Here is a 56,492-nt window from a genome sequence, read left to right on the forward strand (position 1 = left end):
ACACGTCGGTGAAGCTGACGGCGGTCGACTTGAAGCCAGTCGTGTTCAGGTTGGCGACATTGTTGCTGATCGTCTGCAGCCCGCGCGAATAGGCATTCATGCCGCTCAGGCCGATATAGATTGCTCCAAGCATGCGGTGCTCCTCAGCGAACCTGTGAAATGTTGGCGATGGAAAGATTGGAGATCGTATCGCCACTTGCGGTCTTGATCGTCACGAGCGGCTGGCCCGTGCTGAAAGACACCGACTGAACCGTGCCGGAGATGGTTGAGGCGTTGGCGGTCACGTCGACCGTGCGGCCGAGCAGGCTGGTCGCCTGCGTTGCGGCCTGCGCTGCCAGCAGGCTCGTCATCTGGTCATTGAGTGTCTGGGATTGCTGGAGCTGGGAGAACTGCGCCAGTTGCGACACGAACTGATAATTGTCGATCGGCTTCAGCGGATCCTGATAGGTCAACTGCGTCAGGATGATGCGCAGCAGCGACTGGAAGTCGAGCCCGAAGGCGTTCTGGGCGCTCGTGCCGCCTGCGCTGACGGGAGACAGGGCCATCGGTTCTAGCTCCTCTGAAATGGCGGAGCGACGGGCAGGAGCTGTCCGTTCATCCGCACGTCGGTGATGTTCGTGCCGAATTCGGCGGCAATGGATCTGATGCGTCGGCGCACATGCTCACGCAGCGCATTGCCGCCGCCATGGGCGAAGAGAGATATGCTGATACTGCCGGTTGCTGGGTCAAAGGCGATGCTGAACGGAAGATGCTCTGCCGTGCGTCCCGTCGGCCGCGACCGCGCGGTGACCGCTGCTCCGTCACCGTCGCTGACATCCGGACCTTGCATGGCCGAACGCGTGGGCGATTGTGGAGCGACGTCGATGACCAGAGGTGCGGTCGCAACGGGCCGTTCGCGATGCACGATGTTCGACGGCGCGGTGGTCGCTGCTACTGCCACGGACGCTTGCCTGGAATCGAATGATGGCAGCGGTTCGCCTGCGCGCTCCCAGACCGCCATTTGCGCCGACCTGGCGTCGTCCACTTGCGGGGACGCCTCGGCAGGCGCCGACGCGAGGGCCTCGCTGCCGGGACGGCGAACCGCGTGCAGGCCGAACATGCCGAACTCGCTGAAACCAAATGCACGAGTGTCGGATTTCGCATCGACCAGCCGCGAAAACGCGTCGCCGGCGGGATCGTTCGAACCTGCGTGTGCCTGCGTCGCCCGTGCCACGGGAACCGGCCGGGATGATGATATCGCATCGGTCATTCCGCGCGCTCCGCGGCGCGGCGCTCGCCAACCGCCAGAAGCCAGCGCTCTTCGGCCGCACGAATCTCGCGCCTGCGCGCACGCTTCGCTTCTACGCAGGCGACGTCGCTGCGCGCGGATGCCAGTCGAGATGCGGCAAGCGCGCTGGCTTCGACGTCCTGAGCCTCGTTCAGCGCAGATTGCGCGGTGCTAAGGGCTGCCTCGGATGTCAAAATCTCCGCGCCACGGGCGGATGCCATCAGCGGATCGAACCGGCCAGCCGCCATTCCGGCCATCCAAGCCTCCATGGCGGAGCCAAGGACATCGTCGGCACGGACCAACTCTCCCTTTCGGACGTCGCACATGGTCCGCGCGGCATTGACCGCGCGCTCGGCGGCACGGCGTTGCAGATCGCGAACGGTGGCGATCAGGCCAAGGCTGCGGGCATGTGACGATCTAGCCATGGTGCGCGCCGCTCCGCTCCAATTCGACCAAAGCTGTCAGGCTTGCATCGAGTGGTGCTGCCTCTTCCTGTCGCTGCCTGAGAAAAGCGAGTTGCGCCGGGCGCGCGGCAATCGCGCGATCGATGCAGCGATCGGTTCCGGTCGTATAAATGCCGCTCTCGATCATCGTTCGTGAGTTTTCATAGGTCGAGAGATCGGCCGTCAGTGCGGTTGCCGCGCGGCGCTGCTCCGCGGTCATGAGGCCGGATGCGAGGCGGCTTATGCTGCGTGGCACGTCGATCGCGGGAAAATGCCCCTGTTCTGCCAGGCTCCGCGAAAGCAGGATGTGGCCGTCGAGCAGCGACTTCATCATCTCGCAAACCGGGTCGTCCAGTTCGTCGGTCTCGGCGAGGACGGTCATGATCGCGGTGATCGCACCGCGCTGGGCAACGGCGCCGCACCGTTCGACGAGGCGCGGAATGGCGGCGAAAACGCTGGGGGTGTAGGCCCGAACCGTCGGCGGCTCGCCAGCGGCCAGGCCGATCTCGCGCAGCGCCATCGCCAATCGTGTCACGGAATCGATGAACAGCAGGACATGGTCGCCACGATCCCGCCAGTGCTCCGCCTGGGCGAGCGCGACTTGCGGAGCACGCGCGCGCATCGCCGCGGACTGGTCGGACGTCGCGGCAACGAGCGTTGCTCGTGCGCGGATGCTGGCGGGAAGCTCTCGCGACCAGAGCGCCTCCACTTCCCTGCCGCGTTCGCCGACAAGGCACAGGATGATCCGGTCTGCCCGTGCCTGCCGGGCAATCTGGTTGATCAGGCTGGTCTTGCCGACGCCGCTCGCGGCGAACAGCCCGATCCGCTGGCCGACGCCCAGGGTCAGCAGCGCGTCGATTGCGCGAATGCCGGTCTCGAGCGGCTGCGGCGACGTCACCCGGGCCATGGTATCCGCGGGCGAGCCGGCCACCGGCCTGAGTTCCGTCGCGGCAATCGCCTTGCCTCCATCGATCGGTTGACCGAGCGCGTCGATGGCGCGTCCCATCAGCTCGGGGCCGACGGGGACGCGTGCGCCGGTCGGGAGCGCCGTAACCGTGGCACCGGCGAAGGTCGGCGGACGATCCTCGAAAGGAGACAGGATGATGGCATCACGGTCGATGCGGGTGACCTCGGCGACCACCGGGTGCGTGCCAGGGCCGCATTCGATCGTGCAAAGCGCGCCAAGCGGCACAGCCGGTCCATCCGCCTCGATGAACGTCGGCATGATGCGACGAACATGGCCGGTGCGGGCGACGAGGTCCGCCGTTCGGATGCGCTCGATCAGCGCCTCAGCCGGCATCATAGCGCTCCTCGGGCAAGAGAAGCGCTGCCAGGCGGCCGAACTGAGTTTCGATGCCAGCATCGATCGCGCCCAGCGTCTGCACGATCCGGCAATGGCCATGCGGCGCCTGTCCAAGCACGTCGATTTGAACAGATTCAGCGACTTGATCGCGAATACTGGCTATTGCGTCGGCATCGGGGAAGTCCTCGCGAGAGACCTCGATCCTCAGGATGGACGTGCGCTCGAGCCGGGCGACCTGCGTCTCGATGATCCGGGACAGCAGGTCGGCGCGTTCACGATCTTCATCAAGCAGTCGGCCCAGCGCTTCGAACGCGATGACGCGCGCGAGGTCGAGCGCATTGGCGGATCGCTCCTGACGACGCGCCAGTGCTGCGGCGATCGCGCGCTCAAGCGCTGCGAGCCGCTTGGCGTCGCTGTGCTCAGCCTCTTTCCGCCCCTCGATGCGCCCCGCACGCTCGCCATCCGCGTAGGCGCGATCGCGCGCCGCCCGCAAATTTTCGTTCTCGGCCACGAACTTTTCCGCGCGGCGGATCGTCTGCGCCAGTTCCTCCTCGAGCGCCGCGATCTTTGGATCGGGCGCGTGGATTGCGTTTGCGGCTTTGTTTTCCGTCCGCAACGGCGCCAGCGGCCGAGCCACTGCCGCGGCGCCATCGATGGCCTTGATCACAGCGCTCAATGTCGTGGCCTCCGCGCGGGTACGAAATCAAAGAGGCGTCGGAGGAGCGAGGGGCCTCTGCTGTCGATCTCCGCCTCGGGCGTCCAATCGGCGACGCAAGAGGCGAAGGTGTCACGGGCCAGCGGCGTTAGTTGCTCCGCCATCGCGCCGCCGACCCGCGCTTCGATCCAGTCGGGCAACGCAGGCCCGACGGTCCCGAGCGGCGCGCGGCCGCGATAGGTGTCGAGCAGCTCACGCAACTGCCGTCGCTGGTTCTGGTCGAGAAGTGCGAGGACCGCTTCGACATCGTCGTCATCCCGATCGGCGAGATCAGCCACAAGACGTCGGAGTGAGCGGTCATCGCCGGGCATTGGCCGTGTCCTGTCGATCCAGCGCATCGCGCAGGCGATCGGCGAATGCCAATCGCTGTTCGTCATCCAAGGGCGCCCGCACGGCACGGCGACGGCGCGCTGCGATGAGCAGCAAGATGCCGAGCACTAACGCACTACCACCCCACCAGAGCGCGCCGTCCGGAATGCTGTCGGATGCGCCGGCACCGGCGGGCGTGGGGGGCGCTACCGGGCGAGGCGCCGGGCCGGAGGGTTGGGGAAGGGCTGAAGGTACCACCGACGTCACCACGACATCGCCATCCACAAAGCCGATCGCGTCGGCGACAACCTGCTGTACAGCCGGTGGGGCGGCGTCGCCGCCTGAGAACTGCAGGTCCACCCGCACGGCGACCGTTCGAAGTGCGTCGTTGGCGACGCCCTCGTCGGGCGCCAACGGTGCCAAGACCCTTACTGTAACGGGCCGGGCGGGGAAGGCAGCCTCGATGGCGGCGCGGATCCGATCCGCATAGCCATGTTCCCAGGCGCTCATCGGTTGCGTACCGGTGAGCACGGACACAGTCGGCGCACCGCCGCTGATGACCCGTCCCATGCCGTCGATCACAGCGACATTGCCCGCCTCGAGATCGGGAACTGCTCCCGCGACGAGGCGCTGGATGCCGGCGACGGTTGGCCCATCCACTTGCATGCCCACGCGCGGAATGACCGTCACCGACGCCTTGGACGGCGTGCGCTGCTCGCGGAACAAGGCGCGCTCCCCCAGGGTCAGATGGAGGCGGGCGGTGTCAATGGATTGCAGCGTCATGATCGTGCGGGCAAGCTCGCCCTGAAGCGCGCGCTGATAATTGATCCGCTGGGCGAACTCCGTGAGACCCATGTCGGATTCATTGAATATTTCGAAGCCAACCGTTCCTTTCAGTGGAAGATCGGCGCCCATCACCGCGATCCGTGTGGGCGCAACACGATCCTCCGGAACGAGAATGGTCGAACCATCGTCATCCAGCTGGTACGGCGTCTTGGTGCGATCGAGTTCGGCGATGATCGTCGCGGCGTCGGCCGTTTTCAGATCCGTGAACAGAGGCCGATAGGGGTTGCGCCAGAGGACGAACCACGCGGCCGCAGCCAGCAACGCGACGAGCGCGAGCAGGACCCCCGCCACGCCAAGCCGGCGGTCGTGTGGGAGGGCGCGGAAGCGGTCGAGAGTCGTGATTGCCATTCGCCGCGCTTAGATCTGCATGTCCATGACGCGGCGATAGCCATCGAGCAGACGATCGCGAACCTGGAGCATGAGCTCGAGCGACAGCTTGGCCTGCTCAAGGGCGTAGGTCACCTGATGGACCGGGATCGAATCGTCGAGGGCGAAGGCAGCGGTCAATCGATCCGCCTCGACCATCTTGCGATCGGTGGCAGTGATGCCGTCGAGAAGCATGTCGGCGAACGAGGCGCCTCCGGTCACCGGGACCGGCAGCGGCATGGCCGCCCCGGCGATCGGAAGACCGCCGACGATCGGCGGGATCGGTGTCACGCTCATGACGACCGCCCCAGCTCGAGCGCCTTGCTGTACATCTGGCGCGCCGCGCCCATCGCGACGATGTTCGCTTCATAGGCGCGCGCCGTCTTGACCATCAGGACCATCTCGGCGGCGTGGTCGAGACCGGGATAGGTGACGAAGCCGTCAGCATCGGCATCCGGGTGACCCGGTTCGTGAACCTTGCGCGGTGGCGTATCGACTTCGGCCACGCCCTGGACGGCAACGCCGGCGAGCTGGTTGAACGCAACTTCGCCGTCGACGAGCGCGGCAAAGGAGCGCGCGGGGCCGGAGAGGAGGCGCAACGGGTGCCAGGCCGGGCGATCGGCCGCCACGCTGCTGTTCGCGTTCGCCAAATTTTGCGCGATGATCTCGAGGCGTCGCCACTCGACTTCGAGCGCGCTGCGGCTGATCTCAAGAGCCTGCATGGTCAGAGCGATCCTCGTGCCGCGAGCGATTGCATCTGGAGCTGCCGACTGAGCACTTCGACGAGCGCCGTGTACCGCGCCGCCGTCGACGATGCGGTCGCCAGCTCAAGGTCGAGCCGCAGGTCCGTGCCGAATCCGCGATCCGCCATGGTTTCAATGCGTGGCATCACCGATGCCGCCGCCGCCGGGCCACCGGCAGCGGCCTGTGAAAGTTCGGCTTCGAACGATACGCGCATCGGCCGATAACCAGGCGTAGACGCATTCGCGATGTTGTTTGCGGTCACGACGGCGCGCGCGGAAAGCCCGTCGAGCGCCTTGATCAGCAAGACCGAGGAAAGTTGGTCCACGCAGCTCCTCCGACTATTGGACGATGATATCGGCATGAAGGGCGCCAGCCGACTTCAATGCCTGAAGAATGGCGATCATGCCCCGTGTATCGACCTTGACGCGCGCCAGACCCTCGACGAGGTCGGCGACCGTCGTGTTCGGAAACCGGACGACCGCGTCCTTGCCCTCATCCACATCGAGCCGCGTGTTGGTGACGATGAGGCTGCCGACACCCGGTGCGTAGCCGGCGATGCCGTACGGCTGCGACGCCTGATTATCGATGCTGACGGAGATACGGATATCGCCCTGCGAGATGGCGACGCTGGAAATGCGGACGCCGCCGCCGGCGACAACGGTGCCCGAGCGTTCGTTGACGACGACGCGGGCAAGGCTGTCGGGCTCGACCCAGAGCCCCTCGATTCGCGCAACGATCTGATTGACGTCGCCGCCAAGCGCATCGCCATCGATCGAGACCGCGTCGGCACCGCGGACGCGCGCCACCCCATGTCCCAGTGCGGCATTGATGCCGGTGGCGATCCGATCGGCCGTGGTGAAGTCGGCGTCGCGCAGCAGAAAGACGATCTTGCCGTCGGGACCGAGGAGGCGGGCCTGCACACCCGCTTCGACAGTGGCGCCGCTCGCAATCGAGACCGTGGTGGTCTGGTTGCGCTGCCGCAGGTTGAAATTGCTTTCGAAGCGGTAGCCGGCCGCAACCACCGGCCCTTGCGCGAGTGCGTAAGGGCGTTGGTCGGGGCCGAGCAACGGCGTCATCAGCAGCGTGCCGCCGGCCAGGCTCCGCGCGTCGCCGATCGAGGAGATGGTGATGTCGATCCGGTCGCCGCTGTTGGCAGCAGGCGGCAGCGTTGCCGTGACGATAACGGCCGCCACATTGCGGCTCTGGATCTGCTCGGGCGACACGTTCGTGCCCAGCCGACCGAGCACGTTTCGGAGTGCCTGACGGGTCACCTCGCTGCGCGGCGAGTCACCCGATCCGCCGAGGCCGGTGACGATGCCATAGCCGACCAGCGCATTGTCGCGCCAACCGCTGAATCGCCCGAGATCCTTGATCCGCACCTGCTCCGCGGCGGCGGTCCCGGACCAGATCAGCAAAAGGGCGGCCAGCGCGGCCCCGGCGAATGGCGGCATGCGCATCCTACAATCCCAGGAAATTGAAGATTTTGGCGAGGATACCAGGCCGGGCGCTGCTCGAAACGAAGCCCTTCCCATCATAATCGATTTCGGCGTCGGCGATGCGGCTCGAAATGATCGCGTTCGCCGGGGAGATATCGACCCGGCGAACGCGCCCGCGCAGCCGGATGACCGTGTTCTCGCCATTGATCTTGAGCGACTGACGACCGGCGATGCGCAGGTCCCCATTGGGCAGCACCTCCTCGACGGTCACGCTAAGCTGCGCCACCATGCGACCGCTGCGGCCGGTCTGTCCGCCGGATTCGAAAGCTCCGCCCAAGCCGAGCTGACCCCGCTCGCTGAAGGCCGATCCGGCGACGATCTGACCATCGACGTCGCTGCGCCTGCGCGAGTCATTCTGCGCGGCGTTCTGGGCACTCGCATTTTCGTAGACGATGACGGTTAGCGTATCGCCCGTCGCTGTCGCGACGCGATCACCCGCGAGGGCCGGCCAATCTCCGGGCTTGTACAGCGTGTCTGCCCGCGCGCCGAACGGCGTCATAATGAGCCCGCCTGCCATCAATGCCAGAAGCGGTTTCACGGCGCGCCCTTCACGACAAAGGTCGAGCCGTCGTGGCTTCTGACGAGCAATGGCTGCGTTGCGCGCGTCGGTCTGACGACCAGGACGTCCCGCTGGACGCGAACCGGCCCGATCAGAACCTCAACGGTGATTGGGTCACCCGGACGGTGCAGCGCAAGCATGTCTCGCGGAGGCGCTGCCACCACTTCGTGCGCAGCGATATCCCGTTGCGCCCTGACGACACCCGACGTGGCATCGAACCAGAAAGCCCTCTCGATCACCGCGGGACAGGTCGTGGGCGCGAGATCCGCCTCTACCGGGAAGCCGCCACCCGCGAGTGAGCGTACGACCTCGACGCAGCGGTCTGTGGGTGGTGCGCCGGTCATTGCTCCTGCGAGCGCGGCGACTGCCAGAATGTTCCCCCCCACGATCATCGTCAGCGTCGCAGACTGTTCGCGATTGCCATAAGCTGGTCACCTGCCTGAACGATCTGCGCGCTGGCTGCATAGGCGCGCTGCATCAGCAGCAGCGACACCATCTCGTTCGAGAGCTCGACATTCGAGGATTCAAGGCTGCCCTGGATTAGCAGGGCCGCGCCATCCTCGCCCGGTGCAGCGACCCGCAGATCAGCGTCCAGTGCGACACGATAATAGCCGCCCTCGTCGCGCAGCAGGGCTGACGGATCCCGCACCATCGCGAGGTCGATGCGACCGATCTCACGCGGCGACTGCTCGTCGCCGAAATTGGCGATGACACTGCCGTCGCGGCCGATCTGGAGCGCCGTCGCGTCGTCAGGAACACTGATCATCGCCTTGAGCGGGATACCCTCGACCGTTGCGAGATAGCCATCGCGATCGACCTTGAGCGTGCCTCCGCGCCACAACAAGGTCTCGTTGCCCGGGCCTGCAAGTTCGATGAAGCCATCGCCGCTCAATGCGATATCCAGCGCGCCGCCCGTCGGTTTCAGATCGCCCTGCTCGAAGACCGGCGCAACCGACGTTGCTGCGACGCCAGAAACGGACGGTGAGCGCAGTTTGACCTGGGTGTCCGGATCGACAGCGTCCGCGCGCGCGGTCATCGAGGGCGCATCCACCAGTTCCGTGAAGCGCACCGCGGATCGCTTGAAGGCGGTCGTGTTGATGTTGGACAGATTGTGAGAGACGATCGCCAGCGCACGCTCATGCGCATTGAGGCCGACCGCTCCGACGTAAAATGCACCGTTCATGTTCAGGCCTGCCCGAATGCCGTGATCGCGCGTCCCATGAGGTCATCATAGGTGCTGGCGATGCGTTGACCCGCCTCGGCTCTTCTCAGCGCCGCCATCATCGCGACCATCTCCGTGCCGGTCGAGACGTTGGACGCCTCGATCATCCGCTGGTGGACCATGGGACGATCGACCGCGATCGCCTCGACATCCTCGGGCGCGGTGAACGCGCCGTCCCCGATCGGCCGCAGCCGCGAGCGATCGACGAAATCGATGACGCCAAGTCGCCCCACCGGAGCACCGCCCTCGAGCAAAATTCCGTCGCTGGTGATCTCGATCTGTCCGGAACCAACCCGGATCTCGGCCCCGGTCATATCCGTTACGGCGCGTCCGCTGGCCGTCAATCTGCCGTCTGCATCGCGTGAAAACTGGCCGTTGCGGGTATAAAGCGTTTGGTCATTCGACCGCAGCATGAAATAGCCGTCACCCGCAAGCGCGACGTCGAGCATCGACTCCGTAGAAACGAGTGCCCCCTTCGAATGGTCGATCCGTTCGAAGGATTCTTCGGTCGAATTGTCTGTCTGTCGGGAGTCCAGCAGACGCGCGAAATCGATCCTTCGCTTGAAACCCGGAGTCGTCCCGTTGGCGATATTGTGGCCGACAATCTCCGCGCTTCGTTCAGCGCGGGAGAGTATGACCCCCGCTATATCGATTAATGCCCCCATAAATCTGTTGTTTACGCGAGGATATTTCCATTCGCAAGCAGCCATCGCCACGATTGGTCGCATTCTGAAACGCGGAAAAGCACTATTCGCTGGAGATGACCGCGAACGACTGCAGATCGATCGTATGCGGAATTTCGTTGACCGACAGGACGGCAAGCCTTGGAACGCTTCGGCGCGTAAACGTCTTGAGATGGCGGCGAATATCGGGACCGCACAGAAGCACCGGCGCCAGTCCCTGGCTGGTCATCGCGTCGGCGTTGGCAGCCAGCTTGCGAACCAGCTGCTCGGCAAGGCGCGGTTCGATGACGAACATGCCATTGCCGTCACTGCGCCGGATGCTGTCGGAAATCTGCGATTCGATCCGCGGGTTGAGGCTCAGCACCGACAGCGCGTCATTGTGCCCACGCAGGCTGTGACAGATGCTGTGCGAGAGGCGCTGGCGCACCAACTCGTTGAGTTCCGCCGGATCCTTTGTTCCGCGTCCGACGTCGGCGAGACTCTCGATGATCAGGTCGATGTTGCGGATCGGAACTTCTTCCGCGAGGAGCGCCTGCAGAACGCGCTGGATATCCGATACCGACATGATGGCCGGAATCATCTCCTCGATCAGCCCCGGCTGCCGCGAGCGCACGCCCTCAAGCATCGCGACGACATCGGCGCGCGACAGCAATGTCGGCATTTCGACTCGCACCACCTCGCCGAGATGGGTCATCAGCGCGGTGATCGGGTCGACCAATGTGTAGCCGCTGCCGCGCGCCTCATCGCGACTGTCATCGTCGATCCATGTTGCGGGAAGGCCGAAGGCAGGATCGCGTGCTTCGATCCCGGCGAGTGGTCTGGCATCGGTCGATGTTCCGCGGATCGCCAGCGTCTTCTCCGGATAGAGGTGGCCCGAGGCATGGCGCGCGCCGAACAGCGCAATTTCATAATCGTTTGGCGCCAGTGATGCGCCGTCGTGGAACGTGACGGCGGGAAAGGTAAAACCCGTGGATTTCTCCTGCTGGACCCTCAGTGCCGCGATGCGTTCGCTCAACACCGCCTTGTAGCTTTGCCAATGGGCGCTCAAATCGCGGCCGAGAAGTATTTCGATCGGTGGCGGCGCGCGCATGTCGCCCTGCTCGGTGGCTTCCTGCTCGCCTTCATCGAAGAGCGCGGTTTCGGCGGCTTCCGTCCGCCGGCGCAGCGTGAACCACAACGCCGCCATCAGCGCCATCAGGATCAGGATCGGCCATTTCGGCATTCCTGGAAGGGCGAGCAGGATGAGCAGCGCGGTGATCACGATGAGCGGAATCTTGGGCACCGAGGTCAGCTGCCGCAGCACCTCGGTGCTGAGTTGTCGGTCCGACGCGGAACGCGTCACGATAATGCCGGTCGCGACCGATATGATCAGCGCCGGCACCTGCGTGACGATGCCATCGCCGATCGTCAGCAAGGTGAAGGTCTGAAGTGCCTTATACCAGCCGAGCCCGAGCTGGGCGACGCCGATGATCCAGCCGGCGAAGATGTTGATCAGCAGGATGATGATACCGGCGATGGCGTCGCCCTTCACGAATTTGCTGGCGCCGTCCATCGCGCCGTAGAAGGACGCTTCCTTCTCGAGATTGGCACGCCGGCGCTTGGCTTCGTTCTGGTCGATCAGCCCCATGTTGAGATCGGCGTCGATGCTCATCTGCTGGCCGGGGACGGAGTCGAGCACGAAGCGTGCGGCCACTTCCGAGACGCGTTGCGCGCCCGACGTTACGACGATGTACTGCACCACGACGAGAATGAAGAACACCACCAGGCCGACGATGAAACTGCCCTGCACCGCGAAGCTGCCGATCGAATCGATGACATCGCCCGCGTGCGCCTGGGTCAGGATCAGCCGCGTCGCCGCGACGTTGAGCGAAAGCCGAAACAATGTCCCGACCAGCAGCAGGGAGGGGAAGGTGGAGAATTCAACGGGCTTCTCGACGTAGAAGGTCAGCAGCAGGATCGTGAGCGCGAGCGCGAAGTTCATGATGATGAACATGTCCAGCATTGCCGGCGGAATCGGCGCGAACAGGATCATCAGGATCGCGAGCACGGCCCCCACGAGAAACAGGTCTTGGTTCTTGCCGACGGCGGTCGCGAACATCGAGTGGCTCTTCTCTGGTCAGTGCTGCGTGGCAGGCAAAGCGCGGTAATGCGCGGCAACCGGGCGGTAGAGATCTTCGGGGATCATGCGGTCGAGCGCGCCCCGGCGGAAAAGGGCTCTCGCAAGTACGGGATCCTCGATGATTATCACCCCATGGAGGAAGGCGAGCCGACGCAGCCGCAGAGCGATGGCATTGCTACCCCGTGCCACGATCAATGGCGCCGTATCCCGGTTGCGATCGTAGCGCAGCGCGACGGCATAGTGGATCGGGTTCACGACGAGCATATCGGCACCCCGGATCCCACGCAGACTCTGGCTGAGCTTGACGAACTCGGCGTGCAATTGCTTCCGCCGTTGCTTGAGCCGCGGCTCGCCTTCGCGTTCGCGATGCTCGCGGCGCACTTCGCGTCGGCTCATCCGCATCTTCTTTGTGAAATCGCGGCGGACGATCAACTGATCGAAGACGACGAACAGCAGCGCGATGAGCGTGAACCACGCCAGGAGGCGCAGCCCCGTATGATGGAGCTCGGCCGCGAGGTGGAACGCGTCCGGCATCGCAAGGACGTGCATCCGCACCTGATCGATCACCATCCATGCGACGGTCGCATAAACGGCAAGCTTCACGACATTCTTGGCGGTTTCGATCAGCATCCGCATGGAGAAGATGCGCTTCAGACCCTTCGCCGGGTTCAGCTTGCTGAAATCGGGCTTGAGCGGCTTGGCCGAGAACACCACCCCTGTCTGGATCAACTCGAGCAGCAACGCGACGCCAAAGACGCTGGCGGCCAGCGTCAGAACCGGACCCATCACATCGACGGCGGTGCCGGAGATGGTATGAAGGATCGCGCCCCGGTCGGGCGAGCTCGTTCCGACGAATGCCTCGCGCATCGCCCGCGCCATTGCCTCGACGAAGCGTTCGCCCGACAGCCAGAACACAAGCAATCCGGCCGCGAGCGTGGCGAAGAAGCCGAGATCCATGCCGCGCGCAACCTGACCCTGCTCGCGCGCCTTGCGCAGCTTGTGCTGGCTTGGCAGCTCGGACTTGTCCTGTTCTGATTCCTCGCCGCTCATGCAAGCCTCGGTATCGCTTCGAGCATCATCGCGACGAACCGGACGAACAGGCTACCGCCGACCGCGAATGTCGCCGGCAGTGTGAGGAGCAGCAGGATCGTCTTGACCTGGAAGCCGAGCACCAGGACATTCATCTGCGGGACGGTTCGCGAGAGGAGCGAGATCGCAAGGTCGGCAATGAACATGACGAGGATGACCGCTCCGCCGATGCCAAACGCGGCGGTAGCTGCAGCGCCGAGCAGCGCACCGGCGGCGGCCGGTGAATAGGTCATCGCATAGGCGCCCAGGGGAACGGCATCGAGCGACGCGGCGAGGATCCGCAGCAGGTCATGATGGCCGTCGAGCGCGAAGAAGATGGCGCCGACCGTGTAAACGAAGAGGGTTCCGACCAGTGGCGTTTGGCCTCGGGTCGTCGGATCGATCAGCAGCGAGAGGCCGAAGCCGGCCTGGATGTCGATCGTGCGGCCGATGATGTAGAGGCCCGAGAAGGAGAGGTGGAGCGCGGTTGCGAAAAGGCCGCCCAGGATGAGCTCACGGGCGGCTGCTGCGGCGATTGCGCCCGATTGCAAACTTGTGGGAATGAGTTCCGGGCGGCCCGAAATGAGACAGGCGGCCAGTCCCATTCCGAACAGCGCGCGCGGGAGCGCCGGAACCCGGATGAGCGCAAAAGGTGGAGCGAATGACAGGGCAGGGGCGACGCGCAGGCTCATCAGCATGCACCCGACGATCCAGTCCGTCAGTTCCGTCGACGGCATGAGATCAGCCCGCGACCTCGGGTATCTTCAGCAGAACCGAGATCGCAAACTGCCGTACGTGCTCGAGCATCCAGGGCCCGAGCAGAATCAGTACGGCCGCGGAGGCTGCGAGCTTGGGCACATAGCTGAGGGTCATCTCCTGCAACTGCGTGGCGACCTGCAGGACGCTGATGGCGAGGCCGATGATTAGGGCGGCAGCCAGGATCGGGCCTGCCACGATCAGACTCGTCCACAGCAGCGCGTTCATCAGATCAAGAGCCTGATCAGCATTCATGCGTTTGAGAGTCCCCCAACTCAGGCCGGCCATATGCGACCGAAAAAGCCAGAAATCAATCGTTAGCTGAACGACCGCGGGTCAGGAACGGAGTGTTCTCTCTTTGAAGCGTCCCGGGTTTTCCGGATGCTCTGAGCTGTGAGAAGGAGCGTCCGGTATGAGCAAGCTGGAAAACAAAATGTCGCCTTAGGTCCGTGATCGAGTGGTGTTATTGGTTGGCGAGCATTGTGCTGATTGCGGCTCGGAGTGTGAGGCGATGAATTCGATTGACTCGAAGATCTTCGTCATCGTCCAACCTGGAGCGCACGAACAAGCCGGCACGGCAGTCACATGACAACTCGCCTTCATTGGCCCCTGTTGCCGCGCTGGGTTCACCATCGGTAAGTGTGTTGTCCGTCGACTCGGCCGCGCGGACCGGGCTGCCGCCTACCCCGCAAGCACACCGCACATCGTACAGCCGCGCGTCAGTCGATCCATAGAGCGGCTGTTCCTTGAACCGGCGCGCGAGCAACGCAACCGAATTCTTGTTGAAGTCGAGCAACGATCCTTCCAGCCCGATGACCGGCTTCTGCGTTCCGGCCGCCAATCGTTAGGCAAGGTCGGGGAGGAGCGGCGCCGCGATCGTTGGCTCAGATCGGCTGAGTTCTTCGCCCGGGAAGCATCCGCATGGCGACGGGCTACCAAACGCGCCGCCCGAGTGCAGTCGGCCAACCTTGGCATCGAAGGCGGTGAGTGGTCTCCTCCTGCATCGCCGACCTGCACGAACTCGCCTTGCGGGGCCAGGCAGGACGGTACGCTCGCCAACAGTTTGCCTCCAACGCCCTCAAGGATGAGAACCTCCCGGAAAGGCACCACCGACACGGCACGGAGGCTTGCCTGACTTCTTTACGCGCAGTGCGATGGTGGTTCGCGCTTGTTGTTCGCGCGCCTGATAGGGACGGGCTTCTGGCGATTGTTCGCCATTGGGCCACCGAAAGATTTGGCGACGAACGCGGTTTGCCAAGGTGATATCTTGCCGACGCCAGGGTTCGCGCCGCCAAACCGCGCCCGAAACCCTATAAACCAACCGATGCCAGCCGCCTCTACCTGCTGGTCACGCCCGGCGGTGGCAAGCTGTGGCGCTGGAACTACGAGTATGATGGCAAACAGAAGGATATGGCCTTCGGAGCTTATCCGCGCGTCTCGCTGGCGGACGCCCGTGAAAAGCGCGACGAAGCCTGGTCCATGCTGTGCGACGGACGGGATCCCAATGTCGCGAAGCGTCCGAAGGTCGAGGCGAACATCGAGGCCTCACGCCAGACGTTCGAGCGGGTGGCTCGCGAGTGGCACGGAAATGCGAAGGCTCAGTGGGCAGCGATCCATGCCAGCGACATCATCCGCAGCCTCGAGCGCGATGTTTTTCCAAGGATCGGCTCCCTGCCGATCGCGCAACTCACCCCGCCGCTTATCCTCGGCGTCCTGCGGGAGATCGTCGCCACCGGCCATATTCTCTCGTTCGCACGCACCGTGATCCGAAATCCCGACAGAAAAAGGCCAGCCGTTCGGCGGGCGAACGGCTGGCCGAGAAAGCTACGCCCGGAGAAGGGAGATCAGAAGGCGTAGCGTACTCCGAAGTTGAACTGGCGGCCGCTGTGCGTCAGCACGCTCAGGCGATTGGTCTCGTCGACGAACTGGTCGTTCTCCTCGTCGGTGAGGTTGATCGCCTCGATGCTCAGCTTGAGCTTCTCGGTGAGGTTGTAGCTGACCTGCGCGTCGAGGTTGATGGTACGGTTGGTGCCGTTGAAGGCATTGCCCTCGGTGCCCGGCACTGCGGTGAGATACTTCGAGCGGTAGGCCACCGAGCCGCGGATCTGGAAGCGCTTGGTTTCGTAATAGAGCGTGCCGTTGGCGGCGTGCTTGGAAAGGCCGACCAGCGGCGCGGTGACCGAGGAACTGCCGTCCGCCGCGGTCAGATATTCGATGTTCGAGGTGACGTAGGTGTAGTTCGCCAGGACGCCGAAATTGGCGAGCAAGCCCGGCAGGAAGCTGAAGGGCTGCTGGACGTTGACCTCGAAGCCCTTGAGGATGCCGCCCGACGAATTGACCGGCTGGTTGACGATGAAGATATCGCTGGGCGAGGCGGTGGTGCCGTTCAGCAGCGAATCCGGCAGGCCTAGGCTGGCATAGGGCACGCCCACGCTCAGCGACTGGACGAAGGTGCCGATATCCTTTCGGAAGCCCGAAACCGCATAGATCGCGCCCGGCGTGGGGTACCATTCGATCGACACGTCGAGATTCTTCGACGAGATCGGCTGAAGGTCAGGATTGCCGGAGCTGAAGCTGCGATTGCCGCCCGAGACGTTGAGGTTGCCGCCGGGGCTGAGCGACGAGATGCCGGCGCGCGCCAGCGTCTTGGCGGCGGCGAAGCGCACTTGCAGATCGTCGGTGATGTTGCCGACGAGGTTGAGCGAGGGCAGCCAGCGGTCATAGCTGCGATCCGCCTGGACGAGGTTGATCGCGGTGCCCTGGCTGGCATAGCCGGTCGAGACCTGGTCGGTGTTGACGTAGCGCAGGCCGATATCGCCGCGGATCGGCACGCCGAACGTGTCGAGGTTGAACTGCGTCATGCCCCAGGCGCCGGTGTCTTCCTCTGTAACGGTGATGTAGGAGCCGCGCGCGGTGGCGTTCTCGACGCCGCCGGTCGCGTAGAGCGGATTGGTGTAGATGCCACCCTGATCGATGAAGGCGTTGAGATCAGGGACGATCCATGCGGTCGGCGTGCCGGCCGGCACGTTCAGCCCCTTGCCGAAGCCATCGAACAAGGTCGTCATGCCGGCAAGCTGCGCGGCGGTCAGCGGCGCGACCACGGTTTCGCCCGACAGCCGGCGGCGCTCCGTCGAATCATATTCGAACTTGCGCCAGTCGACGCCCGCCTTGAGCGTGACGACGTCATGCGCCTTCCACTCGACGAAGCCCTTGGCGGTGGTGAAGGCGTTGGTCACCGTCTGCGGACGGATGCGCACTTCGGATGTGCCGCTGAGGAAGGCGAAGCTGTTCGGATTGGTCACGTCCACGCCCGGCGAAATCGTCGGGAAGCGGGTGGAGAAATCATATTGGAAGCCAGGCGTGTTGATCGCGTCGATCGTCACTGTCGTCTGGATCGGATTGGTGAAGTCCGATTTGGCGTAGCCGCCCATCAGGCCGATCTTGAAGCGGTCGCTGAACTCATGGTCGACCGCGCCGGTGACCTGGTAGAATTCGGTCTTGAGGATGTCGTAGCGCGCCTGCGAGCGCAGGTCGACACGGTCGAAGGTGCCCGAGACGATGTTGTTGTTCTCGTCGACCACACCGTCGCGGATGATCGTCTGGGGCTTGCCCGAGCCGGAACGGCTGAAGCTGATCGCCTGAAGCTGCGCTTCCTTGCGGGTGCCGTCGAGCCGCGAATAAAGCGCGTCGATCGACACCAATGTGCGGTCGGTGGGCTTGAACTGGATCGAGCCGGCGCCGCCGAGGCGCTTCTGGGAGATATCGTAGCTCACCAGGCCCGGAATGCGCGGGTGGAAGAGCGCGGTGTCGGGATCGTTGTTGTTGATCTGTCCGATCGTATAGCCTGGCAGGGTCGAGGCAGGATTGAAGCCCCCGTTGAAGCCGCCATAGGTCCAGCGCGTGATGTTCGCGCCTTCCTCGATCAGCTTGCGCTCCTCATAGGCGACCGACAGCAGCACGCCGAACGTGCCGTCCTCGGTCTGTGTGGTGACGAGGCCCGAGAGCCGTGGCGTCACCTTCTGCTTGAGATCGTTGTAGCTGGCCGCGGCGGAGAGCACCGCCGTGGGCTTGCGATAGTCGAGCGGCCGCGAGGTCTGGAGATCGACCGTGCCGCCCAGCGACCCTTCCTCCACGTCGGCCGTGGCCGTCTTGCGGACCGAGAGGTTGTTGAACAGGTCCGACGAGAAGATGTTGAAATCGAAGCCGCGACCGCGGTTGACGCCGCCCGAATTGTCGGTGCCGCCGGTGGTGCCGATCGCTTCCATGCCGTTGATGCGGACGCGGGTATATTCGGGCCCGAGACCCCTGACCGAGATGTTGCGGCCCTCGCCGTTGACGCGGCTGATCGCCACGCCCGGGATGCGCTGCAGGGATTCGGCGAGGTTGAGATCGGGAAATTCCGCAATGTCCTCCGCCTTGATCGCGTCGATCGTGGCGGTCTCGTTGCGCTTGAGGTTCAGCGCGCTGTTGAGGCTGGCGCGGAAGCCGGTGACGACGATGTCCTGCGCGGCCTCTTGCGGCAATGCCGCGTCGGCCGCGGTGTCCGGCGATGCGCCGGTCGCATCGTCCTGTGCCAAGGCCGGTGCCGCGGCAGCTATTGATGCCAGCGCGCCCGAAAGGCTCAGGATCATCTTCAGTCGACGCGTGCCATTCATGGCCTCACTCCCCTATTTGTGCGCGCGCTGCGCTTATGCTGCCCGGCCTTGGCGCCGGATCGGACCATGATTCGATAGCGCCGGTCTGCCGCCGAACGCCAACCTCAATGAGGCATGGATCGATGCACGGCTTGCACTGATCGGTGAATGCCGGCCGACGCGGCTCTCGGATCAAGCCAAGATATGGATTGATCATGTCCGTTTTCGACTTGGACCGTGGTGGATACGACGGCTAGCGTGAGAGGATGGATGGTCCGACCGCCCCGGCAGATGGGCGGCACGATGAGGAGAGCCCGACCTTGTTCCGAGCTGCAGCCGCCGACGCCGCCGAGAAACCGAGCCACGTCCGCCACCGGATCATTGCGCTGATCTTCATCATCACGTCGATCAACTATGCCGATCGCGCAACATTCTCGATCGCGGGCAACGCCGCCGCGGGCGAGCTGGGTCTGGGCTCGGTGCAGATGGGCTTCATCCTCTCCGCCTTCGCCTGGGCCTATGTGCTGGCGCAGATTCCCGGCGGCGCGCTGCTCGACCGGTTCGGCACCAAGCGCATTTATGCGGGTGCCATCGCGCTCTGGTCCGTCTTCACCGCGCTGCAGGGCACGGTGGGATTCCTCGTCGGGCTGCCGATCGTCACTACCTTGTTCGCATTACGCTTCCTGGTCGGGCTTGCCGAGGCGCCGTCCTTCCCGGGCAATGCGCGGCTGGTCGCCGCCTGGTTCCCGGGGCCGGAACGCGGCACCGCCTCGGCGATCTTCAATTCCTCGCAGTATTTCGCGCTGGTCGCGTTCGCGCCGCTAATGGGCTTGCTGGTGCACAGCTTCGGCTGGCGATCGGTGTTCTGGGTGATGGGCGCGCTCGGCCTAGTCGCGACCGCGGTGTTCCTGCGCTACATCCACAGCCCGGCGCGGCACCCCGCGATCAACGCCGCCGAACTGGCGCATATCGAGGCGGGGGGTGGCCTGATCCACATGGAGGATCGGGGATCCGGCCCCGCGAAGGCTTCGACCTTCACCTGGGCCAATATCCGCCAGCTCCTCGCCAACCGGATGATGCTCGGCATCTATCTCGGCCAATATTGCATCAATGTGCTGACCTATTTCTTCGTCACCTGGTTCCCGATCTACCTGGTCAAGGAACGCGGCCTCAACATATTGGAGGCCGGCTTCGCCGCCGCCGCGCCGGCGCTGTGCGGCTTCGCGGGCGGGCTCGTGGGCGGCTTCGCGTCGGACTATATCCTCAAGCGCACCGGATCGCTGGATATGGCGCGCAAGGGCCCGCTGGTGTTCGGCATGCTGCTCGCGACCATGATCATCGCCTGCGTGTGGGTGGAGCAGGAATGGCTGGTGGTGACGCTGATGGCGGTAGCTTTCTTCGGCAAGGGCGTCGCCTCGCTCGGCTGGGCGGTGATGGCGGATGTCGCGCCGAAGCAGCTTGCCGGACTTTCTGGCGGCGTTTTCAACATGTTCGGCAATATTGCAGGGATCGTCACGCCGATTGTCGTCGGCTACATCGTCGCGATGACCGGATCGTTCGACCTCGCGCTCGTCTTCGTCGGCGCGCACTGCCTGCTGACCATCTTCGCCTTCCTCGTCATCGTCGGTCCGATCCGCCGGCTGGAACTGAAGTAATGCGGGTCGACAGACGCGGCTTCCTTGCCGGCGCGGTGGCGCTCACCATGCCCGCCCAGGCGCGCGCGGCGACCCAGCGGGTCACCCTCGCGACGAAGATGAAGGCGCCGCGCTGGGCGGTGATGCAGCGCCAGTTGCTCGATGCCAATGCGGCGGCCTGCAGCGCCTTCTATGCCAAATATGTCGACGGGCGCGATCGGCTGCGCGTGTTCGAGCGCTGGGGCGCCAATGACGGGCCGGACGACGCGGCCGAGGCGACCAACGACTGGTTCCTGCTCCACGCGCTGGGCGGCGACGATCGCATCCGCGACCTGGCGAGCCGCTTCTGGGAAGGCCATCTTCAGCAGTTCGCCGCGGCGAAGACGGTGGATGTGCCGATCGCGCGCGATGGCATGTATCACCGCGAATTCCCGGTGCAGATGGATTGGCAGCACAATGCCGAGGGGTTGACCAGCTTCAACGTCATGGGCCTGTCGATGCCCGGGAACGCACGGCTACAGGAGCGCAACCGGCGCTTCGCCGATTTCTACACCGGCCGCGATCCCACCGTCGCCAATTACGATCCTGTCCGGCGGATGATGCGCAGTCTGCTCAACGGCAGCCGCGGACCGATGCTGCGGGAAGCGACGCCGCTCGACTGGGCGGGCGATCCCTTCGATCCCGCGCCCTTCCACATGGAGCATGGTGAGACCAGTTATCAGCAGACGCTGGATCATTATGCCGAATATGGCGACGTGATCGGTGACAATCCGCTGAACCTGCAAGCGACCACGCTGGGCCTCAATGCCTATGCACTGGGTGGCGGCGACCATTATCGCGCCTGGGCGCTCGACTATCTCGGCGCTTGGGCGGAGCGCGCGGCGAAGAACGACGATATCCTGCCCAGCCATGTGCGGCCCGACGGCAGTGTCGGCAAGGATTGGTGGAAGGGCGTCTACGGCTGGGGCTTTTCGCCGAAGGTGCCGCAGACCGGCGAGCGCGAGAATCGCAACCGCGTGCCGCGATCGATCACCGCCTTCATGGGCGCGGTGGTGATGAGCGGCGACATGGGCTTCATCGACCTGTGGCGCCGCCAGACCGCGCGGATCAACGATGCCTCCCGCAGCATCAAGGGCACGCTTTCGGCGCCGACGATGTATGGTGCCAAGGGCTGGTATGGCTGGAAGCCCGGCGCCTACCGCACCAACGGTTTCGAGATCTGGTATATGTCGCAACGCGCCGAAGACCGCGCGGCTGCCGGTGACCATCCCTGGCTGGATTTCCTCGAGGGCCGCAATCCCGCTTATCCCGAAACCGCGCTGGCCGCCGACCTCGCACGCATCGATGCGCGCGTGAAGCTGCGCGAGGAGGACACGACCACGCCCGAGACGCGCCTCGCCGACTGGCCGATCGGAATCAATCCGGCGAGCGTCGCCAGCCTCGTCCAGACGATGACCGGCGGCCTCCACATCGCCCGCCCGCCGTGGTCGAAGAGTTCGCCGCCGCAGGGCGGCGTGCCGCTCCACTGCCGGCTGCGCTATTTCGATCCGGTCTCGCGTCGCGCTGGCGTGCCCGAGGATATTGCGGCGCTGATCCACCGCATCACCGCTGACAGCACCGAGGTGACGTTGGTCAACCTCAACCTCGGCGCAGCCTATCGCCTGGTGATCCGCGGCGGCGCCTATGGCGAGCACCGCATCGATGCGGTGACGGTCGATGGCCGCACGATTTGCGTCGGCGGGCGGGACGTCGATGTGGCGCTCGATCCCGGCTGCGGCGCGCGGCTGGTGCTGAAGATGACGCGCTATGCGTTGTCGCCGACCTTGGCTTTTCCCTGGACGTAGGGGCCGGTCGTTCCATACAGCTCATGCTGAGTGGCGGCTGAGCGAAGCCGAAGGCGCGTATCGAAGCACGCTGGGTAGGGCGTGCTTCGATAGTCTCGACACCCAATCGGCGCCAATCGGAGGAATTGCGCCATTTTCACGGGGATGGCTCAGCGCGGAAGCAACGGGCTGTCGGCTTTTCCCTTTTAACCGCCCGGCTTGATATAGGGCGCCACCGAGAACAGCAGCCGTTCCTCGCGCCGCGGGTCATTTTGGATCCGCACCTGGCGATCGAAGATCATCGTCGGCCGCTGTGTCAGTTCGAATTGCGGCCATGCCGGCAGCGCGCCGCCATTGGGATCGCCGCGCGCCGCCAGCGCAATGAACGCATCGGCCATCTGCCCGGCAAGGCGGCGGGCGTCGGCGCCGTTCCCCGTGCGCGCACCGGGGGCGTCGACATTGTCGAACACCAGCGGGATATCGAGCGAGTGGAAGGCGCCGAAGATGCCGCCGGCTTCCGGGCAGGGGAAATCGAGCTGGTACATCCAGGTCGGCGCGCCGAGCTTCGCGCGCTCCTCGGCCTGGATCAGATGGCCCGGCCACGACCGGCCCGCGGTGGTCGCCGCGAGCAGGATCTGGCCTGGTGTGCGATCGGGGTAGAGCTCGCGATAGCGGCGGATGACATGGTCGGGCGCGAGATCCTTCACCGTCTGGCTGGCGAGGCGCTGCGGCAGGTTTTCCCATGTGGTGTCGCCCGCGCGCAGCATCTTCTCGATCCACAGCGCAGTCTCGTCATGCGTGTTGCCGACGATCAGCGGGATGTGCGCGGCCTCGCGCGGCGCATCGGGCACGAACGGATGGCGCGGCAGCACGCCATGATCGAGCGTGGAGACGAAGCTGATCTCGCCCTTGTTCTCCAGCGGGTCGGTCATCGCCATCGCTTCGACCAGTCGCTCGACCGGCAGCGCCTGCAGCGCCGCGACATCCGCCGCGCCGGCCTTGGCCATCCACGCCCGTGCACGCTCGGTGGCGTGCATCGGCCCGGCGGCGGTGACGTGCTGGCCGCTCATCGTCGCGGCGCTGTGGAACAGCGGCCGGCCCTCCGGCATCGCCATCAAGGTCACCACCTTGGCGCCGCCGCCGGACTGGCCGAAGACCATCACCCGGCCGGGATCGCCACCGAAGCCGGCGATATTGTCGCGCACCCATTGCAGCGCGAGGATGCTGTCGAGATTGCCGACATTGCCCGATTCCGCCGGCCCGCCGAGCTGCGCGAGATAGGCATAGCCGAGCCCTGCCAGCCGGTGGTTGAGCGTGACCACCACCACGTCGCCGCGCCGCACGAGATTGCCGCCATCGTACAGCGGATCGCTGCCCGAGCCGTGCGCGTGGGCGCCGCCGTGCAGGTAGACCATCACCGGCCGCCGCCCCGCGTCCAGCGCCGGCGCCCAGACGTTGAGGAACAGGCAATCTTCCGAGGTCGGCTCGTCGGCGCGGGTCTGGGGAGCGGCGGCGCCATATCGCGTAGCGTCGGCGATGCCCGTCCACGCTTCGGGCGGCACCGCACGGCGGAAACGGCGCGGGCCAGTGTCGGCGCCGTAGCGGACGCCGCGGAAGACCAGAACATCGCGTTCCAAGCTGCCGCGGACCCGGCCGTGGCGGGTGGTGGCGATCGGACTGGTACCGGACGCGCGCGTGGCCGCGACGATCATCGGTGCTGCCGCCATCACCCCCAGCACCGTCCGCCGGTCCACTTTGTCGTTCATGCCGTCTCCGCGCAAAGCTGGCGCATCGCGGGAAGCGCCGGATTGGCGTTGTCCCGCCGCCACGCCATGTGAAGCTCGACCGGCTTTTCCAGTGGAGTCAGGAGCCGGCGGAACTGGACGTCCATCATGTGCAGCCCGGTCGCGCTTTCGGGCACGATCGCCGCCGCCAGCCCGGCATGGACGAGGCCGAGCATCGAATGGATCTGGGTGACGTGCTGGACGTAAAGCGGCGCCACCGCCGCCTCATCGAACAATGCCACCAGCATGTTGTGGAAATAGCTGGCGCCCTGGCGCGAATACATGATCAGCGGCAGCCCATCGAAGTCCGCGGGGTCGAGCGCCGCCTTGGCCTGGCGCGGATCGCCGGGCGGCAGCGCCGCGACCAAGGGCTCGTGCAGCACGCAACTCGTCTCGAACTCATGGCGGTCGATCGGCGGGCGGACGAAGCCGATGTCGATCAGGCCGGTGAGCAGCGCATCGACCTGATCGCCCGAAACCATCTCGCGCAGTTCCAGTTCGATATTGGGGAGCGCCATGCGCGCCTGCGCGACGATGCGCGGCACCACATTATAGCCCGAGACCGCGGTGAAGCCGAGCGCGACGCGGCCGGCATCGCCTTTGGCGACGCGGCGGGCGGGCAATGCGGCGCTGTCCGCCAGCCGCACGATCCGCCGCGCCTCGATCAGGAACACGCCGCCAGCCGGGGTCAGGCTGACCTGCCGGCTGGTGCGTTCGAGCAGTTGCACGTCGAGAATGCGCTCAAGCAACTGGATCTGCCGGCTGAGCGGCGACTGTGTCATGTTGAGGCGCTGCGCCGCGCGGCCGAAATGCAATTCCTCGGCCGCTGCGACGAAGCAACGGAGCTGGCTGAGTTCGAACATCATCGGAGGGTAAGCCGCCCCGCCCGGCGTGTCACGCCGCCGCCGACAGCGCCTGTGGCGAAACGCCCTCGATCAGTGCGCGCAACTCGGCCTCTTCCGCGGCCGACAGGTCGGTGAGCGGTGAACGCACCGGCCCCGCGTCGCGGCCGACGACGCGCATGCCCGCTTTGACGATCGACACCGCATAGCCGCGGCCGCGGTTGCGCAGCGCGATATAGGGCAGCACGAATGCGCGGAGCTGGTCCATCACATAGGTTTGGTCGCCCGCGCGCACCGCCTTGTAGAAGGCCAACGCCCATTCGGGCATGAAGTTGAAGATCGCCGAGGAGTAAGTGGTCACGCCCATCGTCAGATAGGGGGTGGCGAAGGTCTCGGCGGTGGGTAGGCCGCCGATATAGGTCAGCCGATCGCCCATGCGGGCATAGACCCGCGTCATCAGCTCGATGTCGCCGACGCCGTCCTTGAATCCGACGAGGTTGGGGTTGCGCTCGCACAGGCGGGCGAGGGTCTCGTCGTCGATGATGGCGTTGTCGCGATTGTAGACGATCACGCCGAGTCCCGTCGCGCGGCACACCGCCTCGACGTGCGCGGCGAGCCCTTCCTGCTTGGCGCCGACGAGGTAGGGCGGCAGCAGCAGCAGCCCGTCCGCGCCCGCCTTCTCGGCGTCGCGGGCGATGCCGGTGGCGATCGCGGTGCCATAGCCGCAGCCCGAGATCACCGGGATGCGCCCGGCCGTCTCGGCGACCGCGGCGGCGACGACAGTGGCCACTTCCTGCGGGGCCAGCGAGAAGAATTCCCCGGTGCCGCCGGCGGCGAACAGGCCGGTCAGCTCATGTGCGAGCATCCAGCCGCAATGTTCGCGATACGGTGCTTCCAGGAAGCCGCCGTCCGCGTCGAAGTGGGTGACGGGGAAGGACAGCAGACCCTGCCCCAAAAGTCGTGCCATTTCCGAAGGGCCGAAATGACTCATGACCGTAATTCTCCTGTTGGGGATCAGGCGTATGCCCCCTTGCCGCTTACCGAATGACAGATACGGGCCTGGTACCGTGCGGTCCAAACCAAAGGCGCGCACGATCGATGCAAGCCTTGGCTTGATGCCGCCACTCAGGATCGTGTCTCGCCTATATGACTATCGCGCCAAGCTGCGCTCGACCAATCCCATCGAGCGGCTCAACGGCGAGATCGAGCGGCGCACTGAAGCGTCCCGGCTATCCCGGACGAATTCGCTTAGGGGGTTGAGTTCCGCGCGGCCTTCCAGGGACCGCAAGAATATGCCAACCGGACCTACGGTCTTCGACCCGTCGAACCCGTCCACCGCTGCGATCGCGAGACCCGCAACGCGCTTATTCGGCTCATGGAGCAAACCGACGTGGAAGCGCACGTAGAGGAAGCTCTCCCACCGGCGTCAGCGGCGGCACCGGCTTTCGCCTTTGGCGCCTTTCCGGCTTGCCCCATCATCGGAGTGAGCATCGGGGTAGGATCCGCAGACACCGATCACGGGCAGTAGCTCGGCCAGCCACGCGGGAATGCGGTACCCGCACGTCGCAGTCGATAGTGGCAGGTCGGGCACGCTGCGGTCACCGCCAGCCATGACATCGCGGCGACCGCCGCACAGCGGTCGATGCCTGAAATTTTCCTCGGACGGGGATCTGGCGGGGTTCCTTGTTAGCCGATATTCGCACACATGTGCGATATGTGAACGAAATCGCAGGGAGGAAACATGCTGACGTCATTTCTGGCAGCGACGCTTGCCGCCGCCGCGCCGGTTGCGCCCTCGCGACCCGCTGAACTCGCCATGCCGGCGATCCTGCCACTCGAGCGCCGTGCCGAGGCAGAGGATCGCTGGCTGAAACTGCGGCTGGAGCAGGTGTTGCCGGCGCTGATGCGGCGCGACAAGGTGCAGATGTGGGTGCTGGTTGCCGGCGAATATAATGAAGATCCGGTGATGGAGACGATGCTGCCGGCGACCTGGCTGCATGCCCGGCGACGCACCATCCTGGTCTTCTTCGATCCCGGCGACGGCAAGCCGATCGAGAAGCTCGCTTTGGCGCGCTATCCGGTCGGCGACTTCGCGCCGGCATGGAATCCGGACGAGCAGCCGGACCAATGGGCGGAACTCGCGAAGATCATTGCCGCACGCAATCCCTCGACCATCGCTCTTAATCGGTCTGAAGGCTTTCCGCTCGCCGATGGCCTCAGCTCGACCCATTATGAGGCGATCGTTCGTGCGATCGGTCCGGATTATGCCAAGCGGCTCGTCAGCCACGAGCGCTTGGCGCTCGGCTGGCTGGAGACGCGCATCCCGGAGGAGATGGCGACCTATCCGATCATCGCACGCATCTCGCACGCCATCATCGAGGAGGGCTTCTCCGAGCGGGTGATCACGCCGGGCGTGACGACTTCCGACGATGTGGTTTGGTGGTTCCGCAATCGGATCAAGGAACTGAAGCTCGATACCTGGTTCCAGCCAAGTGTCGCCATCCAGCGTGCCGACGGCGGGAAGTTCAGCGTCCAGGAAATGGGCCACCGGGGCGATACGATCATCATGCCCGGCGATATGCTGCACGTCGATTTCGGGATCAGCTATCTGGGTCTCAACACCGATATCCAGCGGCTGGCCTATGTTCTGAAACCCGGCGAGACCCAGGCGCCCCGGGGGTTGCGGGATGGCATGGGGGCGATGAACCGGGTGCGTGCGGCAACGATTGCGGCTTTGAAGCCGGGCCGCAGCGGCAATCAGGTGCTGGCCACCGCCCGGCGCCAGATCGAGGCGGAAAAGATAGACGGGACCATCTACTCGCATCCGATCGGCCATCACGGCCATGGGGCCGGCACATGGATCGGCGCGTGGGAGAGTCAGACGCCGGCGCCGGGCCGCGGCGATTATCGCATCGACCCGAACACGGCCTGGTCGATCGAGCTCAACGCGCAGCGCGACGTCCCGGAGTGGGGCGGCCAAAAAGTCCGCTTCATGCACGAAGAGAACGGATTCCTCGCATCCGACGGCAGCTTTCGGTTTCTCGATGGCGGCCAGGAAGACTTCATCCTCGTGCCACGTCCGTAAGCGCGAAGGGCCCGGCAGATATCCTGCCGGGCTCCGTTCCCTCGACGCGCGCGCCGTGGTCGTCGATTTCAGCGCGCACCGATCAGGTGGAACCGGGTCTGCCGGCCATCGATGTAGCGAACGGTCTTGCCGTCGAAGAAGGCGTCTTCCTCGCTCTTGAAGTCGACGATCTGTCCGTCCCATTCCGGCACCGGCCTGGAAGCCATGAGCTCGATCGACCAGGCGATGTCGGGACGCAGTTTATATTCGCCGGTCGGCACGAAGCTCTGTTCTTCCGAAAGGCCGATCGAACTCCCGGCGCCATGGCCGTGATATCCGATCGGATGCGAATAGATCCGCGGCTTCAGGCCGGCGGCGATCGCCTTGGCGCGCGCGCGATTGAGCACCTCGTTTCCTGTCGCGCCGATGCGGAATTCGCCCGTCACGCTGTCCTGCACCAGATTATTGTCCCGCAGGCCCGCTTTTAGCCCCGCCGGCGCGTCCTGCTCGCCATCACGCAGCACATAGGCCATGTGTTGAGTATCCGTGCTGAAACCGAGATAGTGGATGCCGAAGTCGACCCGCAGCATGTCCCCCTTCTGGATGACGCTGGCCTGCTCGCGCAGCACACCCGGCGTGCCACGGCGCGTCACTTCCACCGACGGATGGAACCAGGATGCGAGTCCGAGATCGGCCACGCGCTGGCGATACCACCAGACGAGATCCTCGTTGGTCGTTACCCCGGGTTTCACGACGGCGGCGGAGAAGCCTTCGCCGATGATGGCATGGGCGACGCGGACGATGTCGGGATAGACTTTCATTTCCTCCGGCGTGCGGGTCTCCAGCCAGCCGATCGCGAGCGGGTAGCCCGGCACGATGCGGCTGCGCATGTCCGGGGTGAGCGCTGCGGTGAGATCTGAATACTGGCTGTGGGTAAGACCGTCGGCGAAGGCGGTGAGCGAGGAGATGTTGACCGCGATCTTCCTGGGGTTGCGATCCGCGATCAGTTCGCGGACGCGCGCGAACTGATCGGGCTGTTTCTCCATGTCCCAGACCGGCTGGTAGAGCGTGCCCATGCCGTGCTTGCTGACCACGAGCCGCTCGATCGGCTTGCCCTCACCAGGATCGAAGAAGATCAGGATCGTCCGCCGCCGCGCACGCAGATTGGTGGCGTTGAGCATCGTCGTGACGACCGGATCTTCCAGATATTCGCGCGCGACGAGCACCCACATGTCTATGCCCTGTTCGCGCATCAGGGCCGGCAACACCGTCTGGAAGCGACGCTCCAGCCAGGCATCCCGTAGCTTTGCCTGGTCGCGCAGCGTCATGATGGCCGGCATGACCGGCGACATCGACTGTTCTTCCTGTGCTGCGGCGGGAACCGCGATCGACATCATGGCCAGCGCCGCGGCGCAGCCGAGCAGGCTCTTCGAACGTGTCATGAGACCCCCTTATCCGAATGGCGTGTCGAGCGACGGCGGCGGCTGGGTGAAGAAATGCGGACCGCCGTCGGTCATGTAGAAGCAATCCTCGATGCGGATGCCGAAGCGACCGGGCAGGTAGAGCCCCGGCTCGTTGGAGAAGCACATGCCGGGGGCAAGCGGGGTCGCTTCGCCGTGCACGAGGTTGACCGGTTCATGGACGTCGAGCCCGATGCCGTGGCCGGTTCGGTGCGAAAGTCCCGGGAGCGTGTAGCGTGGGCCGTAGCCGAGCTTCTCGTAAAAGGCCCGCACCGCATCATCGACGCTGCCGGCCGGCGCGCCGACCTTTGCCGCTTCCATCGCCACTGCCATGCCCTGACGCATCGCCCTGAAGACGCGATGCTGCTCGGCAGTGGCTTCCCCGAAGACGAACGTTCGCGAGATGTCCGCATGATAGCCCTCCACCGTGCAGACGCAGTCCATCAGCACGACGCTGCCGTCGGTGAGCCGCAGCCTTTCCTTCGAACCGTGCGGCAAGGCGCTGCCGGGCCCCACCTGCGCGCTGCTTGAGCCGCGTTGCCCGCCATTGGCCGCGATCTCGCGCAGCATGATGGCGTTGATGTCGTCGCCCGTCATCCCGGCCTGTACTTGCGCGTGCGTGGCGCGGTAGGCCGCGATCATGATGTCGTTGGCGCGCTGCATCAGGGCGATCTCCGCCGGGCTCTTGATCATGCGCAGCGCGTTCACGGGCGCGGCACCCGATACCGTAGCGAGGTCGGGCAACAATCTGCGCACGCCCTCCACGACGAAGAAGCGGGTGGTTTCCTCGATGGCCAGCATGCCGCTGCCGGCCTTATGGGCCAGAAGCCAGTCGGCAATCAGGCGAAACGGGCTTTCATCTTCCTGCCACACCCGGACATCGCCCGGGACATCGAGCATCTCGCGGATCGAGGGCTCCTCGAAGAAGGGCGTCACGACCAGGATGGGGCCGTCGGCGGGTATGACCGCCGCCGTCGTTCGTTCGCTACGCCACCAGTCGATGCCCGTGAAATAAACCAGCGAGGCGCCCGCCTCGACGAGAAGCGCTGCGAGGTTGCGGCGCCGCAACTCCGCCTGCAGCCGCCGCAGTCTGCCCTCGCGTTCGCGGCGGCTGATCGATGTGGCGACGGAGAGGGTGCTCGTGGCTGCACGCGCCGTGGAGGGGAGTGCCGCCATCACGCCGCTCCCGACCGCGCCGCGAAGAAGGTCGCGTCGGGCGACTGCGCCCGTCACGTCCGGCCGCCAAGATCGCGCAGCAGGGCATCCCAGTAATCGAGTTGCTTCAGATAGGCGGCGATCGGCACGCGCTCATCTGTGCCATGTGCCCGGCTGTCCTCGGCGCGCAGCGCAAGTGCGCCGGCGCCGTAGGTCGGAATGCCCGCGTTGCGAAACTCCCGCCCATCGGTCCCGCCCGAAGACATGCTCGGCTTGAGCGTGACCCCCGGATAGGTTGCGTCCATCGCCTTCTGCAGCCGCGCGAAGAGCGGCCGGTTGACCGGCGAAACCGGGCTCGCGACGCCCTGGCCAAGCAGTTTCACCTCGAGCGAGTCGCCGACCAAGTTTGCGAGCCTGGCCTGCACCGCATCGACGGAGGTTCCGGGAAAGATGCGGCAATTGACCGTGGCGGTGGCATTTTGCGCCAGGGCGTTCGGCGCGTTGCCGGCCTGGAGCATGGTCGCGACACAGGTCGTCCAGAGAATATTGGACTGCTGGGGATATTTCTCCGCGATGGCGCGTGCTGCCGCATCGTCCGGATTGGCGAGCAAGGCGGTCAGCGCACCGCCCAGTTCGCCGCCCTGCTCTTCGACCAGGTCGGCGACCATGATCCGCGTGATCTCGTTGAATTCCACGGGAAAGCGAAAGGCCTCGACCGTCTTCAACGCCCCCGCAAGCGCATAGATCGCGTTGTCCGCGCGCGGCGCCGAACTGTGGCCGCCAGGGTTGCGCGCCGAGATCGTGAAATTGGCATAGGTCTTCTCGGCCGCCTGGATGTTGAAGCGGTAGCGCCCGTCCGGGCCCTCGAGGCCGGATCCCGCATCCGAATTCAGCGCGAACTCCGCGCGTGACACCAGCGGATGCTTCGTCAGCGCGCGCGTCGTCATCATGCCGGTTTCCTCGTCTCCCGAAAAAGCGAGCAGCAGATCCCGCTCCGGAACGAAGCCCGCCGCCTTCAGGCGGATGAAGCTTGCGATCAGCGCGGTGACCCCCGCCTTGTTGTCGGTCGAACCGCGGCCATAGATGTAGCCGTCCTTTTCGGTCGGCACATAGGGATCGGTCGCCCAGTTTTCCTTGAGCGCATCGACCACGTCCATGTGGCCGAGGAACGCGATCGGCTTCGTCGCCGGATTCTTCCCGGCGTAGCGCACGACCAGACCGGCGGTCGGCTCCCCGTCTATGTCCACCGGGACCAGCTGGATGTCTTCGGGTCCGAAGCCGGCCTTGCGAAGGCGGGCGGAAAACATCTCGATCAGCGCAGGCACCTGCCCGCGGCCCTTGGCTGACGGCGTCGCGATCGCGTCTTCGAGGATCTCGCGCGCCATCGCGCGATCCGCGTCCGTCACCTCGGCAGCCATCGCCATCGAGCCGGCAGACGAAAGGAGCAAAAGCGCCGCAGCACGGGCACACCAACGCAAAACCATCCAGAACTCCTACAGTATGATGCTGCCGCCGGAGAGGTTCCCCTGTCCCGGCGGCAGGCCATGCGCCTTAGAAGCCGACCGAGGCGCTCAGGAACAGGTAGCGTCCGGTCGCATCGTAGAACTGCGGGTAGCTGTTGCCGTTTCCGCCGTCCTCGATCGCCGCGGTGGTCGTAAGCGGCGGATCCTTGTCGAACAGGTTGTTGACGCCGACGCGGAATACCAGGTCCTTGCGCACCTCGTACGACGCCGCGAGATCGAAGTAGCTGCGTGCGCCGAGCTTGCGGTTCACCTCGGAGAAGCTGCCGGTGAGCGCCGGCTGATCGCTGGTCTGCGCGATCTTGACGGAGGAAACATAGCGCCAGGTGGGCGTCACGCTGAAGCTGCGCGTCGGCGACCAGGTCGCCATCAGCTTGTGGCGCCATTCCGGACGCGGACGGCCGCACAGGCCGGCATAGAGACCGGCGCACTCGTAGATGTCGCTGTCCGGCGAGTTGGGAAGCGGAACGGTGCGGTAGGAGTCGAGGTAGGTGCCGACGAGGTTGAAGTTCAGCCGTCCACCGCCGATTCCCAGGTCGTCGAGGTTCATCCGGTAATCGACCACCACGTCGACGCCCTTGGTCTGCAGCGAGCCCGTGTTGACGTTGAATCGGCGGAAGTAGCCGTTTTCACTCTGCCACAGAGATCCCGAGCCGCTGCGCTGGATGAGGCCGCAGAAATAGGGATCGCCGCTGGACAGGCAGTTTGCGATCGAAAGGTTCGGATTGACGCTTCCGACGAGATCTTCGACCTTTATGTCGAAATAATCGAGCGAGATGGTGAGCCCCGGCACGAACCGCGGCTCGAACACGGCACCGAGCGACAGCGTCTTGGCGGTTTCAGGCTGGAGATCCTGGTTGCCGCCGATCAGCGAATTGAACTGGCCGGCGGGATTGTCGACGATGTTGCCATATTGCGCGGCGGTGACGCCGGTGCGTGCGCATTGCTCCGCGGTGGCGATCGGCGTGGGCCCCGAGCAGGGATCGTAGGAACCATTGGCATTCTCGGTCAGCTCGACCTCGAACAACTGCTGGCTGGAGAAGAGCTCGATGACGTTGGGCGCTCGCACCGCGCGCTGATAGGAACCGCGCAGACGGAAGTCACGGATCGGTGACCAGTTCATCCCCAGCTTGAAGGTGTCGGTCTTGAAGCCGGTGTCATAATCCGAATAGCGATAGGCACCCTCGAACGACAGGCTGTAGAGTCCCGGCAGATTCTCGGCGAGCGGTATCACGACTTCGCCGAAGAACTCCTTGGCAACGACCGAGCCGCTGATCGGAAGTTCGGGGCTGGCGGCTGCCTGATAGATCTCATCCGGCAGATAATCGACCGAATTCTTGCGGAATTCATATCCGAAGGCGACGGCGACACCGCTGCTCGCGAATGGCGACTGGATCCCCCACTCGCCGAGATTGCCGTCGATCGCGGCGACGACGTTGACGAGGTTGGTGTCGCCGGTGATTCCTTTGAATTCGGCCACATAGTCGACGGCTTCGGCGCTCGCCTGCGGACCGAAATAATCGAGCGGTGCGCAGCCGGCGTCGTTGTTGTTCGGGTTGGCGTCGGCATTGATCGCGCAGACGATCTGGCCGGCCGAATTGCGCACGGCGTTGAAGGCGTTCGCCGTGCGCTGGCGGTTGGCGTCGCCGAAGAAACGGCTGCGATAGCTCACCTTCGAATAGATGCCGTAGACGTCATAGCGGAACGGCCCGGCGATCTCGCCGCGGGCGCCGAGCACGATGCGATAGCTCTGGTGCTGGATGTCGTCCTGGCGATTGCCGCCTTCGACGTTGCGGCGTGCGACCAGCACGCCCTCCGCGACCGAAGCAGGCCCGACATAATTGCCCGCAGTATCGTAGATGCTGGCGGTAGAGAGGCCGCGGCTGGTGCACAGATAGCTGGCCTGCTGCGCGCTCAGGAACGGGTTGTCGCAGTTGATACCGCTGATGCTGCCCGCGCCGACGGTGATGCCGGCGCTGTTGGTGCCCGGTGCGATCTGGGCGACCGAGCGATCCTCCATGAACGACATTTCCACATAGGGCGTGAAATTCTCGTTGACCTCGTAATGAGCCATCGCGCCCAAAGCATAGCGCTCGTCGGGCCGCTGGTAGTAGTTATAGGGTGCAAAATTGTAGGTCAGCGAGCCCGGCACGAACTGGCCGTCGGCCGTCGCGCGGAACGATGTCGGCAACCCGGGAATGCCGCCGGCGTTGGTGAAATTGGCCGGTGCATTGGTCGGTGAGCCGCTGCACGAGAATTCGCTGCCGTTGGGGCCGGTCGCACCCAGCGCGCAGGCGCTGTAATCATAGTCGGCCTGGAGGATGGCGTTGACCTTGCGATAGGTCGCATAGGCCGTGACATTGCCCCGATTGTCGCCGATATTGCCGCCGGCAACCGCAGAGACCTCGGTCGTGAAACCGTTCCAAACGCTCTTGTCGGGCTTAAGATAGCCACCGGGGACGCGTTCGTTGTTGGTGTCGAGAAGATCGCGCAGTTCGTCGCGATCATTGTCATGCTGGAATCCGGCGACGCTGCCGGTGAAGCGGATACCGCTGAAATTATCCATCAGCTTGAAGTTGACGACGCCGGCGATCGCATCCGAGCCGTAGACCGCCGATGCGCCCCCGGTCAGGACCTCGACCGACTGGATCAGCGGCGTCGGCACCTGGTTTATGTCCGAAGGGATGTTCTTCGGGGAGCCGTAGGGCAAGCGCCGGCCGTTCACGAGCACCAGCGTGCGCGAGGGGCTGAGGCCGCGGAGATCGACCTGAGCCGTACCGGTCGCCTCGTTCGAATTGGCTGCGCCCTGCGCCGCGAAAACCTGCGGCAACTGGTTCACGAGGTCTTCCGTGCGGACGGTGCCGCGGACCGCGAACTCTTCCGATGACACGGTGGTCACCGGGCTGACGCTTTCCAGGTTTGGCGAACGGATACGCGAACCGGTGACGACGATCTCGCCGGTGTCATCGGCAGCGGCCGAAGCGTCCGCGGTGCTGTCCTGAGCATGTCCCGGCGATGCGGCGCTTGCGAGCAGTACGGCGGAGCACAGCAAGGCTGTGCGCACTCTTGTCCTGTTGACCATTGATCTAGCTCCCTGTTTGCCTGTCGCGGCGCCGAATTTCGGTCGCCGTTCACGTCCCCCGGCGGTGGATGATTATTTGTATCGCCAGCTCTTCAGATCGGCGCCCTTGGGTGCCGCGGCTTCGATGCGCTTCAGGATCTTCGGCACGTACATGCTGTTGTAACGCAACCGCGAGATCGAGTTCGGCAAGGAAGGATCGCCGTTCCAGCAATGTTCGGCGCGATCTCCGTACGTAATCTCGCCGCCATAGGCCGGTTGCGCCTTCTTCAGGAAATCCTCCATCAGATAGACGGCGTTGTTCAGATAGAAATTGTCCATGTCGCCGACGTAGATATGGATCTTGCCCTGCAGTTTTGGGGCGAGCTTCTGCCAGTCGCGCTCGAGAATGTGCCGCAGATCATAATTTTCACGCCAATGTGCCGCCACCGCAGGATCGATGACGCCGGTCGCCTTGTCCCAGATCCGCTGCGGATAGCCGTCCGCCCCCATCGGCGAATAGACCGCTTCCCAAATGTCCCACTGGCCGCCGGACCGCGTCTTGTCGCCGAGGACGAGTTCGAGCCGGTTCTCGTCTTCGATGGTCAGCGAGACATGGCCGAGATAGTCGCGCTTGCCGGGTTTCGCGACGCGGCCGAAGGCGCCCTCGCGCCAATACGCGTTCTTGTCGTCATAGATATTGGTGACCATGACCTGCCGAAAGTCGATGGGATCGGGGCAGGCCGCAAATGCGCCGTTATACTGGTCGGGATAGAAGACCTGGACAGCCAGTGCCTCCCAGCCACCCGTCGATCCTCCATAAAGAAAGCGCGACCATCCCTCGCCGATCCCGCGGAACTGTTTCTCCAGCGCAGGGATGAAGTCATAGGTTATGGCGTCGCCATAGGGTCCGATATTCGCCGAGTTCACCGCGTAGCTGTCATCATAATAGGGATTCGAGTGATCGATCTCGACGATCAGCATGCGCGGGAAGTCGGGTGAGACCCATTGCTTGTAGAAGTCATACGCTTCCTGTTGCTCGGTCCGGTTATAGCAGGGTTCGTTGCTGAACCGCTTGCTCGGCTCGCACTTGATGTCTGCGTCGGGCGGCGTGGTCCGGAAGCCACCGAAATCATCTGGAAAGTGACCATGGAACACGGCCAGCGGATACCGCGCCTCCGGGTGCTTGTCGAAATCCTTGGGAACCAGCACATGGCCGCGGATATATACGTCTCGTCCCCAGAATTTCGAAAGGCGATCCGACTTGAACTTGAAATGGCGGACGAACTCAGTGTCCTTCGGTTCCTCGATCGGGGAGAGAACATCCGTCAACGCCAGCTTGATTTCGCCTGCGCGTTTGGGGTCGAAGTCGACCTTTATCGGCTTGCTGATGAGGTTGCCGGGTTCCTTGCGCCAGTTCTGGCCCGCGCCGCGCGCTGCGGGCAGTTTTACCACCTTGCCGTTGCCCAGTCTGAAGCTGTCATATTTGTGAAGAACGGCCTGGACGGTGTAGGTGCCGGCCGGGACGTCGGTAAGCTTGCGTCCGGGATATCCCGGTACGCTCGTGCCGATCGTGCGGGCCTGCCCCTTGCGAAAATCGGTAACCGGGAGGCCGAAGACCTGAGCACCATCATAGCTCGCCTCCACCTGGAAGCGCGGCTCGCGCGTGTCGTCGGACGCGATGATCAGGATCAGCCGTCCCTCATAGCCGGAATCTTCTGCGGCAGGCGCCGATAGCTCGACCCGGAACTGCTCAGCGTGAACCGCGTGGGTGCCAATCGCCGACGCCACAAACGCGGCGCAGACGGCAAACGTCTTTCGCATGTCCATCCCCTTGTCCGGCGAGCGCCCCGCTTCGCCGCAGGCCAAAGGTGCATCCGATAAAGCGTGAATGTCAACGCAATTGTGACCGCATAGCGAACGGGCGTTGCGATAGCGAACATAGTTCCGCATGACTGGACGAGGGTGACGAGCGCGCTACGATGAGCTTTTTGGATTGTGTTTCAAAATATGTCTACTTCGAGCCCGTCTGATGGACGGCCGGTGCCGCCGAGGAGAGGGGTAAAAATGTCTGATGGTCCGCGTGCGCCGCGCTCGGCTGGAGATGAGGAGGCCCCCGAACTCGAACAGGAGGATGGCGACCGCGATTATGTCGCGTCCCTGGCCCGGGGGCTGGAGGTGATCTGCGCGTTCACGCGCGACACACCGTCGATGACGCTCAGCGACGTGGCGAAGGTGACCGGGATGTCGCGCGCGACGACGCGGCGGCTCCTCCTCACGTTGGTGCGGGAAGGCTATGCGGAGAAGCGCGACCGCTACTTCTCGTTACGGCCCAAGGTCCTGCAACTCGGCTACTCGGCTCTGTCCTCGGTCGGCATTCTCGACATCGTGCAGCCTGTCATGAATGCGCTATCGCAGCGGACGCAGGAATCGATCTACACGGCGGTGCTGACCGGAGACGATGTGACGTATCTGGCACGCTCCACGCCGGATCGCGTGATTTCGGTCAGCATCAACATCGGCAACCGGCTTCCTGCCTACGCCGTCTCGACGGGACGGGTACTGCTTGCCGGCGAAAGCGACGAGGCGCTGGCGCGCTACTATGACCGCGTCAAGATCGAGCGGCACACGGTGAACACGGTGGGCTCGAAGAAGCAACTGCGCGCAATCGTCGATGAGACCCGCCGCCTGGGCTATTCGCTCGTCGATGAAGAACTGGAGGTCGGCGTTCGCTCGCTCTCCGTGCCGATCTACGACGCGGCCGGGCAGGTCGTGGCGGCCCTCAACGCGTGCTGCCCTTCGATGCGCTTCGCCGTGGATGACATGCGCGAAAAACTGGTTCCCGAGCTGCGCGCAGCCGCGGCGAGCATAAACGAGCGCTTCCAGCAGAAGTAGATGCTCGGAACCCGCGCGCGGACGGTTTTGGCGATGGTCGATGAAGACGCCATAGTCGCGAGCCGCAGTTCTGTGGATCACAGCGTCAACGAGGCGCCGGTCGGCGTTGTCGGACTTGCGCCCATGAGCTGGTGTCGGCGCTGATCTGCGGCAGGTGTCAACGGCGGAGCAAAACCCGGCCAGCGGGGCGGAGTAAAAGCAGGCCAGCGGTCGAGGCGTGATGACGATATGGAAAGGGCCCCGATCGGGGCCCTTTCCATATCGTCGCGACCGTTTTCTCCCGGCTATGGCGACGGGATCTCGCCGGTGTTCGGGTCGGCCGACACGGTGGCCTGGTTTTGCTCCGCCCTTCTGGCTGATCGCCGGCCGGCGGACTGTTTGAGGCGGTAGCTGTCGCCGTTCATGGTGAGGATGGAGACGTGGTGGGTGAGCCGGTCGAGCAGCGCGCCGGTAAGCCGTTCTGAGGCGAGGACCTGGGTCCAGTCCTCGAACGGCAAGTTCGACGTGATGATGGTCGAGCCGCGCTCGTAGCGCTGCGACAGCACCTCGAAGAGAAGTTCGGCGCCAGTCGCCGACAGCGGCACATAGCCGAGCTCGTCGACGATGAGCAGCTTCACGGCCGCCAGTTCCCGCTGGAGCTTGAGCAGGCGCCGCTCGTCGCGCGCCTCCATCAGCTGGTTGACCAGCGAAGCGGCGGTCGCGAAGGCGACGGTGAATCCCTTCTGGCAAGCAGCCAGGCCGAGCGCGAGAGCGACGTGCGTCTTGCCCGTGCCGCTGTTGCCCAGCGCAATGACGTTCTCCCGCCGAAGGATATACTCCGAGCGAGCGAGCTCGAGCACCAGCATCTTGTTGAGGCTGGGGATGGCTGTGAAGTCGAAGGTGTCGAGACTCTTCACCGCCGGGAAGCGGGCGGCGCGGATCCGCCGCTCGACCGTGCGCCGCTCCCTGTCGATGAGCTCAAGCTCGATGAGGCGCAGCAGGTAGCGTGGGTGGTCGACACCGTCGCGAGCGCATTCGCGCGCGACCTTCTCATATTCGCGCAGCACGGTCGGCAGCTTGAGCTGCTTGAGGTGGTGGGCGAGCAGCACCTGGGGTGTCCCGCCGGTCGTGCCGGTCGGCATCTTGTCGCCGGTCATGCCGCCAGCACCCCATAGTCCGCCGCCCGTGTCGTCTTCACGTCCGTCCGGGGCAGGTGCGGATAGGCGGCCAGATCGAGACGGGGCGGTCGCCGTTCGATACGCGCCAGCGCGATGAGCTTCACCGCGTCGAAGCCGATGGCGCCGAGCTGCACGGCCTGCGTCACCGCGTCGGTGACGACGGCGAGCGGCAGGGCTTCGAGCAGCCGCAGCACCTGGATGAACTCGCGCTTCCCCTTGGTGCCCATACGAGCTTCCAGAAGGTGGCGCAGATGCTGGAAGATCTCGGGCAGATCCCAGCCCTGCAAGGCGGCCGCCTGGTCGAGCGCGCCGGGCTTCTGCTCGATGAGCGCGAGATAATGCAGCGGGTTGGCGACGAATGCGCCCTCGCCATAGCTGCGCGGATGCCGGGCGATCTCCTCGCCGGCGATGCTGATGACCACCTCGTCGACGAACCCCTTCACCAGGACGTCGCGGAAGCCATAGACGGTTGGCACCGAATAGTCGTTGGTCCGATAGCGCACCAGCGCGGTCGACGATACGCGCGCCGACCGCTTCTCGCACGGCTCCAACGGCACCGCCGGCAAGGCCCGGAAGGCCTGCCGGTCGGCGACGAGGCGCTCGGCGATGGTGTCGGCATGGCGCCCGGCATGCCCGTTCTGTCGAGCCAGGCAATCCTTCGCCAGGCGCTCGTTCAACTCGTCGAAGCTGCGCGCTACCGGAATGGGCACCATGAACATCGCGCGGGCGTGCTTCACCAGCGCTTCGACCTTCCCCTTGTCGTTGCCCTTGCCGGGACGACCGAAGCGGTCGGCAAACAAATAGTGGCTGACCAGCTCGGTGAAGGCCCGCGTGCGCTCGCGCTTGCCGTCGCCGCAGATCCTCGCCACCGCGATCTTCAGATTGTCGTAGAGGATGGACAGCGGCACGCCGCCGAAAAAGGCGAAGGCCGAAACATGACCGTCGAGGAACGCCTCGGTCGTCTCGCGCGGATAGGCCTTCACGAAACACGCATCTGAGTGCGGCAGGTCCATGCAGAAATAATGGACCTTCTGCCGCATGCCGCCGATCTCTGCCCACGCCTCGCCGAAGTCGACCTGGGCATGGCCCGGCGGGTGTGCCAGCGGCACGAACGTCTCGCGGCTGCGTGCGCGGCTCTGCCGGACATAGTCCTTCACCACCGTGTAGCCGCCGCCATAGCCATGCTCGTCGCGCAGCCGCTCGAAGATCCGCTTGGCGGTGTGCTGCTGCTTGGCCGGCGACAGGCGATCCTCGCGCAGGATAGCGTCGATGACCGGCAACAGCGGACCTAGCTTCGGCTTCTCCGGCGGCTTCGTGCGCCGGTAGCCCGGCGGCAGCGAGAACGCGCACATCTTCGCCACCGTGTCCCGGCTCAGACCGAACGCCTTCGCCGCCTCCCGGCGGCTGTGACCTTCCACGAACACAAAACGCCGAACGGCCGCGTAACTCTCCAAGGCAAACATCCCCGCCGCCCCAAAACGAGCAGCTTACCACTGGCAGGATTTCTCTCCGCCGCACCGGCACCTATGCCGGCGCTCCCGTGGCCGGGTTTGTCACCGCCCTACACAAGCTTGAGCCTTGGTACGACTGGGGCGTCATCGAGATTGAGAATTTGAACGCCCGCACCGAGGACGAACTCGTCTCCGGTCAGGTCCGATACTTCGACCTGCAGTGGCTCGGGTTGCACTTAAGCATCCAGTACGGACGCGCCCCGCGGCGCAGCCGGGCGGAGGTGCGCAATGGCATCTAATCCGCACCAGTTCGCTCCGGCAGGCACGCTCGTGATCGAGGTTCTCTGCGAGTTTCGCAACGGCCTGCGCATCTTTGATGCCGTCCCAGCCCGCTTCGACGTCATCAAGGTGGGAGAGCGCGACGCATGCCCACTGCTGCATGCGGGAGAGGTGGCGATCTACGACCCCAGCGACTGCATATTCGCTGAAGGCCTGATCGACGGTGCCATCTATGTGATGGAGCATCAGCGTCCCGTCGCCGGGATGTCGTGGGAGACCTTCCACCGCACCGGGTCGCAGCGCGTTGCGGTCGATCGGCGCCTTGTGTGCGCGCAACGATCGTCCAACGACCGAGACCTTTGGTTCGCACAGCCGCTTCGCCGACGTTTCGCCGGCGCTCTCCAAGGCATCGACCCGGCCCAACCTGAGAACCTGCTGCAAAGCAAGTTCGTCGGCCGCGTCGTGGGGCTGTTCCGCCCAAAGATGGAGGCCTGAACATGGCCGAGATTATGGAAGCATTGGCCGCCGCGCCGGTTGAAAGCCTGTGGTCAATCGAAGAAACCACCACGGATCTCAATCGCGCCTGGCTGCAGGGGGCGGACGCCTACGCGAACCGCGCACTGGAGGCCTTCGCCGCGGCGTATCTGACCGTTGATGTCGTGTTCGGTAAGTCCGGCGCTGGCTTGCGTTGCGGGGTCATCGCCGATGACGATGTCACCGAACGCGCGCGGCGGCTATCCCTGCTCGCCGATCGCCAGTTGAGCGACCCCGCCCGGCGTGCGGCGCTCATCGGAGTGCTGTGGGGGCGTGGCACCTTCACCGTCGATCATGGCTTCGCGTCCGTGGCGGAGGCGGCTGACATCGCGCTGCGACTCGGTGGCCGGCTGTTCGCGCTGCCGGGCGGCGCTGTCGAGTTCTCACTCGACCGCCCCTTCGTCGATCCGATCATGATCGACCAGCAGGAGGGGTGGCCACGCCGCACCTTCGCGCTTCGCTGGGGCTTCAGCTCCCGTCGCAACCCATCGTTCGAAGAGGACATGCGCGCACACATCGAGGTCAACGGCACCCGTTTGCCCAGCGGAGCTATTGTTCTCGACAGCCAGGAGCACAGCGCATGAACGCGCAAGCCCTCAACTACACGCCAAAAGCGATCGACGCGCTCACGCTGATGCAGCAGACCACCCCATACGCGTGGTCGGCCCAAGGGTTGGAGTACCTGACCTCAAAGCTGCGGCAGGCACAGACCTTCGTGCTGCCGGAATATGGTCAGTTGCTCGACCGCAACACCCCGCGCCCCGAAGTGCCGGGTTTGATGATGAAGCCGCCGTTCCCTGTCGTGGCGATCGAGTATCCGGCGCCGGCGGCGAGCGCACCGCGCCAAGATGAATGGACCGCAGCACCTTGCTCGAAGCGGATCGCGCTTGCCTGGGATCATCAGGATGACATGCCTGTCGGCGCGCCGTGGCAGGACCAGCGCGGGAAGCTCAGCGATGGCGTCGTCGTCGCTTCAGTCTGCTGGTACGACGCATATCAAGCATGGATGCCGGTCGGCGCAGCGATGCACATCCCATATGAAGGTGCGTGGCGCGACAGGAACGCCGAGATAATCACGTCGGCATTCTGGCGCGACCAAGTGGCGGCTGGGAGAATATCGCCTGCACAGCGCAAGGCGAAGGCCCTGACGGGCACGTTGATCCCGGTCATGCCCGAGGCGATGCAGCAACTGTTTGGTCAAATGGGCACTACCGCGGCTTTCGAGGTTTTTCAGGCTGACCTGATGGACGAGGTTAACGCCTATTTCGATATGGTCTATGCTTTGGCTTGTCGGAACGTTCGTGCCGTCGAGCGGCCAGCGCCAAAGTTCCTCAACCGTCAGCGCGCCCGTAAGGGCAAGCCGCTTCTGAAACCCTTTCATGTGCTGGAACTGGCCGGCGAGGTCATGTCTGGCGGCGGGGGCATTGGCAGCGACCGAAGCGGGCCGCGTGACCACATCCGACGCGGCCACATCCGTCGCCTCGCGGAGGGACGCATCACCTGGGTGAACCAGACGATGGTTCACGGCCGCGGCGGGAGCGTCGATAAGGTCTATTCGGTGAGGGCGGGCGCGTGACCGACAACATGCCCCGCTGCGGCAACTGCGCGCTTTGGGAGGCGCGCGGCGCGATCCGCGCTCGCATGGCTGAGCAACCGACCGGTCTAGGGCAGGCCTATCTCGGAACGTGCCAGCTCTATCCGCCGGAGATCGTCGTTCTGCGCAACCGTGACGGTGCGGAAGAGGTGGCATCGGTCTGGCCCGAAACCCACGCAGACCGCTGGTGCTTTGAGTGGACGGATCCGACTGACATTGGCCCTGATGGCGGCCAGCGCGAGCCGCAGGAACGCAGCAACGTCGTGCACGCACATTTCCGCCCCCGGCCCCGGAGCGCTGCCCTAGTTGCGCCCGATGGCGCGGTAGCAGCCATCTCGCAGGAGAAACGTCGATGATGGTGAAGACCGCGCAGAGGACATCGCCGGTTGCCCCCGTGGCAACGGGCCCCGCCATCGAAGCGCCCGCGCCGGCGGTGAAGTTTCCCGCTCCGAAGGGCATGCCGCCCTCGATCGAGATGCGTCATCCGAACGAGCTGGAGATCGATGACAGCTACCAGCGGTCGACCGACGTGCGATCGTCGCAGCGCCTGATCCGTAAGATTGCCGAGAACTGGGATTGGCGCATGTGTCAGCCCTTGGTGGTCTCCCGCCGGGAAGGCGGCTTCTATGTCATCGACGGCCAGCACCGCTTGGCTGCAGCGCAGATGCGTGGCGACATCCCGTTTCTGCCCTGCTGCATCTCGACCTATGCGTCGGTTGCCGATGAAGCGGCGATGTTCGTCGCGATGAACCGGACCCGCAAGGCGATCTGCAAGCTCGACGACTTCCACGCCGCCGCGGCCGGCGGCGATCCGGAGGCGGTCACGGTGCGGCGGCTGATCGAAGAGGCGGGCTTCACGGTCTCGCGCACGACCGGATCAACGTCGTGGGTGCCGGGCGCCATCGCCTTCACTGAGTCGATCAAGATGATCCTGCGCAAGCATGGCGAACGCGTTTGTGCCAACGCTCTGGGGTTGATGGCCGAGGCCTTCCCCGACGAAGTGCTGAACGCCGGCGCCTCGACCTTTCGGGCGCTGGTGAAGATCGATATCGCGCGGGAGGGGCTCGATCGCGACCGCCTGTTCCGCGCGCTGCTGACCGAGAACCAGCAAGGCTGGGCGGGCTATGTGTCCGGCATCAAGGGTGGCGGCGAAGATCGCGCGCTCGCCATGCGGCAAGCCTTCCTGATGGCCTATGACGAGCAGCCCGCATCATGAGCACGGCAGCCCGTCTCGCGCTTAGTGATCCGATCTACGGCCGCATCGCGAAGGCCGTGCCGCGCAGCGTCGACCCAATGCTTCGGGAAGACATCATGTCCGATATCTATCTCGGCATCCGCGAAGGTCGGCTTCACCCCCGCGACATCGCCACGATGGCCAAGGTCTATATCAGCGCTGGCTATGCCGCCTTTGCCAACCGGTGGGGCGCGGTCAGCATCGATGCCGTGATGCCAGGCACCGACGACCTGCGCCTCGTCGACATGATCGAGGATCCGCAGGCGCTCGAAGCCTTCGACCGGATTCAAATCAGCTCACGCGCGCATCCCCCAGCCGCGCGTGCGCACCCGGCGGGCACAGCCCCCGCCCGCCGGGTGCAACCCGTTCAGCAGTACCGAGAGCAAGTATGACCGACCAACCTCAACCCCTCGACCCGCTACTGCCGCTCGCGCGCGTCATGGACCTGACCGGACTCGGCCGCACAACGATCTATCGCCTGATCAAGGAAGGTTCGTTCCCCGCGCCGTTCAAGCCGGGCGGCGCTGCCAGCCGCTGGAGCGAGGCGGAGATCCGCGAGTGGCGTGCCCGGCTGGAAGAGGCGCGCAGCTCCGCCGCAGCCTAGCCTTCTGCAGTAGGAACCGTATGCTGCCGCTTCGATTCGGAGGTTGATGATGCATCAAGAAATGCAGCGAGAAATGGTTGTAAATGGCGGGCGCTTAAACGCCATGCTTGAATTTAGCAGGGAGCCCGGCACTCGCATCAGGGTTATCATCACTGCGGTTGATCAAATAGGGATCGCAATCGAAAGCCGATCCAGCGACTATCCAAGCGGCTTTTATACTTGGGCGGCCATCCATTCCATCACCGACTATCGCTAAGGCTTGGCTTGGTAGCTACTTGGTGAGGGGATGATGCATGTCAGATCATATTGAAGATGTGTGCGAAGAACGCGCTCGAAAGGGCGACGGCTCGTTCGCCATCGCTTTCGCAATTCTGCAACTGGCGAGAGCGCAAGAGCGCACCGCGACGGCGTTGACTCGGCTCGGCCTGAACGATGCCGCGACTGAGATGGGCGCACTAGAGAACATCGCGTATCAAATGAAGATCACCGGAGAGACTATCGCCGACGCACTCCAAGGGAAGCGATAGTTGCTACCGCCCTGGCCCGGTCGCTGCCCAGCGGATCGGCTGCCCGATATGGATCTCAGGCTCCCACATATCCCCGACCAGCAGATCGGCCCATTCCTGCGCCAGCTCGCGCCGGCGGGCCATATAGGCGGCGCGATTATACGCGCCCTCCGATCCGGACTTCTGATGGGGGATGTGCGCCAGCATCAGGTCGATGATGCCGCGATCGGGCGCCTCGCCCCGGCCTCCGCCGGCCCGCCATTCCCGATCAGCGCGCTCGTTCATGATCGTGCTGAACGCGGAGCGCCAGCCGTGGGGCACGTGGCGCTGATAATAGCCGGCGCGGATCAGCAGCGCGCGCAGCGTGTTCTCCGAGATCGGCCGATGCAGGTGCCGCTCGCTCGGAAACATCAATTGCAGGTCGCCGGTCAGCCGCCGCAGCACAAACAGCACGTCAACCGCCTGCCGCGATAGTGGCACGAGGTGGTCACCGTCGGTCTCTTCCTTCCGGTCCAGATCGCCCTTCATCCGCTGCGCCGAAATCGTCCACAGCGCCTTGTCGTGCGCCACGTCCGGCCGCGCCCAGTCGATGCCGGTGATCTCATCCCACCGGGCGTTGTTGAGTTCGTTCGAGCGAACCGCGGTCAACGCGAGGAAGCGCATGGCCAACTTCGTTTGCGCGCGGCACCGCTCCGCCTCGCAGTCGATCAGCAGTTGCCGCGTGACGCGCACCTGGTCGTCAAGCTCGCGGTACCGATCGATGATGGACGGCTGCGGCTTCGCCTTCGGCACCGGCCGGAGCGCCTTGCCGAGGCTCGCAGCCGGATCGGCGTCTGCAACGCCGGCTGCGATACCATAGACGAATATGGCAGATAGGCGCTGGCGCAGGCGGTGCGCCGTCTCGATCGCGCCACGCGCTTCGACCCGCTGCAGCACCTCAAGCAGGCGTGGCGCCCTGAGCGAGGTGATCGGAAGGTCGCCGATGGCAGGGAAGATGTCGGATTGCAGGCTGTCCAGCACATCCTTCGCGTGGATGCGGCTCCAGGTCGGCGCCTTGAAGGCGTGCCAGCGCCGGGCCACAGCCTCGAAGGTGTTCGCGTTCGCGGCGGCTTGCGCGCGGGCAGACACGCGCCGTTCTACGGCCGGATCCCTGCCGGCGCTCAGATGCTCCTTCGCATCATCGCGCGCCTTCCGCGCGGCAGCGAGCCCGACCGCTGGATAGGCGCCGAGCGCGAGCGTCTTCTGTGCGGGCTTGCCGCTGGCCGACTTCCCGTAGGTGTAGTTCATCCGCCAGAGCTTGCCGCCGGCCTTTGTCACCAGAAGGTAGAGCTGCTGAGAATCGCCAAGCTTGTAATCCCGGTCGGCCGGCTTTGCGGCCTTGATCTTCGCGTCGGTGAGCACGTCCAGCCTCATACCATGGATCGCGAGGGTCGACGCCATGCGATCTACCATGCCGGCCATGGGATGTTCGCGAACAGCCGCGAACGCCGGCCCCATCCATAAGGGCTGGAAAGCCGCAGATATCAAGGGTTGCGGGATGGTGGCGAATGGCCCCGGAGGGCGAGGTGGCGGAGCGGGAGGGATTCGAACCCTCGATACGGTTTTGCCGTATACTCACTTTCCAGGCGAGCGCCTTCGACCACTCGGCCACCGCTCCGCATTCGCTGGAAGGCGGCTCCCTATCGTGACGGAGGCGGGGGCGCAAGCGGGTTCGCGCGGCCCCCGCCCAGGCATCAACGCTCGCTGTCGAGATGCGCGAGCATCGCGGTGGGATAGCGGTCTCCGGCGGCTGCGTCGGCGGGCACCGCGGCGGCGATCGCGGCGAGATCGTCGGTGCCCAGCACCACCTTGAGCGCGCCCAGCGATTCGGTCAGCCGGTCGCGGCGGCGGGCGCCGACCAACGGCACGATGTCGTCGCCCTGCGCCGCCACCCATGCGATCGCCACCTGCGCGACGCTGACGCCGCGCGCTTCGGCGATGGTCCGCAGCGCCTCGACCAGCGCGAGGTTGTGATCGAGGTTGGCGCCCTGGAAGCGCGGCCCGGCCAGCCGCCAGTCCGGCCCCTTCGCCTGCTGGTCCTTCGACCAATGGCCGCTAATCAGGCCGCGCGAGAGCACGCCATAGGCGGTCATGCCGATGCCGAGTTCGCGCAATGTCGGCAGGATCTCCCGCTCGGGCCCGCGCGAGATCAGCGAATATTCGATCTGCAGGTCGACGATCGGATGCACCGCCGCCGCCCGCCGGATGGTCTCGGCACCCACTTCGGACAGGCCGATGTGGCGGACATAGCCGGCCTGCACCAGTTCGGCGATGGCGCCCACCGTCTCCTCGATCGGCACCGCCGGATCGAGCCGCGCCGGTCGATAGATATCGATATGGTCGGTGCCCAGCCGCTTGAGCGTATAGGCCAGCGCGGTCTTCAAAGCCGCGGGGCGCGCATCATAGCCGATCCACGCCCCGTCGGGCCCGCGTTGCGCACCGAACTTGACGCTGATCTGCAGCCGGTCCCGCGGCAAGGTGCGCAGCGCCTCGCCGATCAGCATCTCGTTGTGGCCCATGCCGTAAAAGTCGCCAGTGTCGAGCAGGGTGATGCCCGCCTCCACCGCAGCGGCCAAGGTCGCGAGGCTCTCGGCACGATCGGCATCGCCATAGAAGTCAGGCGACATGCCCATGCAGCCGAGGCCGAGCCGCGAAACCATGGGGCCGGTGTTGCCAAGTCGAAGCTGTTGCATCGTTCGTCTCCTGAAGGTCGATGGGGTAGCGGCGATATGCGCCTTGCCGGCCCGATCGATAATCCGCACAATCGCGAATGACACATCCGGAATATCGAACAATGGACTCACCCGACCTCGCTGATCTGGACCTGTTCGCGGCGGTGGCGCGCACACGCAGCTTCCGCGCCGCGGCGCAGGCGACGCGCGTCTCGCCCTCGCGCCTGTCCGAGCGGATCCGCGACCTGGAGGCGCGGGTGGGCGTGCGCCTGCTCAACCGCACCACCCGCAGCGTGAGCCCGACCGCTGCGGGCGCAGCGCTGCTGGAGACGCTGCAGCCGGCGCTGGAGGGCATCGCCGGCGCACTCGCGCGGATCAGCGAAGCGGCGGACGAGCCCGCCGGCCCGCTACGGCTGAACGTCCCCACCCCGATCGCCGAATTGGTGCTGGCGCCCCGCCTGCCCGCCTTCCTCGCCGCCTATCCCCGCATCGCGCTCGATCTGGTCATCGAGGAGGGGTTCGTCGACATCGTCGCCGCCGGGTTCGACGCTGGCGCGCGCTATGACGAGGCGGTCGCCAGGGATATGATCGCGGTGCCGATCGGCCCGCCACAGCGCTTCGCGCTGGTCGCGGCGCCGGCCCTGCTCGCGCGGGTCGGCACGCCGGGCCACCCCCGAGACCTGATCGACCTGCCCACGATCAACCACCGCTTCCTCAGCGGCCGAATCCCGGACTGGGAGTTCGAGCGCGGCGACGAGGTGCTGGCGATCCGCCCGCGCCGCGCCGTGCTGTGCGGCAGCGCGCCGGTGGAACTGGCCCTGGCGGAGGCGGGCGTCGGCCTGCTCGCCACCTTCGAGGAATGGGTGCGCCCCGCCATCGCCGCCGGCCGGCTCGTCAGCCTGTTCGAGGACTGGCTGCCGCCCTTCCCCGGCGCGCGGCTCTATTACAGTTCCCGCCGCCAGATGCCGCCGGCGCTGCGTGCCTTCGTCGATTTCATGCGCTGGCGGAGGTGAGCGCGGTGGCCGCCCGCGAAAAAAAGGGGCGCCGAAGCGCCCCTCCCATAATCGATCGGACCGGCGATCACATCGTGATGCGGGCACCGGCATACATGTAGCGCCCGACCGGGCTGATCGGATAGTCCGCCGAAGCGACCGACGGCTGCTGATCGAACAGGTTGTTCGCGCCGACATAGAAGCGGAAACGCTCATCCACATCATAGGCGACGTAGATGTCGTGCTGCCACTTCTCCTTGTAGCGGAAGTAGCGCGGATCGGAGAGGTCGGGATTGCCGCGCAGTTCCTCGATCGTGTAGCGCCGCGTCTTGCTGAACCAGCTCACGCCATAGTTCACCGTGAACGCGTTCATCGACCAGGTGATGTCACCCGTGGCGTTCCACTTCGGGAAGAAGCGTTCCTCGCGATCGATGTTGATATCCGCGCCCGGCGTGGCGATGAATTCCAGCCGATCGAGATAGCCGCCCACCAGCGCGATGTTGAAACGGCCGAGGCCCCCGGTGTTGAGGCTGTAGTTGAGCTTGAGATCGGCGCCCGCCGTGCGGAAATTGGCGACATTCTGCGGCTGCACGAAATAGCTCGAGATATAACCGGTGCCCGACGAGCGGGTGACGTTGGCGCAATAGATATTGTCGAGCGTCGGCTGATCGACGCACAGGCCGACCAGTTCCTCCGCGGTCGGCGTGCTGATCGCGTTGTCGAGCTTGATGTCGTACCAGTCGAACGAGGCGATGAGGCCGGGAATGAAGCTCGGCCGCACGACCACGCCCGCGGTCCAGGTCCGCGCGGTTTCCTCACGCAGGTTGCGGTTGCCGCCGGAGAAGCCGGGCAGGCTGACCGTCGCAGTCGGATCGCTCTCCGGGTTGAACGCGGAAATCTGCGCGGGCGTCAGGCCCGCTGCCTGCAGCGCCGCCTGGCAGTTCGCGACGCGATATTGCGTGCCGTCGTTGATGAACACGGGATCACAGGGATCGGAGATGAACGAGAAGCCGCCGTTGCGCGGTGCGAACAATTCGGTGACGTTGGGCGCGCGCACGGCTTCGGACCAGGTGCCGCGGAAGGTGATGTCACGGATCGGCGAATAGGTGCCGTCCACCTTCCATGTCGTCGTCTTGCCGACCGTCGAGTAATCGGAGAGGCGGATCGCGGCGCCGAACGTCAGGTTGTAGGCGAAGGGCAGTTCCTTCAGCACGGGCACCGAAAGCTCACCGAACACTTCCTTCACGTCGAAATCGCCGCTTTCGGGAAGCTGGACCGAAAAATCGAGCAACGCGCCCTGCTGGAGCAACTCGTCGGTGACGAAGCGGCTCTTTTCCTTGCGATATTCGGCGCCGAAGGCGAAGCCGACCGGGCCGCCGGGCAGTTCGAAGAACTGGCCGAAATCACCCGAGACCGAGCCGGACACGACATGCTGCTGCAGTCGGGCGCGGTTGACGATGTCCGCATTGATCCAGTCGAGCGCCGCCTGATCGCGCACGCCGTTGCCGAGCAGGTTGAGCGGACGGCAGCCGCTGTTCGCCCCCGGCGTGAAGGTGGTCGCCGGCGCATCGAAATTGTTCGGATCGATATTGTCGTCCGGGAACAGGTTCGAACGGCAGACGATGTTGCCGGTCGCCGGATCGGTGACCGCATCGAGCGCGGCATAATAGCGGTCGCCGATGCGATAATCGGTCAGCTTGACCTTCGACTTGGTCTGGCCGAACGTATAGCTGAGTTCGTAGCGGGCATGATCGGAGATCCGGCCCTCGAAGCCGCCGACGAAGCGCATCGTCTCGCGATCATTTTCCTCGCCGCGCACGCCGAGATCGTAATTGTCGCGCGAGAGCAACGCGCCGTCCGCGGTGGCGTCGACCCCGAACCGGTCCTGCAGATAGGGATTGTCCGGGTTCAGATAGGTGAAGAAATCGAACGAGGGCTGTGCCAGCGTAAACGTCTTCTGCCGCACATATTTGGCCTCGAAGAAGGCGGAGACGGCATCGCTGAAGTCATAATGCGACAGCAGGTTGACGTTGTGGACGCGGTTATAGGCCTGAAGGTCGCCCTGATAGCCCGCCAGCGGCGTGCTGTCGCCGCCCTGAGTCAGACCGCCCGAGGAGGGCAGCAGCCGGCCGCGATCATAGACCTTGCCCGAACCGGTGAAGTCCGGAATGCCGTCCAGATCGAGATCGACCGCGCCGTCGATCGAGCTGTCGGCATAGCGCAGATTGTTGGTCAGCACGCGATCCGGGCGGCCGGGATCGTCGGGAATGTCGTTGGGGTCGCGGACGAGTCCATAGCTGTAGAGCGGGTTGCCGGTGCGGCGGCGATCTGCCGATCCGAGGCGGTCCTGGTCGCGATATTCATAGGACAGCGCGACATTGCCGCGACCGTCGGCGAAGTTGCGGCCATAGGTGGCCGAACCGAAACGCTGCCCGGCATCACCGCGGCTCGAAAGGCCGATCTGGCCGCGCGCGGTGAACCCCTCGAAGTCCCGCTTCAGGCGGAAATTGACCACGCCCGACACGCCATCGGCGCCGTAGATCGCCGATGCGCCACCGGTGAGCACGTCGACGCTCTCGATCAGATCCGTGGGAATGGTGTTGATATCGACCGCGGCGGTGCCCGACACCGAAGACACGTGCCTGCGGCCATTGACCAACGTCAAGGTGCGGTTTTCGCCGAGCCCGCGCAGATCGAGCAGCGAAACGCCGACCGCGCCGAAATCACTCAGCGAACCGGAAGTACGCGCTCCGCTCAGCGAGTTGAGCAGCGCCGGGTTCTGCGCGAGCGTGTCGACGACCTGGACATTGCCCGACTGCTCGAGCGTTTCCGCGGTGATCGACACCACCGGATTGGCGAGATCATAATCGGTGCGCTGGATACGGCTGCCGGTAACGATGATCTCATCGCCCTCGTCGGCGGCCGGTGCGTTGCTGGCGGTATCCTGTGCGAAGGCGGGCATTGCCCAACTCAGGCTCAATGCGCTGGCGACGAGAAACGCCGTCTGCGAGCGTCGGTTATACATACTGTCCCCTTTTGGTACGCGGTTACGCCTACTGACAATTTCGCAAAGGGAACGGCGTGCGCGAGGCTTGTCAACGCGATCGGCCGCGAATTGGGTTGCGTTGCACAATGCACTTTCGGGGTGTCGCAAAAATGCCACAAAAATTGAGACAAGCCGTTGGCTGGACGCGATATTACGTTTGTAGCACGTTCGCGCAGACACAACTGCCGCAAGGAGATGCACCATGCGCCGCCGCTTATTCTTCGCACTGCTTGCGCTGCTTGCCAGCGGCCAGACTCATCCGCCGCAGCCCCCCTCACCGGGGCAGATCGCCGACGCCGCGCCAGCAAGCGACTGGCGGGAGATCGCGCCAGACGATCTGGTGGTGATGACCCTGGCAGGCGGGCAGCGCATCGTCATCCAGCTCGCGCCGCGCTTCGCCCCTGCGCATGTCGGCAATGTCCGCGCGCTGGCGCGGGCGCATTGGTGGGACGGGCTCGCGATCTATCGCGTGCAGGACAATTATGTCGTGCAATGGGGCGATCCGCCGCCCGATCCGGATTCCGAAGGCACCAAGAAGCTGCCCGCCGGGGTACCCGCGCGGCTGGCGGCGGAATATGATCTGCCGGCGGCGGGGCTTCCGTTCCGGCCGCTGGGCGCCGGCGATGCCTATGCCGAGACCGGCCATGTCGAAGGCTGGCCCGCGGCGCGCAAGGACGGCAAGGCGTGGCTGGTGCATTGCTATGCGATGGTCGGCGCGGGGCGCGGCTATGCGCCCGACACCGGCTCGGGCGCGGAGCTCTATGCGGTGATCGGCCATGCGCCGCGCCACCTCGACCGCAACATCGCGCTGGTCGGGCGGGTTGTGGAAGGCATCGAGCATATGTCCGCGCTGCCGCGGGGGACCGGGGCGCTGAGCTTCTACACCGATCCCAGGCAGTTCACCGGCATCGCGACGGTGCGGCTGGCGAGCGAATTGCCCGCCGGCGATAGGCCGCGGTTCGAATATCTGGCGACGGAAAGCGCGACGTTCGGCGCCTATGTGAAGGCGCGCCAGAACCGGGAGCCGCCATTTTTCGAGAAGCCGGCTGGGGGTGCGGATGTGTGCAATGTCGGGGTGCCGGTAAGGCGCGTGAAAGGCTGAGGGCGTAAGCCCTCGCCCCTACGGGGAGAGGGAAAGGTCCGCGTAGCGGACCAGGGAGAGGGGCAGTCGCGCCAAGCGTAAAGGTCTGACGGGTTCGCTCTGAGCGAGGCCGAACAAGCAGGAGTGCTGAGCCCTCCGGGCCTTTACGCTGCGCGCGACGGCCCATCACCCCAACCCTCTTCCCCAAGGGGAGAGGGAGTTTCTACGCCGCCTTGGCGGCCGCGTTCCGGTACCACATGCCGCTGGTCGAGATCGGCAGCGCGGTCGCGCACCAGGCGCATTCGGCGGTGTGGCGGCCGACGTGCCAATGGCTATTGCCGCAATCGGGGCAGCTCGTCGCGTTGCCCGGGCGGTAGGTGATGGCGGCGCCGGGGAGGGCCGATCCAGACGTTCGCGCGTAGACGATGTTGCTGCTGCCGATCATGCCGATGCTCCTGTCGATCTGTCCCTCAAGCCGGACTCGCCCTCCCCCCGCGTCACGGCGTCAGTGAGGAGACGATGTCGATGATGCTCTGCCGCAGTGAGCCGGTCTGTGCCGCACGACACATGGATACGAAAACAGCGGCGCTGAACCCAGCGCCGCCGTCCTCAATCCCGACGATCGATGGCTGGAGCGCCTGTCCTCAGGCCGCGAGCTTGCGCAACACGTACTGCAGGATGCCGCCGTTGATGAAATATTCGAGCTCGTTGACGGTATCGATCCGGCACCGGGTCTTGAACGTCTCGACGGTGCCGTCCGCACGGCGCAGGACGACTTCGACCTCCTGGCGCGGGCGCAGGCCGCCGACGTCGGCGATGCTGAAGGTTTCCGAACCGTCGAGCTTCAGCGTCTTGCGGTCGATTCCATCTGCAAACTGCAGCGGCAGCACGCCCATGCCGACCAGGTTCGAGCGGTGGATGCGCTCGAAGCTTTCGGCGATCACGGCGCGGACGCCCAGCAGGTTGGTACCCTTGGCCGCCCAGTCACGGCTGGAGCCGGTGCCATATTCCTTGCCGGCGATCACGACGAGCGGGGTGCCATCGGCCTTGTAGCGGACGGCGGCATCGTAGATCGGCATCACCTCGCCGGTGGGAACATATTTGGTTACGCCGCCTTCGGTGCCCGGCGCCACCTCGTTGCGGATGCGGATGTTGGCGAAGGTGCCGCGCATCATGACTTCATGGTTGCCGCGGCGCGCGCCATAGCTGTTGAAGTCCGCCTTCGTGACCTGGTGCGACTGCAGGTAGAGGCCCGCCGGGCTGTCCGCCTTGATCGAGCCCGCCGGCGAGATGTGGTCGGTGGTGATCGAGTCCGCGAAGATCGCAAGCGGCCGCGCATCGACGATGTCGGTCACCGGCGCCGGCGTCATCGACATCCCCTCGAAATAGGGCGGGTTGGCGACATAGGTGCTGCCCGCGCGCCACGTATAGGTATCCGATCCCTCGACGTCGATCGCCCGCCAGCGATCATCGCCGGCGAAGACATGCGCATAGCGCGACGAGAACATCTCGCGGTCGATGTTCGCATCCATCACCGCGCGGACCTCCTCGTTCGACGGCCAGATGTCCTTGAGGAACACGTCGCTGCCGTCCGTGGCCTGGCCGATCGGGGTGGTCACGAAATCCTCGGTGACGGTGCCCTTCAGCGCATAGGCGACGACGAGCGGCGGCGAGGCGAGGAAGTTGGCGCGCACGTCCGGCGAGACGCGGCCCTCGAAGTTGCGGTTGCCCGACAGCACCGAGGCGGCGACGATGTCGTTGCCGTTGATCGCCTTCGAGATCGGCTCGGCGAGCGGACCCGAATTGCCGATGCAGGTGGTGCAGCCATAGCCGACAAGGTTGAAGCCGATCGCGTCGAGATCCGCGCTCAGCCCCGACTTGTCGAGATAGTCGGTGACGACCTGCGATCCCGGCGCGAGGCTGGTCTTGACCCACGGCTTCGGCTTGAGGCCCAGCGCGTTCGCCTTGCGGGCGACGAGGCCGGCGGCGACCAGCACCGAGGGGTTGGAAGTGTTGGTGCAGCTGGTGATCGCGGCGATGACGACGTCGCCGTCGCCGATGTCATGGTCCCGCCCGTCGACCGCGACGCGCTTCGCCGTGTCATGCTTGTAGACCTTGACGAGGTCGCCGTTGAAGACATCGTCGACCTCGCTGAGGACGACCTTGTCCTGCGGGCGCTTCGGGCCGGCGAGCGAGGGCTCGACGGTGCCCATGTCCAGCTCGAGCGTGTCGGTGAACACGGGATCCGGGCTGTCGGCATAGCGCCACATGCCCTGCGCCTTGGCATAGGCCTCGGTCAGCGCGATCTGGCCCTCGTCGCGGCCGGTGAGGCGCATATAGTCGAGCGTCTTCTCGTCGATGCCGAAGAAGCCGCAGGTCGCGCCATATTCCGGCGCCATGTTGCCGATCGTCGCGCGGTCCGCCAGCGTCATGCCGTCGAGGCCGGGCCCGAAGAATTCGACGAAGCGGCCGACCACGCCCTTTGCACGCAGCATCTGGGTGACGGTCAGCACGAGATCGGTGGCAGTGATGCCTTCCCTGAGCGCGCCGGTTAGCTTGAAGCCGACCACCTCGGGAATGAGCATCGAGACCGGCTGGCCGAGCATCGCCGCTTCCGCCTCGATGCCGCCCACGCCCCAGCCCAGCACGCCGAGACCGTTGACCATCGTGGTATGGCTGTCGGTGCCGACGCAGGTATCGGGATAGGCGATCGCGGTGCCGTCTTCGGCGGTCGAGATCCAAACCGCCTGCGCGATATGCTCCAGGTTCACCTGGTGGCAGATGCCGGTGCCCGGCGGCACCACCTTGAAATTGTCGAGCGCCTTCGATCCCCATTTGAGGAATTCGTACCGCTCGGCATTGCGCTGATATTCCAGCGCGACATTGTCCTCGAACGCCCGGGGGGTACCGAATTCGTCGACCATGACGCTGTGATCGATCACCAGATGGACGGGAACCAGCGGGTTGATCTTCTGCGCATCGCCGCCGAGATTGTTCATCGCGTCGCGCATCGCCGCCAGATCGACCACGCACGGCACGCCGGTGAAATCCTGCATCAGCACCCGCGCCGGGCGATACTGGATCTCGCGTTCCGACACGCGGTCCTTCTGCCAGTCGACGATCGCCTGGATGTCCTCGACGGTCACGGTCACGCCGTCCTCGAAGCGCAGGAGATTCTCGAGGAGCACCTTCATCGAGAAGGGCAGCCGGCTGACGTCGCCGAGCTTGTCCGCCGCCTTGGTCAGCGAATAATAATCGACGGTCTTGCCACCCGCTTCAAGCGTCGAGCGTGTTCCCAGAGTATCCTGGCCAATGGCGGTCATAATCGTCCTTCCCGTATGGCGCTGAACCAGGATGGCTCGGCGCCAGTTCCCGCGGGGCGGAGATGTCTCATCCGGCCGCCGCGGATGTTGCGGATGTGAGATCCGCGGCCGCATTAGCAAGGTGTTGCCCGCTCGAAAAGCGGCTGGAAAGTGAGAACGACTCGCACCTCGCCGCTGCCGTGCAGCACGCGACGATGCGGTGCAGCAAAGCGCGG

54 protein-coding genes, 1 tRNA gene and 1 pseudogene (1 of these 56 cut by a window edge) are annotated in these 56,492 nt (G+C 65.0%); 20 read left to right on the forward strand and 36 right to left on the reverse strand.

Annotated features, from left to right (window positions below; all coding sequences use genetic code 11):
• From NX02_RS19110 to NX02_RS19135, 6 genes are all read right to left on the reverse strand, one after another.
• Positions 1-133 carry the beginning of a flagellar hook protein FlgE gene (locus tag NX02_RS19110; RefSeq protein WP_025293795.1) on the reverse strand. The gene continues 1,073 nt to the left of window position 1, outside the view, so 133 of the gene's 1,206 nt are visible here — the first part of the coding sequence; its start codon is at positions 131-133; the stop codon falls past the left edge of the window.
• A 10-nt stretch (positions 134-143) separates the two neighbouring features.
• Complete coding sequence (locus NX02_RS19115; protein WP_025293796.1) at positions 144-545, reverse strand: flagellar hook assembly protein FlgD; 402 nt, start codon at positions 543-545, stop codon at positions 144-146.
• 5 nt (positions 546-550) lie between these two features.
• Complete coding sequence (locus tag NX02_RS19120; RefSeq protein ID WP_158014094.1) at positions 551-1,249, reverse strand: hypothetical protein; 699 nt, start codon at positions 1,247-1,249, stop codon at positions 551-553.
• Positions 1,246-1,524: a hypothetical protein gene (locus NX02_RS32605; RefSeq protein ID WP_158014095.1), complete on the reverse strand. Its 279-nt coding sequence runs from the start codon at positions 1,522-1,524 to the stop codon at positions 1,246-1,248. Before NX02_RS32605 ends, NX02_RS19120 begins: the two co-directional genes overlap by 4 nt.
• Positions 1,525-1,684: 160 nt before the next feature.
• The gene (locus NX02_RS19130) at positions 1,685-3,013 is read right to left on the reverse strand and encodes a FliI/YscN family ATPase (protein ID WP_084717945.1); all 1,329 of its coding nucleotides are present in this window, start codon (positions 3,011-3,013) and stop codon (positions 1,685-1,687) included.
• Positions 3,000-3,680, reverse strand: coding sequence for a FliH/SctL family protein (locus tag NX02_RS19135; protein ID WP_025293800.1), 681 nt, complete (start codon positions 3,678-3,680; stop codon positions 3,000-3,002). The genes NX02_RS19130 and NX02_RS19135 overlap by 14 nt, the downstream gene beginning before the upstream one ends.
• Before the next feature lie 140 nt (positions 3,681-3,820).
• Between NX02_RS19135 and NX02_RS33020 the strand changes: the two genes are divergently transcribed.
• A complete protein-coding gene (locus NX02_RS33020) occupies positions 3,821-4,021 on the forward strand; it encodes a hypothetical protein (RefSeq protein ID WP_025293801.1) in 201 nt (66 codons plus the stop codon).
• 4 nt (positions 4,022-4,025) lie between these two features.
• Here the strand turns inward: NX02_RS33020 and fliF are convergent, their stop codons facing one another.
• Genes fliF through NX02_RS19170 form a run of 6 tightly spaced genes read right to left on the reverse strand, consistent with a single transcriptional unit; the run spans position 4,026 to position 8,027 of the window.
• On the reverse strand, positions 4,026-5,231 hold the full coding sequence (gene fliF, locus NX02_RS30880) for a flagellar basal-body MS-ring/collar protein FliF (protein ID WP_025293802.1): 1,206 nt from the start codon (positions 5,229-5,231) through the stop codon (positions 4,026-4,028).
• Positions 5,232-5,240: 9 nt separating this feature from the next.
• On the reverse strand, positions 5,241-5,546 hold the full coding sequence (gene fliE, locus NX02_RS19150; protein WP_025293803.1) for a flagellar hook-basal body complex protein FliE: 306 nt from the start codon (positions 5,544-5,546) through the stop codon (positions 5,241-5,243).
• Complete coding sequence (gene flgC, locus NX02_RS19155) at positions 5,543-5,971, reverse strand: flagellar basal body rod protein FlgC (RefSeq protein ID WP_025293804.1); 429 nt, start codon at positions 5,969-5,971, stop codon at positions 5,543-5,545. The genes fliE and flgC overlap by 4 nt, the downstream gene beginning before the upstream one ends.
• 2 nt (positions 5,972-5,973) lie before the next feature.
• Positions 5,974-6,318: a flagellar basal body rod protein FlgB gene (locus NX02_RS19160; protein WP_025293805.1), complete on the reverse strand. Its 345-nt coding sequence runs from the start codon at positions 6,316-6,318 to the stop codon at positions 5,974-5,976.
• A gap of 13 nt (positions 6,319-6,331) precedes the next feature.
• Positions 6,332-7,450, reverse strand: a complete 1,119-nt coding sequence (locus NX02_RS19165; protein ID WP_025293806.1) for a flagellar basal body P-ring protein FlgI — start codon at positions 7,448-7,450, stop codon at positions 6,332-6,334.
• A gap of 1 nt (position 7,451) precedes the next feature.
• Positions 7,452-8,027 (reverse strand): flagellar basal body L-ring protein FlgH, encoded by a 576-nt coding sequence (locus NX02_RS19170; protein WP_158014098.1) that lies wholly within the window; start codon positions 8,025-8,027, stop codon positions 7,452-7,454.
• Positions 8,028-8,059: 32 nt separating this feature from the next.
• Between NX02_RS19170 and NX02_RS32615 the strand changes: the two genes are divergently transcribed.
• Positions 8,060-8,347: a hypothetical protein gene (locus NX02_RS32615; protein WP_158014099.1), complete on the forward strand. Its 288-nt coding sequence runs from the start codon at positions 8,060-8,062 to the stop codon at positions 8,345-8,347.
• A gap of 95 nt (positions 8,348-8,442) precedes the next feature.
• On the opposite strand, the gene NX02_RS19180 is transcribed toward NX02_RS32615, so the two are convergent.
• From NX02_RS19180 to NX02_RS19210, 7 genes are all read right to left on the reverse strand, one after another.
• Positions 8,443-9,231: a flagellar hook-basal body protein gene (locus tag NX02_RS19180; RefSeq protein ID WP_025293809.1), complete on the reverse strand. Its 789-nt coding sequence runs from the start codon at positions 9,229-9,231 to the stop codon at positions 8,443-8,445.
• 2 nt (positions 9,232-9,233) lie between these two features.
• Positions 9,234-9,980 carry a flagellar hook-basal body protein gene (locus tag NX02_RS31695; protein WP_245648887.1) on the reverse strand — a complete coding sequence of 249 codons (747 nt, stop codon included), beginning with the start codon at positions 9,978-9,980 and terminating at the stop codon, positions 9,234-9,236.
• Between the two features lie 37 nt (positions 9,981-10,017).
• Complete coding sequence (locus tag NX02_RS19190) at positions 10,018-12,051, reverse strand: flagellar biosynthesis protein FlhA (protein ID WP_025293811.1); 2,034 nt, start codon at positions 12,049-12,051, stop codon at positions 10,018-10,020.
• Positions 12,052-12,069: 18 nt separating this feature from the next.
• Entirely contained in the window at positions 12,070-13,122 is a 1,053-nt protein-coding gene (locus tag NX02_RS19195; RefSeq protein ID WP_025293812.1) for an EscU/YscU/HrcU family type III secretion system export apparatus switch protein, read from the reverse strand.
• The gene (locus NX02_RS19200; RefSeq protein WP_158014100.1) at positions 13,119-13,838 is read right to left on the reverse strand and encodes a flagellar biosynthetic protein FliR; all 720 of its coding nucleotides are present in this window, start codon (positions 13,836-13,838) and stop codon (positions 13,119-13,121) included. Before NX02_RS19200 ends, NX02_RS19195 begins: the two co-directional genes overlap by 4 nt.
• Before the next feature lie 43 nt (positions 13,839-13,881).
• The gene (locus NX02_RS19205; RefSeq protein WP_245648648.1) at positions 13,882-14,124 is read right to left on the reverse strand and encodes a flagellar biosynthetic protein FliQ; all 243 of its coding nucleotides are present in this window, start codon (positions 14,122-14,124) and stop codon (positions 13,882-13,884) included.
• A gap of 235 nt (positions 14,125-14,359) precedes the next feature.
• On the reverse strand, positions 14,360-14,692 hold the full coding sequence (locus tag NX02_RS19210; RefSeq protein ID WP_162232706.1) for a hypothetical protein: 333 nt from the start codon (positions 14,690-14,692) through the stop codon (positions 14,360-14,362).
• 482 nt (positions 14,693-15,174) lie between these two features.
• On the opposite strand from NX02_RS19210, the pseudogene NX02_RS34110 reads away from it, so the two are divergent.
• Positions 15,175-15,402 (forward strand): annotated as a pseudogene (locus NX02_RS34110) (Arm DNA-binding domain-containing protein); the annotation flags it as partial.
• The gene (locus NX02_RS33660) at positions 15,376-15,753 is read left to right on the forward strand and encodes a phage integrase central domain-containing protein (RefSeq protein ID WP_245648649.1); all 378 of its coding nucleotides are present in this window, start codon (positions 15,376-15,378) and stop codon (positions 15,751-15,753) included. The pseudogene NX02_RS34110 and the gene NX02_RS33660, both read left to right, overlap by 27 nt.
• On the opposite strand, the gene NX02_RS19220 is transcribed toward NX02_RS33660, so the two are convergent.
• On the reverse strand, positions 15,741-18,551 hold the full coding sequence (locus tag NX02_RS19220; protein ID WP_025293817.1) for a TonB-dependent receptor: 2,811 nt from the start codon (positions 18,549-18,551) through the stop codon (positions 15,741-15,743). The genes NX02_RS33660 and NX02_RS19220 overlap by 13 nt on opposite strands.
• Before the next feature lie 299 nt (positions 18,552-18,850).
• Between NX02_RS19220 and NX02_RS19225 the strand changes: the two genes are divergently transcribed.
• Both NX02_RS19225 and NX02_RS19230 read left to right on the forward strand, forming a co-directional pair.
• Entirely contained in the window at positions 18,851-20,185 is a 1,335-nt protein-coding gene (locus NX02_RS19225; RefSeq protein ID WP_039997828.1) for an MFS transporter, read from the forward strand.
• Positions 20,185-22,008, forward strand: coding sequence for a DUF8034 domain-containing protein (locus NX02_RS19230; protein ID WP_025293819.1), 1,824 nt, complete (start codon positions 20,185-20,187; stop codon positions 22,006-22,008). The genes NX02_RS19225 and NX02_RS19230 overlap by 1 nt, the downstream gene beginning before the upstream one ends.
• Before the next feature lie 185 nt (positions 22,009-22,193).
• Here the strand turns inward: NX02_RS19230 and NX02_RS19235 are convergent, their stop codons facing one another.
• Genes NX02_RS19235 through kdgD form a run of 3 tightly spaced genes read right to left on the reverse strand, consistent with a single transcriptional unit; the run spans position 22,194 to position 25,604 of the window.
• Positions 22,194-23,753: a carboxylesterase/lipase family protein gene (locus tag NX02_RS19235; RefSeq protein ID WP_025293820.1), complete on the reverse strand. Its 1,560-nt coding sequence runs from the start codon at positions 23,751-23,753 to the stop codon at positions 22,194-22,196.
• Positions 23,750-24,637, reverse strand: coding sequence for a LysR family transcriptional regulator (locus NX02_RS19240; RefSeq protein ID WP_084717951.1), 888 nt, complete (start codon positions 24,635-24,637; stop codon positions 23,750-23,752). Before NX02_RS19240 ends, NX02_RS19235 begins: the two co-directional genes overlap by 4 nt.
• Before the next feature lie 28 nt (positions 24,638-24,665).
• Entirely contained in the window at positions 24,666-25,604 is a 939-nt protein-coding gene (gene kdgD, locus NX02_RS19245) for a 5-dehydro-4-deoxyglucarate dehydratase (RefSeq protein ID WP_025293822.1), read from the reverse strand.
• 975 nt (positions 25,605-26,579) lie between these two features.
• Between kdgD and NX02_RS19250 the strand changes: the two genes are divergently transcribed.
• Positions 26,580-27,698, forward strand: coding sequence for a M24 family metallopeptidase (locus NX02_RS19250; RefSeq protein ID WP_245648650.1), 1,119 nt, complete (start codon positions 26,580-26,582; stop codon positions 27,696-27,698).
• A 68-nt stretch (positions 27,699-27,766) separates the two neighbouring features.
• On the opposite strand, the gene NX02_RS19255 is transcribed toward NX02_RS19250, so the two are convergent.
• The 5 genes from NX02_RS19255 to NX02_RS19275 form a co-directional block, all read right to left on the reverse strand.
• Positions 27,767-29,119, reverse strand: a complete 1,353-nt coding sequence (locus tag NX02_RS19255) for a M24 family metallopeptidase (protein WP_025293824.1) — start codon at positions 29,117-29,119, stop codon at positions 27,767-27,769.
• Positions 29,120-29,128: 9 nt separating this feature from the next.
• Complete coding sequence (locus NX02_RS19260) at positions 29,129-30,313, reverse strand: M24 family metallopeptidase (RefSeq protein ID WP_025293825.1); 1,185 nt, start codon at positions 30,311-30,313, stop codon at positions 29,129-29,131.
• A 53-nt stretch (positions 30,314-30,366) separates the two neighbouring features.
• A complete protein-coding gene (locus tag NX02_RS19265) occupies positions 30,367-31,776 on the reverse strand; it encodes a M20/M25/M40 family metallo-hydrolase (RefSeq protein WP_039996692.1) in 1,410 nt (469 codons plus the stop codon).
• A 67-nt stretch (positions 31,777-31,843) separates the two neighbouring features.
• Positions 31,844-34,876, reverse strand: coding sequence for a TonB-dependent receptor domain-containing protein (locus tag NX02_RS19270; protein ID WP_162232707.1), 3,033 nt, complete (start codon positions 34,874-34,876; stop codon positions 31,844-31,846).
• 90 nt (positions 34,877-34,966) lie between these two features.
• Positions 34,967-36,694: an alpha/beta hydrolase gene (locus tag NX02_RS19275; RefSeq protein ID WP_158014101.1), complete on the reverse strand. Its 1,728-nt coding sequence runs from the start codon at positions 36,692-36,694 to the stop codon at positions 34,967-34,969.
• Between the two features lie 243 nt (positions 36,695-36,937).
• Between NX02_RS19275 and NX02_RS19280 the strand changes: the two genes are divergently transcribed.
• Entirely contained in the window at positions 36,938-37,765 is an 828-nt protein-coding gene (locus tag NX02_RS19280) for an IclR family transcriptional regulator domain-containing protein (RefSeq protein ID WP_025293829.1), read from the forward strand.
• Between the two features lie 284 nt (positions 37,766-38,049).
• On the opposite strand, the gene istB is transcribed toward NX02_RS19280, so the two are convergent.
• Complete coding sequence (gene istB, locus NX02_RS19285) at positions 38,050-38,901, reverse strand: IS21-like element helper ATPase IstB (protein ID WP_425424012.1); 852 nt, start codon at positions 38,899-38,901, stop codon at positions 38,050-38,052.
• Positions 38,898-40,385, reverse strand: a complete 1,488-nt coding sequence (istA, locus tag NX02_RS19290) for an IS21 family transposase (RefSeq protein ID WP_039996352.1) — start codon at positions 40,383-40,385, stop codon at positions 38,898-38,900. The genes istB and istA overlap by 4 nt, the downstream gene beginning before the upstream one ends.
• Positions 40,386-40,462: 77 nt before the next feature.
• Between istA and NX02_RS19295 the strand changes: the two genes are divergently transcribed.
• From NX02_RS19295 to NX02_RS19340, 10 genes are read left to right on the forward strand one after another with little or no spacing between them, the layout of a single operon-like run.
• Positions 40,463-40,672 (forward strand): hypothetical protein, encoded by a 210-nt coding sequence (locus tag NX02_RS19295; RefSeq protein ID WP_025293830.1) that lies wholly within the window; start codon positions 40,463-40,465, stop codon positions 40,670-40,672.
• Positions 40,662-41,147, forward strand: a complete 486-nt coding sequence (locus NX02_RS19300; protein WP_158014102.1) for a hypothetical protein — start codon at positions 40,662-40,664, stop codon at positions 41,145-41,147. Before NX02_RS19295 ends, NX02_RS19300 begins: the two co-directional genes overlap by 11 nt.
• A gap of 2 nt (positions 41,148-41,149) precedes the next feature.
• Complete coding sequence (locus tag NX02_RS19305; RefSeq protein ID WP_025293832.1) at positions 41,150-41,770, forward strand: hypothetical protein; 621 nt, start codon at positions 41,150-41,152, stop codon at positions 41,768-41,770.
• The gene (locus tag NX02_RS33665; RefSeq protein WP_025293833.1) at positions 41,767-42,762 is read left to right on the forward strand and encodes a hypothetical protein; all 996 of its coding nucleotides are present in this window, start codon (positions 41,767-41,769) and stop codon (positions 42,760-42,762) included. The genes NX02_RS19305 and NX02_RS33665 overlap by 4 nt, the downstream gene beginning before the upstream one ends.
• A complete protein-coding gene (locus NX02_RS32625) occupies positions 42,759-43,136 on the forward strand; it encodes a hypothetical protein (protein ID WP_158014103.1) in 378 nt (125 codons plus the stop codon). The genes NX02_RS33665 and NX02_RS32625 overlap by 4 nt, the downstream gene beginning before the upstream one ends.
• Positions 43,133-43,996: a DUF6551 family protein gene (locus NX02_RS19320; RefSeq protein WP_025293834.1), complete on the forward strand. Its 864-nt coding sequence runs from the start codon at positions 43,133-43,135 to the stop codon at positions 43,994-43,996. The genes NX02_RS32625 and NX02_RS19320 overlap by 4 nt, the downstream gene beginning before the upstream one ends.
• On the forward strand, positions 43,993-44,406 hold the full coding sequence (locus NX02_RS19325) for a hypothetical protein (protein WP_025293835.1): 414 nt from the start codon (positions 43,993-43,995) through the stop codon (positions 44,404-44,406). The genes NX02_RS19320 and NX02_RS19325 overlap by 4 nt, the downstream gene beginning before the upstream one ends.
• Complete coding sequence (locus NX02_RS19330; RefSeq protein ID WP_025293836.1) at positions 44,403-44,618, forward strand: helix-turn-helix transcriptional regulator; 216 nt, start codon at positions 44,403-44,405, stop codon at positions 44,616-44,618. Before NX02_RS19325 ends, NX02_RS19330 begins: the two co-directional genes overlap by 4 nt.
• Positions 44,619-44,664: 46 nt before the next feature.
• Positions 44,665-44,874: a hypothetical protein gene (locus tag NX02_RS19335; RefSeq protein WP_025293837.1), complete on the forward strand. Its 210-nt coding sequence runs from the start codon at positions 44,665-44,667 to the stop codon at positions 44,872-44,874.
• Between the two features lie 37 nt (positions 44,875-44,911).
• A complete protein-coding gene (locus NX02_RS19340) occupies positions 44,912-45,145 on the forward strand; it encodes a hypothetical protein (protein WP_025293838.1) in 234 nt (77 codons plus the stop codon).
• Positions 45,146-45,148: 3 nt separating this feature from the next.
• Here NX02_RS19340 and NX02_RS19345 read toward each other — a convergent pair whose 3' ends face one another.
• The 3 genes from NX02_RS19345 to NX02_RS19355 form a co-directional block, all read right to left on the reverse strand.
• Positions 45,149-46,564, reverse strand: coding sequence for a tyrosine-type recombinase/integrase (locus tag NX02_RS19345; RefSeq protein WP_047100128.1), 1,416 nt, complete (start codon positions 46,562-46,564; stop codon positions 45,149-45,151).
• A 126-nt stretch (positions 46,565-46,690) separates the two neighbouring features.
• Positions 46,691-46,781, reverse strand: a tRNA-Ser gene (locus tag NX02_RS19350).
• Positions 46,782-46,857: 76 nt separating this feature from the next.
• The gene (locus NX02_RS19355) at positions 46,858-47,856 is read right to left on the reverse strand and encodes an aldo/keto reductase (protein ID WP_025293840.1); all 999 of its coding nucleotides are present in this window, start codon (positions 47,854-47,856) and stop codon (positions 46,858-46,860) included.
• A gap of 101 nt (positions 47,857-47,957) precedes the next feature.
• On the opposite strand from NX02_RS19355, the gene NX02_RS19360 reads away from it, so the two are divergent.
• Entirely contained in the window at positions 47,958-48,848 is an 891-nt protein-coding gene (locus NX02_RS19360) for a LysR family transcriptional regulator (RefSeq protein WP_025293841.1), read from the forward strand.
• A gap of 67 nt (positions 48,849-48,915) precedes the next feature.
• Here the strand turns inward: NX02_RS19360 and NX02_RS19365 are convergent, their stop codons facing one another.
• Positions 48,916-51,852, reverse strand: a complete 2,937-nt coding sequence (locus tag NX02_RS19365; protein WP_025293842.1) for a TonB-dependent receptor plug domain-containing protein — start codon at positions 51,850-51,852, stop codon at positions 48,916-48,918.
• Positions 51,853-52,075: 223 nt separating this feature from the next.
• Between NX02_RS19365 and NX02_RS19370 the strand changes: the two genes are divergently transcribed.
• Positions 52,076-52,975, forward strand: coding sequence for a peptidylprolyl isomerase (locus NX02_RS19370; RefSeq protein ID WP_025293843.1), 900 nt, complete (start codon positions 52,076-52,078; stop codon positions 52,973-52,975).
• Between the two features lie 202 nt (positions 52,976-53,177).
• On the opposite strand, the gene NX02_RS19375 is transcribed toward NX02_RS19370, so the two are convergent.
• Together NX02_RS19375 and acnA are read right to left on the reverse strand one after the other, a co-directional pair.
• Positions 53,178-53,399 (reverse strand): hypothetical protein, encoded by a 222-nt coding sequence (locus NX02_RS19375; RefSeq protein WP_025293844.1) that lies wholly within the window; start codon positions 53,397-53,399, stop codon positions 53,178-53,180.
• Between the two features lie 199 nt (positions 53,400-53,598).
• On the reverse strand, positions 53,599-56,277 hold the full coding sequence (acnA, locus tag NX02_RS19380; protein WP_025293845.1) for an aconitate hydratase AcnA: 2,679 nt from the start codon (positions 56,275-56,277) through the stop codon (positions 53,599-53,601).
• Between the last annotated feature and the right edge of the window lie 215 nt (positions 56,278-56,492).

The organism is Sphingomonas sanxanigenens DSM 19645 = NX02 (genome assembly GCF_000512205.2).
Taxonomy (GTDB): Bacteria; Pseudomonadota; Alphaproteobacteria; order Sphingomonadales; family Sphingomonadaceae; genus Sphingomonas_D; species Sphingomonas_D sanxanigenens.

Bases quoted from the DNA above. Each gene is read 5' to 3' on its own strand.
- NX02_RS19115 (WP_025293796.1), bottom strand. From the start codon at position 545: ATGGCCCTGTCTCCCGTCAGCGCAGGCGGCACGAGCGCCCAGAACGCC.
- NX02_RS19120 (WP_158014094.1), bottom strand. From the start codon at position 1,249: ATGACCGATGCGATATCATCATCCCGGCCGGTTCCCGTGGCACGGGCG.
- NX02_RS32605 (WP_158014095.1), bottom strand. From the start codon at position 1,524: ATGGCCGGAATGGCGGCTGGCCGGTTCGATCCGCTGATGGCATCCGCC.
- NX02_RS19130 (WP_084717945.1), bottom strand. From the start codon at position 3,013: ATGATGCCGGCTGAGGCGCTGATCGAGCGCATCCGAACGGCGGACCTC.
- fliF (WP_025293802.1), bottom strand. From the start codon at position 5,231: ATGGCAATCACGACTCTCGACCGCTTCCGCGCCCTCCCACACGACCGC.
- fliE (WP_025293803.1), bottom strand. From the start codon at position 5,546: ATGAGCGTGACACCGATCCCGCCGATCGTCGGCGGTCTTCCGATCGCC.
- flgC (WP_025293804.1), bottom strand. From the start codon at position 5,971: ATGCAGGCTCTTGAGATCAGCCGCAGCGCGCTCGAAGTCGAGTGGCGA.
- NX02_RS19165 (WP_025293806.1), bottom strand. From the start codon at position 7,450: ATGCGCATGCCGCCATTCGCCGGGGCCGCGCTGGCCGCCCTTTTGCTG.
- NX02_RS19180 (WP_025293809.1), bottom strand. From the start codon at position 9,231: ATGAACGGTGCATTTTACGTCGGAGCGGTCGGCCTCAATGCGCATGAG.
- NX02_RS31695 (WP_245648887.1), bottom strand. From the start codon at position 9,980: ATGGCTGCTTGCGAATGGAAATATCCTCGCGTAAACAACAGATTTATG.
- NX02_RS19190 (WP_025293811.1), bottom strand. From the start codon at position 12,051: ATGTTCGCGACCGCCGTCGGCAAGAACCAAGACCTGTTTCTCGTGGGG.
- NX02_RS19195 (WP_025293812.1), bottom strand. From the start codon at position 13,122: ATGAGCGGCGAGGAATCAGAACAGGACAAGTCCGAGCTGCCAAGCCAG.
- NX02_RS19200 (WP_158014100.1), bottom strand. From the start codon at position 13,838: ATGCTGATGAGCCTGCGCGTCGCCCCTGCCCTGTCATTCGCTCCACCT.
- NX02_RS19205 (WP_245648648.1), bottom strand. From the start codon at position 14,124: ATGAACGCGCTGCTGTGGACGAGTCTGATCGTGGCAGGCCCGATCCTG.
- NX02_RS33660 (WP_245648649.1), top strand. From the start codon at position 15,376: ATGCTGTGCGACGGACGGGATCCCAATGTCGCGAAGCGTCCGAAGGTC.
- NX02_RS19220 (WP_025293817.1), bottom strand. From the start codon at position 18,551: ATGAATGGCACGCGTCGACTGAAGATGATCCTGAGCCTTTCGGGCGCG.
- NX02_RS19230 (WP_025293819.1), top strand. From the start codon at position 20,185: ATGCGGGTCGACAGACGCGGCTTCCTTGCCGGCGCGGTGGCGCTCACC.
- NX02_RS19235 (WP_025293820.1), bottom strand. From the start codon at position 23,753: ATGAACGACAAAGTGGACCGGCGGACGGTGCTGGGGGTGATGGCGGCA.
- NX02_RS19240 (WP_084717951.1), bottom strand. From the start codon at position 24,637: ATGATGTTCGAACTCAGCCAGCTCCGTTGCTTCGTCGCAGCGGCCGAG.
- kdgD (WP_025293822.1), bottom strand. From the start codon at position 25,604: ATGAGTCATTTCGGCCCTTCGGAAATGGCACGACTTTTGGGGCAGGGT.
- NX02_RS19250 (WP_245648650.1), top strand. From the start codon at position 26,580: ATGGAGACGATGCTGCCGGCGACCTGGCTGCATGCCCGGCGACGCACC.
- NX02_RS19255 (WP_025293824.1), bottom strand. From the start codon at position 29,119: ATGACACGTTCGAAGAGCCTGCTCGGCTGCGCCGCGGCGCTGGCCATG.
- NX02_RS19260 (WP_025293825.1), bottom strand. From the start codon at position 30,313: ATGGCGGCACTCCCCTCCACGGCGCGTGCAGCCACGAGCACCCTCTCC.
- NX02_RS19265 (WP_039996692.1), bottom strand. From the start codon at position 31,776: ATGGTTTTGCGTTGGTGTGCCCGTGCTGCGGCGCTTTTGCTCCTTTCG.
- NX02_RS19275 (WP_158014101.1), bottom strand. From the start codon at position 36,694: ATGCGAAAGACGTTTGCCGTCTGCGCCGCGTTTGTGGCGTCGGCGATT.
- NX02_RS19280 (WP_025293829.1), top strand. From the start codon at position 36,938: ATGTCTGATGGTCCGCGTGCGCCGCGCTCGGCTGGAGATGAGGAGGCC.
- istB (WP_425424012.1), bottom strand. From the start codon at position 38,901: ATGACCGGCGACAAGATGCCGACCGGCACGACCGGCGGGACACCCCAG.
- istA (WP_039996352.1), bottom strand. From the start codon at position 40,385: ATGTTTGCCTTGGAGAGTTACGCGGCCGTTCGGCGTTTTGTGTTCGTG.
- NX02_RS19300 (WP_158014102.1), top strand. From the start codon at position 40,662: ATGGCATCTAATCCGCACCAGTTCGCTCCGGCAGGCACGCTCGTGATC.
- NX02_RS19305 (WP_025293832.1), top strand. From the start codon at position 41,150: ATGGCCGAGATTATGGAAGCATTGGCCGCCGCGCCGGTTGAAAGCCTG.
- NX02_RS33665 (WP_025293833.1), top strand. From the start codon at position 41,767: ATGAACGCGCAAGCCCTCAACTACACGCCAAAAGCGATCGACGCGCTC.
- NX02_RS19320 (WP_025293834.1), top strand. From the start codon at position 43,133: ATGATGGTGAAGACCGCGCAGAGGACATCGCCGGTTGCCCCCGTGGCA.
- NX02_RS19325 (WP_025293835.1), top strand. From the start codon at position 43,993: ATGAGCACGGCAGCCCGTCTCGCGCTTAGTGATCCGATCTACGGCCGC.
- NX02_RS19330 (WP_025293836.1), top strand. From the start codon at position 44,403: ATGACCGACCAACCTCAACCCCTCGACCCGCTACTGCCGCTCGCGCGC.
- NX02_RS19335 (WP_025293837.1), top strand. From the start codon at position 44,665: ATGATGCATCAAGAAATGCAGCGAGAAATGGTTGTAAATGGCGGGCGC.
- NX02_RS19340 (WP_025293838.1), top strand. From the start codon at position 44,912: ATGTCAGATCATATTGAAGATGTGTGCGAAGAACGCGCTCGAAAGGGC.
- NX02_RS19345 (WP_047100128.1), bottom strand. From the start codon at position 46,564: ATGGCGTCGACCCTCGCGATCCATGGTATGAGGCTGGACGTGCTCACC.
- NX02_RS19355 (WP_025293840.1), bottom strand. From the start codon at position 47,856: ATGCAACAGCTTCGACTTGGCAACACCGGCCCCATGGTTTCGCGGCTC.
- NX02_RS19360 (WP_025293841.1), top strand. From the start codon at position 47,958: ATGGACTCACCCGACCTCGCTGATCTGGACCTGTTCGCGGCGGTGGCG.
- NX02_RS19365 (WP_025293842.1), bottom strand. From the start codon at position 51,852: ATGTATAACCGACGCTCGCAGACGGCGTTTCTCGTCGCCAGCGCATTG.
- NX02_RS19370 (WP_025293843.1), top strand. From the start codon at position 52,076: ATGCGCCGCCGCTTATTCTTCGCACTGCTTGCGCTGCTTGCCAGCGGC.
- NX02_RS19375 (WP_025293844.1), bottom strand. From the start codon at position 53,399: ATGATCGGCAGCAGCAACATCGTCTACGCGCGAACGTCTGGATCGGCC.
- acnA (WP_025293845.1), bottom strand. From the start codon at position 56,277: ATGACCGCCATTGGCCAGGATACTCTGGGAACACGCTCGACGCTTGAA.